Genomic DNA, 54799 nt, shown 5'->3' with positions numbered 1-54799 from the left:
AGCCGCCGACGGCGGCCCTATAGCCGGTTCTGAATGAGTGCTCTTGTCTCCGCGATCTTGTCCTCGTCGCGGCGGTAGAAGGTCCATTGCTTGATGCGCTTGGTCCGCAACAGCCCTGCCTGGGTGAGCACACGCATATGCTCGGAGAGCGTCGCTTGCGTAATGCCGAGCTTTTCAGCGATCAGCAGTGCACAAACACCGTCCTCGACCAGATCGCCATCCGCCTGGGCTGGGAAATGCGCGCGCGGATCCTTCAGCCAATCGAGGATCCGCAGCCTTCGTTCGTTGGCGATCGCCTTGAACACATCAACTTCTTGCATTTAGCCATTTTGCCAAGTTACTAATTATTGTCAATCCCAAGGAGATGGCCATGACCAACGGCAACACCATAACGCGCGAACGCATCGCCGCGATGGAACCGCGCATCCGTCGCTATGTGCGCCACACGCCGGTGCTGCGCGTCGACATGGCCGACTTCGACCGGCCGCCGCTGGCGGTCGACCTCAAACTCGAATGCCTGCAGCATTCCGGCTCGTTCAAGGCGCGCGGTGCCTTCACCAACCTTCTCGAGCGGCCGGTCCCAGAGGCCGGCGTCGTCGCCGCCTCGGGCGGCAATCATGGAGCGGCGGTGGCGTATGCCGCCATGCGGCTCGGCCATAGGGCGACCATCTTCGTTCCGGAAGTGAGCCCGCCGGCCAAGCTGGAGCGCATCCGCGGCTACGGTGCCGAGCTGGTCGTCGGCGGCGCCCGCTATGCCGAGGCGCTGGCCGCCAGCGAACGTTTCGCCGAGCAAACCGGCGCCTTGCAGATCCACGCTTTCAACCAGGAGGAAACGCTTATCGGGCAAGGCACGCTCGGGCTGGAAATCGAGAACGACCTGCCTCAGATCGATACTTTGCTGGTCGCCGTCGGCGGCGGCGGCCTGATCGGTGGCATCGCCGCCTGGTTCGCCGGCCGTATCCGCATCGTCGCCGTCGAACCGGAGGGCGCGCCGACACTTTATCGCGCCCTCGAGGCCGGCCATCCGGTCGATGCGCCGGCCGAGGGCATCGCCGCCGATTCCCTGGCGCCCAAACGTGTCGGCGAGATGATGTTCCCGATCGCCGAGGCCTTCGTGGAACGCTCCATCCTGGTCAGCGACGACGACATCGTCGCCGCCCAGAAGGCGCTGTGGGACCGGGTGCGGATCATGTCGGAACCCGGTGGCGCCGCGGCTTTCGGCGCCATCCTGTCCGGCCGCTATGCGCCGGCACCCGGCGAACGGGTCGCCGTCCTCGTCTGCGGCGCGAACGCAGATCCGGCGAAATTCTGATCGCCGCGCCTTTCTCTCCTTCACGTTTTTCAGGAACTGCCTCGCCTTCGCCGCGTTTGCTGGGTATTCTTCGAGTCGTGAGGTTCGGGCCATCCCGCCCGCTCCCGTGGAAGGGCCGATGACGGAACGACCGATCTTCAGCAGCGATCGCGGTCTCGCCGGGCGCTTGGCGCTCAGCCGGCTGGCGACGCGGGTGTCGATGATGGTCGAACGGGGCTGGCCGCTCCTGCTGCCGCTTCTCGTCGTCGCCAGCCTGTTTCTCAGCATTTCCTGGCTAGGGCTTTTCCCGCGCCTGCCCGATGCGGCGCGCATCGGGCTGGTCGCCGCCTTCGGCGTCGCGACACTGGCTGCGCTCTACCCGCTACGCTTTTTTCGCATGCCGGGCGGCGCCGAGATCGACCGCCGCATCGAGGCGGCCAACCATTTGCTGCACCACCCCGTCCAAACCCAGACGGACCGGCCGAGCGGCCGCGAAAGCAGCTTCTCGCAGGCGCTGTGGCGCGAGCACCAGAAGCGCATGGCCGACAGACTCGACAGCCTCGGCGCCGACGTGCCGCGCACGCGCGTGCCGGAACGCGATCCCTGGGGATTGCGAGCCGTGGCGGCGCTTCTGCTCGTCACCGCCTTCGCTTTTTCGTTCGGACCGACCGGTGGCCGGGTAGCCGACGCGTTCAGCGCCCAGGACGCGCATGACGCCGTGCCGCCGCGCATCGATGCATGGGTGACGCCGCCCGCTTATACCGGCAAGCCGCCAATCTTCCTCACCGCGGATGCCAACCAGGCGGCGCCGGCCTTCCACGTTCCCGAAGGCAGCGATGTTTCGCTGCGCGTCACAGGCGGCACGGGCGAGGAGACACTTGCCTATGCCGACAAGAATGGCAATGCCCGCGCCATCGATCCCGCCGACCCGCAGGCGGCCGCGGCCAAGCCGGCGGCAAGCCCGGCAGCGCAATCCAAAGTGCGCCAGTTCATCGGCAAGCTGACGAGCGATGGCACGCTGACGCTGAAGTCGGGCGAGGACGAACTCGGCCGTTGGGCCTTCGCGGTGATCCCGGACAAGCCGCCGCAGATCCGTTTCGTCGGCGAGCCGAAGCGCGCTGTCAACGGCGCTTTCGAGCTCAACTACCAGATCGACGACGATTATGGCGCCGCCAACGCCAAGGCCGTGTTCGCGCTCGCCGATCCGCAGGCGCCCGATGCGCGTCCGCTCTACGGTCCGCCTGACATGCCGCTGACGCTGCCGCGCCGCGGCGGCAAGGCGAATGCCGCCCGGACCTCGAAGGACCTGACCGAGCACGTCTGGGCTGGCGCCGAGATCAAGTTGACGTTGGTCGCCACCGACGATGCCGGGCATACGGCGAGCAGCGAAACCAAGACATTGGTGATGCCGGAGCGGCCGTTCTCCAATCCGCTGGCGCGGGCCGTTATCGAGCAGCGCCGCCTGCTGGCGCTCGACGCCAACGCCAAGCCGCGCGTGCTCGACCTGATGGATGCGATCACGCTGCGGCCCGAGGACACGTTCGACAACATGTCCCACTACCTCGCCATCATGAGCGCGCGCAGCCGGCTGAAGATGGCCGACAGCGACGACCAGTTGCGCAACGAGGTCTCCTATCTCTGGGAAATCGCGCTCGGCATCGAGGAGGGCAATCTCTCGGCTGCCGAGAAGCGGCTGCGCCAGGCGCAGCAGGCTTTGCAGGACGCTATCAAGAACGGCGCCAGCGACGCGGAGATCGAAAAGGCGATGAAGGAACTGCGCGAGGCGATGAACCAGTTCCTGCAGGAGTTCGCCGAGCGCGCCAAGCAGAATCCCAACGCCCCGCAGATGCAGCAGAACGGCCAGGAACTGCGCCAGAGCGACATCGACCGCATGATGGACCAGATCGAGAACCTGGCGAAGTCCGGCGATCGCGACAAGGCGCAGCAATTGCTGTCGCAGCTGCAGGACATGATGAACAACCTCCAGGCCGGCCGCCAGCAGCAGGGTGGCCAGCAGGACAGCCAGATGCGCCAGCAGATGGACAAGCTCGGCGACATCCTGCGGCGCCAGCAGGAGATGATGAACGACACCTTCCGCATGGATCAGATGCAACGCGGCGAGCGCCAGCGCGGCCAGAACCGCGATGAACAGCTCGGCGAAGGCGGCGGCGAGGATCAGGACAGGCCGGGCGCAGGCGAGAACCGCGATCCGCTCGCCGGGCAAAAGCCGATGACGCCGCAGGAATTCGCCGACGCGCTGAAGCAGTTGCAGGAAGGCCAAGGCCAGTTGAAGAACGACCTCGAGCAGTTGAAGAAGGGGCTCGAGGGGATGGGCATGGAGCCCAATGAAGGATTTGGCGAGGCCGGCAAGTCAATGGGCAATGCCGAGCAGGCCCTGGGCGATGGTGAAGGTGACCAGGCCGTTGGCCACCAGGGCCGCGCGCTGGAGGCGCTGCGCAAGGGCGCCAAGGACATGATGAAGCAGATGCAGGCGATGCAGGGCGACGAAGGCGGCAGCGAGGAAGGCGGTCGCCAGCAGAACGCCGATCGCGATCCGCTCGGCCGGCCGCGCGCCAGCCAGGGTCCCGATTTCGGCGATTCGGTGAAGGTGCCGGACGAGATCGACGTGCAGCGCGCCCGCCAGATCCTGGAAGCGATCCGCAAACGGCTCGGCAATGCGCTCAGCCCCGACATCGAGCGCAGCTATCTGGAACGGTTGCTGGAACTGAAATAGGGATCGCCGCCGCGACATCGGCCTGTAATTCGGGAGCGGCTGCAACATCATGCCCAAATTCGGCACAGTGACGCCCATCCTGCGCATCTTCGACATTGCCAAGGCCCATGAGTTTTACGTCGGCTTTCTCGGCTTCGAGGTGCTGTGGGAGCACCGCTTTGACGACAACGCGCCGCTTTACATGGCGGTCGGCCGTGACGGCTGCATCCTGCATCTGAGCGAACACCATGGCGACGGCGCGCCCGGCATCGCCATGCGCATCAAGGTCGAGGACATCGCCGCCCTGCATAGCGAAATGATCGGCAAAGCATACCGTTTCGCCAGGCCGGGCCTGGAAGAGACGCCGTGGAAGACCCGCGAGGTGTCGGTTGCCGATCCGTTCGGCAACCGGCTGCATTTCTACGAGGATGCGGCCGGCTGAGTCTGCCTGTTGACGAACGCCTCGCGGATCGCCTCTTGCATACCGTCGATCGCCTCGCCCGACGCATTCGGGTTACGATGCATCACCACATTCGAGGAATCGATGTCCCCGAAACCGTCGGCCGACGTCAACTCCCGGCAACCGCCCGGAATGTTGCTGCGCGAAATCGGTGCGATCGCCAGACCCGAGGTCACGGCAAGCTTCAGGCCGCCGGTCGTGTCGCTGGTGTAGGCGACACGATAGCCAAGCCCGCGCTGTTCGAGCGATTTGATGGCGAAATCCTTGCACCAGCCGGCCCGGTTATAGAGAGCGATCGGCACCGGACGCTCCTCATGCATGTTATGCAGGATCGATGTCACCCACACCGTCGGATCATGCATCAGCACTTCGCCTCCTGAAGGATCCTGCCATTCGAACACCACGCAAAGATCGAGTTCGCCGGCGGCTAGCGCCGCTATCTGCGCCCCCGAATGAGCATAGCGCACGGTGACCTCGACCTTGGTGTGACGCTTCGAGAACGCGCCGAGCGCGCGCGACAGGATGGCATGGCCGTATTCTTCCGGAATGCCGATCCGCACCGGCCCGCCGAGCGGCGCGGCCGCCATCGACGCTGCCGTCTCGTCGAGCAGCGAGACGATGCGGCGGGCATTGACAATCAGCTCGCCGCCGCGCCGCGTCAGCGCCACGCCGCGCGACCCGCGCTCGAACAGGCTGTCGCCGATGACGCTTTCGAGCTTCTTCATCTGCATCGAAACCGCCGATTGGGTGCGACCGGCCTGCTCGGCCGCCTTGGTGAAATTGCCTGCTTCGACAATGGCCACGAAGGTGCGCAGGAGATCGCTGTCGAGAGTGGGCCGCATCCCGTCCGCCATAAGGAATTTTGATTGCTGATATCATTCCAATTCGTTTGCAACATGTCAAACACGGGATGATAGTTGCTTCACCCATTGGATATGTGGCTGAGGATTCGGCCACGGGCCAATCAAGAGTCCTCACTCATGCCCGCTGCCCGAAACGGTGGCGGGTTCTTTTTAGCTTGCTGCAAGCTTGCTTGCGCCCTGGTACGGGAGCTTGGGACCCTCATGCGCAATCGGATGGTGCTCGGCATGATGAGCCTGTGCCTGGGCGTGTTGGTCTTCTCGCTGCAAGACCCGCTCGTCAAGGCGGTGTCGGGCGGCTACCCCGTGACCGAGGTGATGGCCATCCGCGCGATCGTCGCCCTGCCGATCCTGATTGTCCTCGTCCATGCCGATGTCGGGCTGCGGGCGATCCTGTCGCGGCGGTTCGGCATGCTGACCATGCGCGCCTTCATTCAGTTCACCTCCTACACCATGTACTACCTCGCCATCGCCGCCTTGCCCCTGGCCGATGCCGTGGCGCTCTATTTCATGGCCCCGCTGTGCATCATGGTGCTGGCCGGGCCCTATCTTGGCGAACGGGTCTCCTGGCAGACGCTGGCGACCGTGTTGATCGGGCTGCTTGGCGTCGTCGTGATGCTGCGCCCGGGTGCGGGACTGTTCGACTGGGCGGCGCTGCTGTCGCTGGGTTCCGCGGTGCTCTACGGCTTCTCGCAACTGATGGCGCGCAAGATCGGCGACACCGAATCCTCAACCGTGATGGCCTTCTACCAGAACGGTGCCTATCTCGCCGGCGCGGCACTGGTCGCAAGCCTGTTCTGGCTTGCCGGCATCAATCATGCCGCCCATCCCAGCCTGGAATTCCTGGTGCGCCCGTGGCTGTGGCCGACAGTGCCGGATTTCCTCAAGATGGCCGCCTGCGGCTTCGTCGCTTCCGCCGGCATGATCTTGCTGTCGCAGGCCTACCGGATGGCGCCGGCAAACCGCGTCGCCACCTTCGAATACACCGGCATCCTGTGGTCGCCGCTGTGGGGTTTTCTGTTCTTCGCCGAAGTGCCGCGGTCGACGACCGTGATCGGCGCCGCTCTTATCATCGGAGCTGGCCTCTTGGCGCTCAACACCGAACGGCGCAACCCCCCGGTGCTCGTCGCTGCCGATCCCGCCTGATCAGGCGAAAATGCTCAGCGCCCGTTCGACGCGTGAACGGATTTCGGCCAGCGTGAACGGCTTCTGCACGACGTCGAGGATGATGCCGTTCAGTTCCTCGGCGCGCTCGCGCTGATCGGCATAGCCGGTCATCAGCAGGATCTTCATCGACGGGAAAAGTGCCGAAGCTGCAATCGCCATCTCGATGCCGTCCATCTCGGGCATGCGGATGTCGGAGACGACGAGATCGTAGCCGCCCTTCGCGGCGCGTATCAGCGCCAGTCCTTGCGCGCCGTCGGCGGCGATGTCGATTGCGTGCCCGGCGCGTTCGAGCGCCCGGGCTGCGAGTGTGCGGACGGACTCATCGTCCTCAACGATCAGGAGCTTTGCCATGGCCGGCATATTTGGCGAGCAAATGTTGACTTTTTCTGAAGGGCCCGGCGCTCCGGGATGGGTTATTTTCTTGAAACCGTTAAGCCCTTTTTCAGTATTTGCCGCGGCCTCAGGCATCGCCTTTGACGACGCCGACGAACGGCAGTTCGCGAAAGGCGTGCGCGACATCCATGCCGTAGCCGACGACGAAATAGTCGGGGCAGTCGAAGCCGACATAATCGGCATTGAGGGTGGTCTGGCGGCGCATGCGCTTGTCGAGCAGCACCGCGATGGCGCAGCTTTTGGCGCCACGCGACAGCATCAGGTCGCGGGTGAAGCTCAGCGTCTTGCCCGACTCCAGAATGTCGTCGATCAGAAGCACGTCGCGGCCGGCGACCTCGTTGTCGATGTCGCGCAGCACTCTCACCTCGCCGCTTGTGGTGCCGGCGCCGTAGCTGGAGATGAAGATGAACTCGACCTCCGGCGACAGGCCGACATCATGCATGGCGCGAATGAGGTCTGCGGCGAAGATGAACGAGCCCTTCAGCACCGAGATCACCAGAAGATCGTGATAGTCGTGCCCGGCGATCTCCTTGGCGAGTTCGAGATTGCGCCGGGCGATGGCCGACGCCGAAAACAGGACCTCGATGTCCTTGCCCCGCACAACTGGCATTCTTCGTCCCTTCAAGATTTTCAAAGGCCTTCGCGCACCGCAAGCGCTGACATCAGCCGTTTGCCGGCCGGCCTCACCTGTCGCACATGCTATTCAGCGAAGGTGACCGACACCGTCCTTACGCCGTTTCTAGGCACGTCGAGCCGGCTGGCAAAGCCGAATCTTTCACTTGGCGCCAATGAGCGGCTGGATGTCCCCAAAGTATAGCGCGTTGTGCGCCCGTCATTGCCGGTGACGCGGATCTCGAGCGGCGGCAACGTCGCCGGACTTGCTCCGTCATTGGCAGCCTCGCCGTCGACGAACAGCACGGGGCTCGCTCCGGAGGCGTCCACGCGTGACGTCACTCCTGAAATGCTCAACGCCGAGGCCGGTCCGCCCGCGAGGGGCGGCGCCTGGCGCACCAGTGCATGCCCGCCGGAGACCCAGAAGGCGGCGAAGGCGGCGCCGATACCGGCGATCCAGAAGATCGGCCCGCCGCGCGACGCCGGTGGCCGCTCCGCCGGCGGCTCGGGCTTGCGCAGCATGTCCATGCCTTCGAGGGATGGCATGGACATCACGCGCTGCGGCGAAATAGCTTCGGCACAGGGCGCGGCGCGCGGCACCACCACATAGTCGGCATCGACGATATCCGCCGCGCCAGCACGCAGGATACGCTCCGGCGCGGCATTTGCCGGCGGATCGGCCATGATTTCGCCGGAAACCGGGCGCGCGGTTCGATCCTCAGCCATCATGGCCCCAGCATTGCAGCACGTTCGCTTTTCGTTTCTTTTGCGTAAAGGCAAATGGTTAACGCTTCCCCACCGGAGCCCTTGTGACGAGCCGAAACAACCCACCGATTAACCGCCGGTTAACCATGCCGGCCGATGGTCTTTTCCGAGAACAGGCCGGCTTGCCGCCGACGGATTCAGATTTCAGGTCAAATCGACCTGAAATCTGAATCCGCCTCCGAATTAGAGTGATAGAGCATGATGTCGCCCGAAAACCGCCTCACACTTTTCGGCATCACGCTCTAGGAATTTCAGGTCGCCGAAATTGATTCGCTTCGAAAATGTCGGCCTCCGCTATGGCATGGGTCCGGAAATCCTCCGCGACATCTCCCTGCACATACCGGAGCGTTCCTTCCAGTTCCTGAGCGGGCCTTCGGGTGCCGGCAAGACGACGTTGCTGCGCCTTCTGTTCATGTCACTGAAGCCGACGCGTGGGCTGATCACCATCTTCGGCAAGGATCGCTCGCGCATCTCGCGCGCCGAACTGCCGCATCTCAGGCGCCGCATCGGCGTGGTGTTCCAGGATTTCCGCCTGCTCGACCACATGACCACCTATGAGAATGTCGCGTTGCCCTTGCGCGTGCGCGGGCGCGAGGAAGCGAGCTACCGCACCGACGTGACCGAGCTGTTGAAATGGGTCGGGCTCGGCGAACGCATGCATGTGCTGCCGCCGGTGCTATCGGGCGGGGAGAAGCAGCGCGCGGCGATCGCCCGCGCCCTGATCGAGCAGCCGGAAATCCTGCTGGCCGACGAGCCGACCGGCAATGTCGATCCGCCGCTGGCGCGGCGCCTGCTCAGGCTCTTCATCGAACTCAACCGCCTGGGCACCGCCGTGGTGATCGCGACCCACGATCTCGGCCTGATGGAGCAGGTCGATGCGCGCCGCATGATCCTGGCCGGCGGGAGGCTTGATATCTATGACTGAGCTTTCCGCCGAACACCTCGACGCACAGGCCGACGAAGCGGCCGCGCCAAGGCCGCGCGTCCAGCGCAAGATGGCGCCCATCGTGCCGGCGCAGAACATCGCCGGCCGCGCCCTGGTGCTGGTCATCGCCATCATGACCTTCCTGTCCTGCCTGACCTTCGGCGCGGTTACCCTGGTGCGCGACACCGCCTCGGTCTGGGAAAACCAGATCTCGCGCGAGGCGACGATCCAGATCAAGCCGGTCGACGGCCTCGACATGGAGGCAGCCCTTGCCCAGGCCTCGCAGATCGCCGCCGAATTCCCCGGCGTGAAGGCGACCAGGATCATCGACCGCGACGCCACCGCCAGATTGCTGGAGCCATGGCTGGGTTCGGGCCTCAACATCGACGAACTGCCGGTGCCGCGGCTGATCATCGTCACCATCGACGAGAACAACCCGCCCGATTTCGCCGCCATGCGCGCCGCGATCACGCCGAAGCTGCCGAGCGCATCGCTTGACGATCACCGCACCTGGGTGGACCGGCTGGTGGCCATGGCCCGCACCACGGTGACCATCGGTATCGCGGTGCTGGCGCTGATGCTCTCGGCGACGGTGCTGACCGTGGTGTTCGCCACGCGCGGCGCCATGGCCGGCAACGGCCACATCATCGAGGTGCTGCATTTCGTCGGCGCCGAAGCGCGTTTCATCGCCCGCGAGTTCCGCCGCCATTTCCTGATCACCGGCATGAAGGGCGCGGCCGCCGGCGGAGCCGCCGCGGTCGCCGTCTTCATCGTCTTTTCCTGGTGGTCCTCGCGCAACATGGCGACCCCGCAGGCCGACCAGGCGACTGCGCTATTCGGCAACTTCGCCATCGGCTCGGCCGGCTATCTCGGTGTCGTGCTGATGGTGCTGGTCATCGGCGGGCTGACGGCTGCAACCTCGCACGCCACCGTCGTCGCCTATCTCAGCGACATCGACGTCCGCCAGCCTGAGGCATGACGACGGCACCCAAGCAGGATCGATCACGCATGAAGAACCGCCGTAACGCAAATTGCGATTTTTACCTACCAAAGGCCGCATTTCGGGATTAACCATGCCATGATGGAGGTGCGGGACTCGACCAGTACCGTTGGATCGATGCCGGCGTTGGCGGCGCGTCCGCATGGACGCGGCCGGGTTTCGGCCGTGCTGCGCGTTTCTTCTTTCGCCTTGCTTGCCCTGGTCGCCCTGTTTGCCGGCGGCTTCGGCTGGTTCGCCAACACTGTCAGTCATCTGACCACCCCTGCCAACCCGGCCAGGGCCGACGCGATCATCGTGTTGACCGGCGGCCAATCGCGCCTCGATGCGGCGATGGAGCTGCTGGCGTCCGGCAAGGGCGCGCGGCTTTTGATCAGCGGTGTGCATCCCTCGGCCAGCAGACGTCAGCTTCAGGCCGCGACCGGCGGTGACATCAGGCTGTTTTCCTGCTGCGTCGACATCGACCGCGCCGCGCTCGACACGATCGGCAATGCCGAGGAAAGCGCCAAATGGGTCGAGAGCCATGCCTATGGCACGGTGATCCTTGTAACCAACAATTACCACATGCCGCGCAGCCTGCTCGAAATGGGCCGGCTGCTGCACAAGGCCAAGCTCGAACCCTATCCGGTGGTCAACAGCAATCTCGACAATGGCGGCTGGCTGACCAAGCCACGGGCACTGCGCGTGCTGTTCACCGAATACAACAAATATCTGCTGGCTTTGGCGCGCGGCATCGTTCCGGTGAAGCCGACGCCGGACGGCATAGCGTTGGCCGAGATCGCCGCCGGCAGCTGAACCTGCCTCGGCGCCTCGTCATTTGGTGACGACGGATCCCGGCGCCTGCCGCAGGCGAGCGACTTCCTGTTCGAGCCGTTCGATCCGCCTGTCCCGTTCGGCCAGCGCCGCCGCCACATCGGCGGCCTCGAAACGCTGCGGAATGTGCTGCGGACAATTGGCATCCCAGGTCGCCACGGTGAACAGGATGACCTGTTCGGGCCGTGCCGCATAATCCCGCGGCATCAGCCTCGCCATCAGCTCGGCGTCGCCTTCCACCACGCGCGCGCTGCCCCAGATCTTGACGCGCCGGCGATGGGCATAGTCGATGAGGAACAGGAAGGCCTGCGGATTGTCGGCGAGATTGCCCTGGGTGATGAACTGTCTGTTGCCGGCGAAATCGGCGAAGCCGATCGTCTTTTCATCGAGCACTTTGAGGAAGCCGGCCGGCCCGCCGCGATGCTGGATATAGGGCTGGCCAACACCGTTGGCCGTCGACAGGAAGACGCTGGTCTGCATCTCGATGAAGGCCGCAAGGTCCGATGTAATCACCGACTGCCAGCCACCGCGCTCCTCGACCCGGGAATAGGCCTGGCGAGAGCCCTTGCGGGCTTGGATCGCCTTGACGGTCGGCGTGAAAGCGACGTCGCTGGTGAAAGCATGCGCGTCCATCGATAGCCTTTCTTGCCGGAGAGGTTAAAGCCCGAGTTCCGACAGCGAGGGATGGTCGTCCGGCCGCCGGCCGAGCGGCCAGTGATATTTACGGTCGGCAGCGCCGATCGGCAGGTCGTTGATGCTGGCGATGCGCAGTCGCATCAGCCCATGTTCGTCGAATTCCCAGTTCTCATTGCCATAGCTGCGGAACCAGGAGCCGCTGTCGTCATGCCATTCATAGGCGAAACGCACGGCGATACGGTTGCCATGGAAAGCCCAGACCTCCTTGATCAACCGGTAGTCGAGTTCCCGGCTCCATTTGCGCGTCAGGAAAGCCTGGATGGCATCGCGGCCTTGCAGGAACTCGGCACGGTTGCGCCAGCGGCTGTCTGCCGTATAGGCAAGCGCGACACGGGCTGGATCGCGCGAGTTCCAGGCATCCTCGGCCATGCGCGCCTTCTGCGCGGCGGTTTCCGCGGTGAATGGCGGCAGCGGCGGGCGGTCTTGCGACATGATGATTCCTTTCTTGACCCAGGCCGTCTGCGTCGCGGCCAATATGGAGGCTTCCATCAAGCAGATGTAGATGCCATATTTGTAATCTATCCTTCCAATTTCCGGAAGAAACCATGGACCGGCTCGAAGCCATGTCGCTTTTTGTCGCCGCGGCGGAGGCCGGCAGCCTGTCTGCCGCCGCGCGCCGTTTTTGCATTCCGCTGGCGACGGTCAGCCGCAAGGTTTCCGACCTGGAACGGCATCTCAAGACTCGCCTTCTGAACCGCTCGACGCGCCGGCTGACGCTGACCGATGCCGGTCAGGCCTATCTGGTCGCCTGCCGCCGCATCCTGGGCGAGGTCGGCGAGGCCGAGCGCATGGCGGCCGGCGAATACAGCGCCCCGACGGGCGAACTGGCCATCACCGCGCCGGTCGTCTTCGGCCGCCTGCACGTGCTGCCGGTGGTGACCGGCTTCCTCGCCGCCTATCCCGACGTGGACATCCGCCTGACGCTGGCCGACCGCATAACCCGGTTGGTCGAGGACCATTTCGACCTCGCCATCCGCATCGGCCGGCTTTCCGACTCCAGTTTTGTCGCCATGCGCATCGGTACGATCCGCCATGTCGTTTGCGCGAGCCCCGGCTATCTGGCCGAACGCGGCGCCCCGACGGCGCTTGCGGACCTCGAGGCCCACAGCTGCATTACCTTCGAAGGGCCGGGCGCGCTCTCGACATGGAGCTTTACCGCAGGGAAGACCGAGATGCCGGTTCGGGTCCGCTCGCGGCTTCAGGTCAACACCGCCGAAGCGGCGATCGATGCCGCACTCGCCGGCGTCGGGCTGACGAGGGTGCTGTCCTACCAGATCGACGCGGCGGTGCGGTCAGGCGCGCTGCGCGTGCTGCTGCGGGAGTTCGAACCGGAACCCTGGCCGGTAAGCCTGGTGCACGCAGGCCACGGCCTGCTGCCGGTCAAGCTGCGCGCATTTCTCGACTTCGCCGCCCCGCGCCTGAAAGAAAGACTGGCGCGGCTGATCTAGCGCGGCTGGGCCTTCGGGCGAGGCCGAAACGCTTTTCGGCGCCATTTCGGGGCATCTTCGGCCATTTCCTTTTTGCGCCCGCTTGGTGTAACCAACGCACACCTCTTTACCGGGCCTCCCCCAATGCTCCAAGTCCGATCGCTGGCGTTCAATTTCGTCTTCTACGTCAATCTGATCGTCCAGATGATCCTCTGGACTCCCTATTATTTCCTGTCGCCGCGCCATCGCGCCTGGTTCGTGCCGAAGTTCTGGTCGCGCACCTCGATGTGGCTCTACGACAAGATCGCCGGGACGAAGAGCGACATCACCGGGCTGGAAAATCTGCCCGAAGGCTCTTTCATCCTGGCGCCCAAGCACCAGTCCTTCTGGGACGCGATCGCCTTCTTCCCCTATCTGCAGGATCCGCTCTACATCCTGAAGCGCGAGCTGACCTGGATTCCGTTCTTTGGCTGGTACATCCTGAAAATGCGCATGATCCCGGTCGACCGCGGCAGCCGCTCAAAGGCGCTGAAGGCGGTGGTTGCGGCGACAAAGGAAGAAATCGCGCGCAACCCGCGGCAGCTCATCATCTATCCCGAAGGCACCCGCCGCGCGCCCGGCGACGAACCCGCCTACAAATACGGCATCGTCGAAATCTATGCGCAGCTCGGCATTCCCGTGGTGCCGGTCGCCCATGTTGCCGGCCTCTATTGGCCGCGCCGCAAGTTCCTGCGCTATCCCGGCACCATCAAGGCGCGCTTCCTGCCGCCGATCCCGCCGGGCCTGGACAAGGAGGAATTCATGCGGCGGCTGATCGGCGAAACCGAAACCGCCTGCGACCAATTCCTCATCGACGCATCCCGTGCACCCAATCCGCCTGCTTTGCCGCCGACGGCGGTCAAGCGGCTGCGGGAACTCGGCGCCAAAGCCTGAAGTGCGGCCTTCGGCGCGCCGATGGCGGCTCGCGCAACGTTCAGGCGAACACAGCCAGTGCGGTCGTCAGCACCAGCGTCGCGGCAAAGACCAGATTGATGATGCGCGAGGCCACCGGCCTGCGAAGGAAGCGCGCGAAAGCCGCCCCCGCAAGCAGCCACACGGCATGGATGGCGACGATCATGAATGCGAGAGCGGCGAGCTTCGGCCCGGTGCCTATGGCGCCGGCGCCCCTATCCGCGGACGCGCCGGCGAACACCGCGGCGATTGCCACATAAGCCTTGGGGTTGGCCACCGCCAGCAGGAAGCCGCCGGCGAATGTCGGTCGTGCGGCCTCGCCGGCACGCGCCGCCAGGGGCGGCGCGGTCGCGATCTTGAACGCGAGATAGAGGATATAGGCAGCCGACGCCGCGACCAGCAGCGGAGCGAGCCGCGGCATCGCGGCAAGCATCGCGCTCACTCCGCTTGCCACGACCAGAAGCACGGCGATCGTGCCCAGGATCACCCCCAAGGCGTAGCTCAGGGAATGGCGCAGGCCGAATGCCGCGCCGACGGCGGTGACGCTTATCGTCGCCGGCCCCGGGCTGCCCATGACGACCGTGGCGGCAAGCATCAGCGCAACGAGCTGACGCCACAGATCCGGCTGCGAAAAAAGCGGGCCTGCCATCCACGCCTCCTGTCTTGCCAAGCGTCAATGACGGTATGGCAAGGCCGGGGCGACCGTCTTGGACGATCGTGCGCGCTGTTGGCGGCTCAGCCGCTCGCCTTGTCGAGCTCGGCCATGTCGTCGGCGCTGAGCTCCAGCGACGCCGCCCTGATCAGGCTGTCCATCTGTTCAGGCTTGGTGGCGCTGGCGATCGGCGCGGTGACGCCCGGCCGGGCAATGACCCAGGCAAGCGCCACTTCCGCCTGTTTGGCCGAATGCCTGGCGGACACCGCATCGAGTGCCGCGAGGATGCGCATGCCGCGCGCATCGAGGTAGTCCTTCACGTCGCCGCCGCGCGGACTTTGACCGAGATCGGCCTCGCTGCGGTATTTGCCGCTCAAGAAACCCTTGGCCAGGCTGAAATAGGTGATGACGCCGATATCCTCGGCCATGCAGAGATCGCGCAGCGGGCCATCGAACGACGAGCGGTCGTAGAGATTGTATTCCGGCTGCAGCACTTCATAGCGGGGCAGGCTGCGCAGGCTTGCCACGTCGAGCGCGGCGCGCAACTGACCGGCGTCGAGATTCGAGCAGCCGGCATAACGGATCTTGCCCTTGGCGAGCAGCTTTTCATAGGCGCCGAGGGTTTCCTCATAGGGCGTGGTCGGATCCGGCCAGTGCGACAGATAAAGATCGATGAACTCGGTCTGCAGCCGCTTCAGCGAAGCATCGACGGCCTTTTCGATGTAAGCGGCGGAGAGGTCCTTGTGGCCCTGTCCCATGTCCGAGCCGACTTTGGTGATCACCACGACCTTATCGCGGTTGCCCCGGTCCTTCATCCATTTGCCGATGATGGTTTCCGATTCGCCGCCCTGGTGGCCGGGCACCCAGCGCGAATAGGCGTCCGCTGTGTCGACCGCGTTCAGGCCAGCGCCGACGAAGCGGTCGAGCAGGTCGAAGGACGTCTTCTCGTCGGCGGTCCAGCCGAAGACATTGCCGCCCAGAACCAGGGGCGCGATGGAAAGGTCGGTGCGACCGAGACGGCGTTTCTGCAAGGCTGATCTCCGTGGGTGGGATTGGGCGGCTGCCGCCCATTGCGGGTTCGAGGCCTAAGCTAGGTCTTGCCGCATCGAGGTCAAAGGCCTCGCCGGGCTTTTCCGCAGAGCCAGCGCTTCACAAAGGCGCGATCCGCCTCGCCACGTCTTCCAGCCAGTGGTCGCGAATGCCGAGCGCCCGGAGATGGTCCAGCGTGCTCGACACATAGTCCTCATTGTTGCCGGACTGGCCGACAGCGCCGCGCACCACATCAGCGGCGTGGGCGGCATCGAGCGCACCAGCATACTGCTCATGGCCGCGGTCGACGATATAGGCCACGGCTTCGACCGTGCCGCCGCCGTCAAGGCGGACATTGAGCATGCGCTCAAGATAGACATTGGTGACCAGCTCGCGCTCACGCAGATAGGCGATGACCTCGTCCCGCAACTCGCCCGGCACCCGGAAAGCCAGCCCGACGCAGGAGCCCCCGCGGTCAAGGCCGAGCACCAGGCCCGGACGTTCCCGCGTGCCGCGATGCACGAAGGAATAGACGCACAGCGCGCGACGATAGCCATGCAGGCGCGCCCGCCTTGTCTCGACATGCGCGAACCCCGGCCGCCATATCAACGAACCATAGCCAAACACCCAAAAATCGCCCATATCGCCGTGCCTGATTGCGTAAGAATGGCAACACCACACCGGAATCGGTGTTTTTTCCGTCCATCTCTGTCTACCTGTTGTCGTTGCCAGAATCGACAGCCCGCCCACAGCCCCCATGCGTGAACGAGAACCGCAGCATGACGTCCACTGACGAACGCCAGCCGAAGCATCGCCGCCGCCTGTTCTGGCTTGCAGCGTGTGTCATCGCGCTGTTCGCCATCTACAGCGGCGGCTGGTTCTATCTCGCCGACAGGGTCCGGAGCGAAGCCGACAAGGCGGTCGCCACGCTCAACAAGAACGGCATCGAGGCCGGCTGCGCCAATCTCCAGGTCAGCGGTTACCCCCTGAGCTTCGCCGTCTCCTGCGACAATCTTGCCTATGAGGACGACGCCAAGAACGTTGCCGCCTCTGCCGGCTCCTTCAACGCCGTCGCCCAGATCATCCAGCCGCTGTCGCCGGTCGCGGACCTGCGCGGTCCGCTCAGGACCTCGGTTCCGGGCATGGTGCCGCTGTGGATCGACTGGGATGATCTTAAGGCCAACGTCAAACTCTCATGGCCGCTACCGCGACGCATTTCGCTCACGGCCGAGGGCCTGTCCGGCCAGACCGATCCGGCCGACGACACCGATCCGGTGCAACTGTTCAGCGCCGGCAAGGCGGCGGGCCAGCTGCAGCCGAACGGCAGGGATATCGACTATATCGGCAGCTTCGGCGATCTGGAGATCGACGCCGATGCGATTGGGGGCCGCGTCCTGCCGCCGCTCGACGCCAGTGGCGAGGCGACGCTGAAGAACGGCCTGGCACTGATCGGAACGCAACTGAAAAGCCTGCGCGGCCAGGCCCTCGAGATCCGCAGGCTCGATTTGTCGTCGGGCACGGCGCACGTCGCCGTTTCCGGGCCGCTGTCGGTCGACGCCGAGGGCCTGGTCGACGCCGATCTGATGATCAGACTGAAAGACCCGAAAGCCGTGGCCGCCATTCTCGGCGCCGCCATACCCGAACAGAAGAACCAGATCGAACAAGGCTTTGCCGCCCTGGCGCTGCTCGGCAACGAGCCGTCGATGCCGCTCAAGGTGGTCAAGGGCAAGGCCTCACTCGGCTTTATCCCTCTGGGCAAGATCAAGCCGGTCGACTAAGCATCCCCAATGGACAGACCGGCAAAGCTCCTGAGCGTCGGCGCGCTGACGCTCGACACCATTCTTCGCGTCGAAACGCTTCCCGTCCATCAGGGCAAGTTCATGGCCGCCGATGGCGTCCAGATCGCTTCCGGCATGGCCACGAGTGCCGCCTGCGCCGCACGCCGGCTGGGCGCCGAAGTGTGGCTTTGGGCGAGCGCCGGCGATGATCAGGTCGGCGACCAGCTGATATCGGGCATCGAGGCGGAGGGCGTCGATTGCAGTCTCGTCCGTCGCGTCGCCGGAGCGCGCTCGGCGCTGGCCGCGATCCTCGTCGACGGCCATGGCGAGCGCATCATCGTGCCTTTCTACGATCAGCGCGCCCAGGCCTATCCCGACGGCTTGCCGGTCGCCGATCTCACCGCTTTCGATGCCGTGCTGGTCGATGTGCGCTGGCCGGGTGCGGCAGCGCTGGCGCTCAGCGCTGCGCGCGCTGCCCGCCGCCCCGGGATTCTCGATGCCGACACCGCGCCATTGGCAGTGCTGGAGCGGCTGTTGCCGCTCGCCTCGCACATCGTCGCCTCCGAACCGGCGGCGCGCATCGTCTGCGGCCAGGCGCTGGACCCGCAGGCCGCATGCGCCGACCTCGCGTCGCGCACCGACGCGTTCGTCGCGGTAACCGCCGGCGGCGCTGGAACCTGGTGGCACGACAGGCACGCCGGTCGCGTACGCCACGTCGCTGCGCCAAAGGTCGAGGTGGTGGATACTCTGGCAGCCGGCGACGTCTTTCATGGCGCCTTCGCGGCCGGGCTGGCGCAAGCCATGCCGATCGAAAAGGCGCTGCGCTTTGCCAGCGCGGCCGCGGCGCTCAAATGTCAGCGCTTCGGTGGTAGGCTGGGCGCGCCCGATCGCGCCGAGACACTGGCGATGATGGCGGCGACCTGGCCTGAAGGAGCCTAGTTTTTCGCCGGATGTTCGACCGCCTGGCGGCCGAAATCCGGCACGTCGATGTCCTGGCCGGCCTCGATGATCGAGCGGCGCACGGCGCGGGTGCGGGTGAACAGGTCGAACAGCTTGTCGCCGTCGCCCCAGCGGATCGCCCGCTGCAGGAAAGCCAGGTCCTCCGAGAACCGCGCCAGCATTTCCAGAATCGCATCCTTGTTGTGCAGGCACACGTCCCGCCACATGGTCGGATCGGAGGCGGCGAGACGCGTGAAGTCGCGGAAACCGGAAGCGGAATATTTGATGACTTCCGTCTTGGTCACCGATTCCAGGTCATCGGCGGTGCCGACGATGTTGTAGGCGATGATGTGCGGCAAATGCGAGACGATGGCCAGCGTCATGTCGTGATGCTGCGGATCCATCGTGTCGATGTTGGCGCCGCAACGGCGCCAGAATTCGGAAAGCCTTTCCAGCGCGTCCGGATCCGTGTCCGGCAGCGGGGTGAAAATGCACCAGCGGTTGTCGAACAGATCGGCGAAACCGGCATCGGGCCCAGATTTCTCCGTGCCGGCCAGCGGATGGCCGGGAATGAAATGCACTCCACCGGGTATATGCGGCTGCATCTGTGCAATCACGGAAGCCTTGGTCGAGCCGACATCGGTGACGATGGCGCCCTTCTTCAGCGCCGGCGCGATCTCTTGCGCCACCGCGCCGGACGAGCCGACCGGCACCGAGACGATGACCAGGTCGGCATCGCGGACCGCTTCCTTGGCATCTATGGTGTAGGAGGAGCCCAGGCCAAGCTCTTGCGCCCGCGCCAGCGTTGCAGCGCTGCGCGTCGAGATGGCGACATGGCCGGCCAGGTCCTCGCGGCGGATGACACGGGCCAGCGACGAGCCGATCAGGCCGATGCCGACCAGCGCGATCTTTTCGAACATCGGTGATGTCATGGCGTTCTAGCTTTTCAGGAATGTCGTGAGTGCCGCGACCACGCCGCGATTGGCCTCTTCGGTGCCGACCGTCATGCGCAATGCGTTGGGAAAGCCATAGCCCGAAACACGCCGCAGTATGTAGCCGCGCTGGGTGAGATAGTCGTCCGCCGCTGCGGCCGAATGCTTGCCGTCGTCGGGAAAATGAATGAGGAGGAAATTGCCGACGCTCGGCGTCACCCGCAACCCGAGCCCAGTCATCTGCTCGCTCAGCCAGGCCAGCCAGGTCTCGTTATGCGCGACGCTGCGCTCGACATGGGCGCGGTCGCGGACGGCAGCGATGCCGGCCTCGATCGCCGTCGCATTGACATTGAAAGGGCCGCGTATGCGGTTGATCGCGTCGACGATGTGCATCGGCCCATACATCCATCCGATCCGCGCCCCGCCAAGTCCGATCTTGGAGAAGGTGCGGGTCATGACCACGTTCTGAGAGCTGCCCGCGAGCTCGATGCCGGCCTCATAGTCGTTGCGCCTGACATATTCGGCATAGGCGGCATCGAGCACCAGAAGCACGTTCTTCGGCAGGCCGGCATGCAGGCGGCGCACCTCCTGGAACGGCACGTAAGTGCCGGTCGGATTGTTGGGATTGGCGAGGAACACGATCTTCGTACGTGGCGTGACGGCCGCCAGGATCGCATCGATGTCGGCGCGCTCCTGGGTCTCCTTGACCGCGACAGGCGTGGCACCCGCCGACTGGATGTAGATCTTGTAGACCATGAAGGCGTGTTCGGTGAATATGGCCTCGTCGCCGGGCGCGAGATAAGTCTGCGCCAGCAGGCCAAGGATCTCGTCGGAGCCGTTGGAACAGATGATGTTCTGTGCGTTCAAACCATGCACCTCGGCGATTGCTTCGCGCAGGCGCCGGGCGGTGCCGTCGGGATAGACGTCGAGCTTAGCGGCGACCTCGCGCGCGGCCTCGATTGCCTTCGGCGAAGGGCCGAGCGGGTTCTCGTTCGACGACAGCTTGTGGACCTTGCCCACCCCGGCAGGGGCCGAGCTCTTGCCCGGCACATAGGCCTGGATGTCCATGATACCCGCGCGCGGCTGAGGACGTGCCTGATCCGGTTTCTGGTTCATTTTGCAAAATCCGTCGAGAACGCTCCCGTCTGGAAGCCGCAGCGGAAATACAAGCCATGGCCGGCAATGTCGAGAGGCGGCAGTGGTGCCAGCAAGCGGCATTGACGGCAAGGCAGGCGAGTTCTAGAAGGGCAGCAACAGTTCCGTGGTGATTTGGCCGGTCGGCTTGCAGCCACGTTAAACAATTCGCTAAAGGGCCGTTTGCGTGACGTAACCGGCTTTGCGAAGGCATTGCCGGTTTTTTAGTGTCCGCGGCCGGCCGGACACCCGTGTCGGCCCGTATTCGGTTTCCGCCAGACACGTCGTGCGATGTAAGAGGATGCGATGGCCGCTCAGCGCGCTGGCAGAACCAACAACGAGGCAGACCAGCCGTCGAGCCCGGTCGTGCGCTTCGGCGCCGACAAGCCGCTCAAGCTCGACGCCGGCACCCTGCTGTCGCCGTTCCAGATCGCCTACCAGACCTATGGCACGCTGAACGAAGCCCGTTCCAACGCCATTCTCGTTTGCCACGCATTGACCGGCGACCAGCATGTGGCCAGCACCAATCCAGTGACCGGCAAGCCGGGTTGGTGGGAAGTGCTGATCGGCCCCGGCAAGATCATCGACACCAGCCGTTTCTTCGTCATCTGCTCAAACGTCATCGGCGGCTGCCTCGGTTCCACCGGTCCGGCCTCCACCAATCCCGCTACCGGCAAGCCCTATGGGCTGGACCTTCCGGTCATCACCATCCGCGACATGGTGCGTGCCCAGCAGATGCTGATCGACCATTTCGGCATCGAAAAACTGTTTTGCGTGCTCGGCGGGTCGATGGGCGGCATGCAGGTGCTCCAATGGGCGTCGAGCTATCCGGAGCGTGTTTTCTCGGCGCTGCCGATCGCCACCGGCGCGCGGCATTCCTCGCAGAACATCGCTTTCCACGAGGTCGGCCGGCAGGCCGTGATGGCCGACCCTGAATGGCATGGCGGCAAGTATTTCGACCACGGCAAACGCCCGGAAAAGGGGCTCGCCGTGGCGCGCATGGCCGCCCACATCACCTACCTGTCGGAAGCAGCCCTGCACCGGAAGTTCGGCCGCAACTTGCAGGACCGCGAAGCGCTGACCTTCGGCTTCGACGCCGACTTCCAGATCGAGAGCTATCTGCGTCACCAGGGCATGACTTTCGTCGACCGTTTCGACGCCAATTCCTATCTCTACATGACGCGGTCCATGGATTATTTCGACCTCGCCGCCGACCATGGCGGCAGGCTGGCCGATGCTTTTGCCGGCACCAAGACACGCTTCTGCCTGGTGTCGTTCACCTCGGATTGGCTGTTCCCGACCGAGGAGAGCCGCTCGATCGTCCATGCGCTGAATGCCGCCGGCGCGTCGGTGTCTTTCGTCGAGATCGAGACCGATCGCGGGCACGATGCCTTCCTGCTCGACGAGCCGGAACTGTTCGCCGCCATCAACGGCTTCATCGGCTCGGCCGCGCGAGCGAGAGGGCTCGGCGCATGACCCCGCAAAATTGCAGACCTGTCCGTCAAGGGTCACGCGCCACGACAAGGGGCAAGCCATGAGCGTCAATCGCGCCCAACGCGTCGATCTCGAGGTCATCGCCGGTCTGATCCCGCCGCAATCGCGGGTGCTGGACGTCGGCTCCGGCGATGGCTCGCTGCTCGAGCTTTTGCAGGAGACCAAGCAGATCGACGGCCGTGGACTGGAACTGTCGCAGCGTGGTGTCAACGAATGCGTGGCGCGCGGCCTTTCCGTCGTCCAGGGCGACGCCGACAAGGATCTTGAATTCTATCCCGACAAGGGTTTTGATTTCGTCGTCCTGTCGCAGACCTTGCAGGCGACCCGCAACCCGAAGCTCGTTCTCGACGAATTGCTCAGGATCGGCGAACACGCCATCGTGTCCTTCCCCAATTTCGGCCACTGGCGGGTGCGCCTGTCGCTGTTCGTCAAGGGCCGCATGCCGGTCACCAAAGACCTGCCCTATTCCTGGTACGACACGCCGAACATCCACTTCTGCACCATCCGCGACTTCGTCAATTTGTGCGAGGAGCTTGGCGCGACCGTGGAAAGGGCAACCGCGCTCGACGCCAACGGCCAGAAGATCGGCCTGTCGATGCCATGGTGGTTCTGGAATTTCTTCGGCCAGCAAGCGGTGTTCTTGTTGAAGCGATAAGGCCCATCCCGGAGGCGGCTATGACACCCCCTTTTCGGGCGAAGTCGAGCTGCGGGTTGATCCGACGAAGGTCATCAGCAGGTTGGAACCCGGCCCGCATAGACCGGCGAAGGCTCAGCGATCGAGCTCCGGGAAATACGGATCCGACAAGAACCGTCTGTCGCGTTCCCCTTGCAGGCAGTCGATCGGAGCCTCGGCTTCGGCGGGAATGATCCTGGTCTCGTTCTGGACGCCGCTGACCTCGAGAATCAGCTTGCGGCGGATGGCGGTGGAAAATTCGGCGGCTGCATAAATCGGCAGCACGAAGGAGCCCGGCCCGCCGGTTACGCACTGGGCGTAATACCGGTCGAGGTGGCTGAAGGTGGGCGACGGATTGATCAGGATCGGCAGGCCGTTGATGACGATGCCTTTGGCATTTGCCGCATCCCGCGTGGCGGTGACGGGCGCCCCGATATTGTTTGGTCCGTCACCGGAAATATCGATGACGCTGCGTTCGCTTTCGAAAGTAGTGCGGTCGAAAAGCCCCGCGCCGAAGGCGAGCGCGCCGGAGATCGACGTGCCGTGGAAGCTGCGGAACGGGCGGGCCGCTATCTTGTCGGCAAAAGCGTTGGCACTCTCGGCGCCGTCGACGACCTGCCAGCCGATGAGCGCGTCGTCACGGACCGTGCCGGCCCATTCGAAATAGGTGAGCGCGATGCGGCCCGTGGCCCCGGCGCGGACCGCCTTGATGAAGTCGGGGTGACGCAGCGCCTGCACATAGCCGGCGCGCTGCAGGGCGAACTCCTTCTCGTCCATCGACAATGAGATATCGACCGCCAGCACCAGTTCGACGTCAACGGCCAAGCCATCCGGCGCAGCGGCAGTCGCGGTGGCCTCGGTGCAGGCCAGGCAGGCAAGCAGGCTGAGAGCATCAAGCATGGCCGGCTCAAGCGATGTTTCCGCTGCGATCTTCCCTCGCGATCACGGCGAAATAAAGCTGCCTCATGGCGCGGCGCGGGCCGGTCCGGATAGATGCCGGAAGCGCTATGCCTTGCGGCGAGGAGCGGCCGGCGGCGGCTCGATCGCGCCTGCCCTTATGCGCGCGGGCTTCAGAGCCGGCACGCCGGACGCCTTCACTATGGTCAGTGTGCGCGGGAAGAATTGATTGTCGTGCTGGCCGCGCCCGATATTGAGGATCGTGGCCCCGGCCAAACGCTTCTCCAGCATCGCCAGCACCCGCCGCAGTGTCGGTCCGTCGAAGGCATCGAGAGCCTCATCGATGATCACCCATTTCGGGTGCCGCAGCACGAGCCGGGCAAAGGCCAGCAGGCGCAGTTCTTCGTCGGCCAGTTCATGCTCCCAGCGCGCGCTGCGGCCGAGCGACGACGACAGGTGTTCCAGGCCGATCTCGGCTAGCACGGCTGAGATATCGGCATCGCTTGCCGGCGCAACCCCGTCCACGCGGTCGAGCACTTCGCGCAGCGTGACGGTTGGGAAGTAAGGCGTGCGCGGCACGAAGATGGGCGTCTCTCCCGCCGGCATGCCGATGCGCCCGCTCCCCCACGGCCACAGGCCGGCAATGGCGCGAAAGAACAGCGTCTTGCCCGCGCCCGGCTCGCCAGTGAGCATGACGCGTTCGCCGGCGTGGATCTCGACGTGCTGGTCGGCGAGCCTCGTGCAGCCCTCCGGCGAGGCCACTTCGAGTTTCTCGAAGGTCAGCTTGCCGTTTGCATTCTCGCCGAATTCGATGCGCCTTTCCTGGTCGTGCAGCACATCGGTCTCATCCAGTGCAATACGGAAATCGGCGACGCGCATCAGCGTCGCGCGCCAATCGGCGATGCTGCCGATATTGTTGATGAACCAGCGCAATGAAGAATGGACCTGGTTGAAAGCGCCGACCGCCATCATCAACCCGCCGAAGCTGATATCGCCCGCGAAATAGACCGGCGAAGCGACCAGTATGGGAGCCACCACGGTGATCCAGCCATAGGTGTCCGTCACCCAGGCAAGATTGATCTGGGCGCTGTAGATGCGCCGCATGGCGCCGAGCACGGTGCCCAGGTCGATTTCCAGCCGCCGCCTGGCGTCGGGCTCGCTTCGGGCGAGCGCGATGGCATCGATGTTCTCGTTGACGCGCACCATCGAGGAACGCAGCTCCGCCTCGCGTGTGTAGCGGTCGCTGTTGAGGTGGATCAGGGGCCGTCCGACCAACCAGCTCAGCCAGGAAGCCGTTCCGGCATAGAGTATGGCCGTCCAGACCATGTAGCCCGGTATGGCGAGCGACGTCCCGCCGATGTGGAAGACGAAGCCCGAGGACAGTTCCCACAACACGCCGACGAAGGAGGCGAGCAGGATTAAGGATTGCAGCAGGCCGACGCCAAGATCCGTCGACAGGTCGGAAAGATGGCCCGCATCCTGCTGCATGCGCTGGTCGGGATTGACCCCGATGGCACCCGCATGCGCCAGGCGAAAGGCGCGCGCCGGCCGCATCCATCCATCGATCAGATCGAGCGTCAGCGCCTCGCGCAGCTTCAGCCGGATCGTCTGATTGAGCCAGGTCTGGCCGACATTGAGCACAAGAAGCCCACCGGCAATGGCGGCAAAAATGGCGAGCTGGTGCAGGAAGGCCTGCATGTCGCGGCGTGCAAGCGCATCGTAGAAAGGCTGGTTCCAGCGGTTGAGCAGAACCTGGCCGATCGAGGTCGCGACAATGACGGCAACCATCCCGATGGAAGCCCAGCGTAGCCCTTTGCGGACCGGCGATCCGGCAAGCGCCAGCTTGATCGTCGCCACCTGGTCACGCAGGCTCGAGGCTTCGACCGCAGCGAAAGGCCGGGCAGAGGCATCATTGTCCGGATAATCCCCCATGAGCTGAAGTCCTTGCGTTCAAAAGCGGTGCTGAAAACCGGATGAAGTGTAGTGACGCCATCGGTCACTCAGCCAGGCTGCGAGCCCGTCAGCGACAGATAGGTCGCGAAATGCCGTTCGGCGCAAGTTTCTGGCATGATCACGAAGGTGTCATTCGCGGACACGGCGATGTCGCGGCCCGGTCTCTATCCGCCGGCCGAGCCGCGTTGCTGCATGCGGCGAAAGCACCGGCACGAAAACCCGTCGCGAAGCGCGCTGGGCGGCCGGCACGCCCTGATAGAGCCGCTTCTGCGCCTCGACCACGATGACGCCGGAGAAGATCGGCCACAGCCGCCGGCCGGCGCGCTCCAGCATATTGTGGAAGCGCATCATGAAACGCCGCCGCGATGGCGGAAAGAACAGGGCGTCGGACCAGGCGGCGGGCGTGAAATTCGCCTCGCGCAGCAACTCGGTGAGCTGACCGCGCGAGAAGGGCCTGCCATTGCCGAACGGCGTGTGTTCGAACCGCGCCCAGACGCCGCGCCGGTTGGGCACGACGATGACCACCCGGCCGGCCGGCGACAGCACGCGCCAGATCTCGTTCAGCGTTTCGCGCGGGTTTTCTACATGTTCGAGCGAATGCACGAGCAGCATGCGGTCGATGCAGGAATCGACCAGCGGCAGTTCCTCGTCGAAAACCAGAGCCGTCGCCGTCGGTCCCGCCGCCGGCCAGACCACGGCGCCCTGCGTCGCCGGCATGAAGGCGAACACCCGCTCGGCGTCGCTGCCGAACCGTTCCAGCCACGGCAAGGTGTAGCCGAGCCCGACCAGCCGCTCATTGGGCACTGTGGCCCATATCGATGACAGGGCCATGGTGATCGAATGTTCGGCAAAGCGACCAAGCGCTGTCGAATAAAAGGAACGGAGATCGACGATGTCGGAATGCATGTCAGGGATGTAGCCGCGATATCGGCGGGTTTCAACAAAAGGCCGCGACGTCCCAAGATCCCGGATGTCGAATGACATCCTGACATTAGTCATCTCCGGGATGACATCTGCGCGTCGGCGTCCTATGTCTGCGGCGAAAGATGGAGAGATGCGATGGCGGTCGAAATCGAACAGTTCATGTGCCGCAGCGACAATTTCGGCGTTCTGGTGCATGACCCCAAAAGCGGTCAGACCGCGCTCATCGATGCGCCGGAAGAGGCGGCGATCCTGGCTGCGGTCAAGCGCACCGGCTGGACGCCGACGATGATCCTGACCACGCATCATCATGCCGACCATGTCGAGGCCAACCTGGCGCTGAAGCAGCGGTTCAAGCTGCGCATCGTCGGCCCGGAAGCGGAAAAGGCCAAGATTCCCGGCATTGACGACACTGTCGAGGACGGTTCGGTCCTGCATCTCGGCGAGGAGCGCATCGAAGTGATCGCCACCCCTGGTCACACCGCCGGCCACGTCTCCTATCACCTGCCGGCATCGAAAGTGGCGTTCACCGCCGACACGCTGTTCGCGCTCGGCTGCGGGCGGCTGTTCGAATGCAAGCCGCCGGTGATGTATGGATCCCTGAAGAAGCTCGCGGCACTGCCTGCCGCGACCGTGATCTATTGCGGGCACGAATACACGCTCGCCAACGCCCGTTTCGCGCTGAGCGTCGACCCGACCAATTCGGCATTGAAGGAACGCGCGGCAAAAATTGAAGCGCTGCGCGCCGATAACAAGCCGACGCTGCCGACCACGATCGGCGAGGAATTGTCGACCAACCCTTTCCTGCGCTGGCACGATCCGGCAATCCGCAGGCATCTCGGCATGGAGAAGGCGTCGGACGTCGAGGTTTTTGCCGAGATCCGCAAGCGCAAGGATAATTTCTAGGCCAAGCGACACTGGTCGAAACCATGATGAGTTCCGCAGAAATCATCGCCATTCTTGGCATGAGGCCGCATCCGGAAGGCGGTTGGTACACGGAAACCTTTCGCGACAGTGGCGGCGAAGCTCGAGGCCACTCGACGGCGATCTATTTTCTGCTGGAGCAGGGCCAGGTTTCCGCCTGGCATCGCGTCAGGGATGCAGCCGAGGCCTGGCACTTCTACGCCGGCGCGCCGCTGGCGCTGTCGATATGGGAAGAGGGCGGCCCAAAGGCTAACCGGGTGATCGAGCAGGTGCTCGGCATCGAGCTTGCGGCTGGCGAGCGGCCGCAAATCGTCGTGCCGGCGGGCTGGTGGCAATCGGCGCGCAGCCTGGGCGAGTGGACCTTGGTCGGCTGCACCGTGGCGCCGGGCTTCGACTTTGCGGCGTTTGAACTGGCGGAGCCTGGTTGGCGGCCAAAACAGCCTGACGCAGCAGGAAATCCTTAGCGCAGCAGGAAACCAAGCGTGATCACGAGTTGCGCGGCGTAGTAAAGCACCCAGACCGCCAAACGCATCCAGGCGCGATGTGGCGAAATGGCGGCCGCCAGGAAGCGTTCCGTGGCCAGCAGCGCGTCGGACGCCATGAACAGCACGGCGCCGCCGATAACAGCGGCACTGCTCGTCGTCAGCGCCGAAATGCCCATGGCGAGGATGGCCGCGACATAGCCCGCGATCGGGACCTGCAGGGCCGGGCCGACGCGGCGCCGCAGCGCCGCCAGCATGAGGATAACGAACGCCGCCATCGCCAGTGCGATTGCCGCGCGCCAAGGTTCGGCCCCCAGCACTCCCAGCCCCCCGCCGCTGCGCAGGAACAGCACGACGTAGACGATATGCGCGGCGAGAAAGCTGCCCAGCCCGCCCAGAAACATCTTTTCGCCATCGCGCGACAGGAAGGCGTCGCCGATAGCGCTCAGCGCAAGAGCGGCGACCAGTAGCAGCGGCCCGCCCTGCATCGCCGCCAGCACGGCAAGCATGGCCACCGCGAGCGTTTTTGCCGCCGAACGGGCGAGCGTCGGCGCCATGCCTGATGTGAAGGCGTAGACAACCGCCGCCACCAGCGAAAAGATCAGCGTCGCATTGGCGTTGGCGTCGATGCCGCCTGGAAACGGCATCGTCACGCCCGGGCTCCGCCTTCGGCGGGCTTGCGCAGGAGCAGCGACTTTGCCGCAAGTGCGGCCCCGCCGGTGATGAGCACGCAGGCCGCGACAATGCGCAGCGACGGCTCGGCGACGCCAGCCGCGATCAACACCAGCGTCGACAGGAGCGGCGCGGCATAGCTTGCCGCGCCCAGCACCTGGATGTTGCCGCGCTTGACGCCGACATCCCAGGCATAGAAGGCCGCCCCCACCGGCATCAGGCCGAGCCCGAGCACGGCAAGCCACTGCCCGGCAGTCGCGGGCAGCACCGTCTCTTCCAGCGCCAGATGGCAGGCAAGCGACAGCAGCGCGGTCGCCGCGCAGAACCAGGTGACGATGCTGGTCGGCACCGAGGGGAAACGCCGCGACAGGAGCGAATAGGACGACCACAGCACGGCGCACACGGCAGCCATGGCGTAGCCAAAGGCGTAGCGCGCGTCGAAGGCGAGGCCGCCGCCCTTGGTGACGATGAGCACCGTGCCGGCAAGGCCGAGCAGCGCGCCCACGATATGGTTCCAGGCCAGCCGCTCGCCCGGCATCAGCGCCGAGCCGAGCACGATCAGCAGCGGCCATAGATAGGCGATCAGGCTGGCCTCCGCCGCCGGCGCGTTGCGCAGCGCTGTGAAGTAGAAGAAGTGGTAGCCGAAGAGGCCGGCAATGCCGATCACCCAGACTTGGCGCGGTATCTTCTGGCTTTTATCCGCGGCCGGCATGAAAAGGCGCGCGACAAGCCCGACCCCGGTGCCGATCGAGAAGGTGATCGCCGACAAGAGGAACGGCGGCACCTTGCCGGATGCGTCCGTAAGCAACGCCAGCAGTGCCCACATGGCGACGGCCGAAAAGCCGATCAGAGTCGCGCGCCCCATTCTGTCTCCAGCGGCGCGCGTGGCGCCCTATTGTATTGCTTCGAAACGCCTGGCGCTGATGGTCAAGGTGCCGATCTGCGTCCCGACCGTCGCGCGGATCGGCGCATATACCCCGGTTTGGCCGAGCGGCGCAAATGTCACCATGATGCGGCTTTTGTTCTTGAGGTAGTTGAGCGCCTTGCGGCCCTTTCGATAGCCCGCCACCGGCTCGAAACCCATCCGGCAGGTGACCGTGTCGCCCTTGTAGCCGGGCACCGAGATCGACCCTTTTGAAGCGTAGCTCAGCGTCAGGTTGGCGCGCATCTCGCCGTCGTAGAGCCTCACCGTGCGGCCGCAGACCTTGTCGAGGCTGTCGGCATGGATGACGGTCGCTGCCATCGGATCGAGCACCGATGCCAGGTCGCCGGCGCCGAGCGGCACCCAACTCTCGGGATCACGCTTTTCCGGCGCGGGAACGACCGTCGTCGAGGTGACGTTGCCATTGGCAAAACGGATATCGATCGCGGAGGCTTTCTTGCCGGAAGTGTAGTCGGCGCGGAACGCCTGCGGCACCATCTTCTGGCCCGAAATCGTACCCTTGGACGAGATCGTGCCGCGCGTGTCATCGAACAGCTTGGCCAGACCAGCCGCGGAAACGCTGCCGTCGATCGAGTAGACGCCGTTCTCATAATGGCTTGAAAAGCTCGATTTCGCGATCGAAAGCCCGAGGAACGACACCGTGTATTCGCCCTTGAAGGACTGCGGCGAGGCGGCCATCGCGACCGATGGCAAGGCGACGGCCAGCGCGGTGGCAAGGGCATGGGGCAAACGAAGCATGGCGCGATCGGGTCCTTGATTTCAGCCGGGGGCGGACAACTCCGTCTGGCATGTCCCTATGGAACCGCTTATACGACGAATTCCGGCCTTAGTATGAAATGCCGCTGGGCCAGGCTGGAGCTTGACGCATGGGCGAAATGCAACTATGGAACGCCAACTTTTTCCATAAGGCCGCTTGACCAGAACCGCGCGCCACCCGGCGTGGGCACGAAGGTTTGGCAGGTCCCCGAGAGAACTGAAGGTTAGAACCATGTCCCGCACCTGCGAACTCACTGCCAAGGCAGTCCAGACCGGCAACAATGTGAGCCACGCCAACAACAAGACCAAGCGTCGCTTCCTGCCGAACCTCGTCAACGTGACGCTGATTTCGGAAGCGCTGAACCAGAACGTGCGCCTGCGCATTTCCGCCAACGCGCTGCGTTCGGTCGAGCATCGCGGCGGTCTCGACGCCTTCCTGGCCAAGGCTGACGTCAAGGAGCTGTCGCAGCGCGCGCGCCTCTTGAAGAAGCAGATCGCCAAGAAGCTCGCCGAGCAGGCTGCCGCGTAAACTGTCTTTCAGGCGGGGGACGACCGCCCTGGCCAACCTCTTGTTGGCCTTTGAGCATCGGATCGCCGTCCGCAAGGCGGTTTCGGAAATCCGATGCTCGAACAAAGCGAGCGCGATCCGGTTTCGGCATGACGCTCCGCTGGTTCCATTACCCAGGATAAAAAAATGACTTCCTTCTCGCGATACCTGCCCTTCGTGGCCGCCATGGCGCTTGTCGTTGTGGCATCGAACATTCTCGTGCAGTTCCCGATGCAGGGTCGAATCGGCGGCTTGTCGCTCGCCGACCTGCTCACCTGGGGCGCCTTCACCTACCCGTTCTCCTTTCTGGTCACCGACCTTGCCAATCGCCGCTACGGGCCTGCCGTGGCGCGCCGGATCGTCTTTGTCGGCTTCATGACGGCGGTGGTCTGCTCGATTTTCGTGCCGCCCTTCCTGTTCCGCCATGGTTTCATCGAATTCGAGACCGCCGCCGACCGGCTGGTGCGCATCGCGGCGGCGTCCGGCGCGGCTTTCCTCACCGCGCAATTGCTCGACGTGACCGTGTTCAATCGCCTGCGCCGACAGAGCTGGTGGCGGGCGCCGATCGTCGGCACGCTGGTCGGCTCGGTGTTCGACACAGTCGTGTTCTTCAGCGTCGCTTTCTCCGCGGCTTTCGCCTTCGTTGGCCCAAGCGACAGCTTTGCGCTGGAAACGGCGCCGCTGATGGGCGTGCTGCCGGTCGAGGCCATGCGTTGGGTCTCCTGGGCGCTTGGCGACCTCAGCGTGAAGCTGATCATCGCCGTCGTGGCGCTGATTCCCTACCGGCTGCTCGCCGCCCGCTGGAGCCAGCCGGCTGTTGCTGCGGTCTAGGCCGTGATCCCGAAAAGTGGAATCCGGTTTTCGGACCAGATCACGGCCAAAAAGAGAGGTGGCGCGTGATTCCTTGGATCCAGCTGGGCTCCGCGAAGACCCCGGATGGCGCGCAGGAGCTTCGTCTCAAGCGGCGCGGCTCCGAATTCTCGATCATGCTGGGCACCAACGAGTTGATGAACAGCCGCCTCAGCGGCTCGGAAGAGGCGCTGGCAAAGCTCTCTTGTCAGAGGATCGCCGGCCGCAGACAGCCGAGAATGCTGATCGGCGGTCTTGGCATGGGTTTTACACTGCGCGCCGCTCTCGACGAGTTGGCCGGGAATGCCGAAATCACTGTCGCGGAGTTGGTGCCGGCGGTCGTCGCGTGGGCGCGAGGGCCGATGGCCGAACTGTTTGGTGGCTGTCTCGACGATCCGCGCGTCATCGTTCGGGAGGCCGATGTCGGGCAGTTGATAAGATCCCGGCCCGCGGTCTGGGACGCCATCCTGCTCGATGTCGACAACGGCCCGGACGGCATCGTTCACAAATCCAACGACGCGCTGTACAGCCTGCAGGGCCTGGCGGCAGCGCGCACCGCACTGAAGCCCGGCGGCGTGCTTGCCGTGTGGTCGCAAGGGCCGGACAGCGGCTTCACCCGGCGGCTGAAGCAGGCAGGTTTCGCGGTCGAGGAGGTGAGCACGCGCGCCAACGGCAAGCGCGGCGCGCGCCATGTCATCTGGATCGCCACCAACGGCTCGCGACCCTGAGCGGACGCCGTCATTTGATGAATAGTCGACCAAATCGAAGCCGGCGTTGAATACACTCAACTTCAGCTTCGCAGTTGGAGCGCCAAATCAGTCCTGGTGCAAAATGAATTCCAGGTAGAGATTGCGCTGTAGGATCGAGTGATTGTCGTCGGAGATCAGCGACACCATCAGCGCGCCGTCTTCGCGCGTCCAGACGTCGAGCCCTTCCATATTGTCGATCTGGTAGCCCATATCGGCTTCCAGCAGCGCCGGACCGTCGGCGACCGCGCCCTTCTCCACGGTCTCGCCATCAATGCGCCGCAGCCGCATCTTGAGGCCTCCTGCCATCGTGAAACTGCGCTCCAGCAGCAGAAGGTCGCCGTCCGGCAGGAAGGCCCCATCGGTGATGTCGAAATCGCCGTTGCGCTTGACGGTGAAGACGCCCTTGTGCGGACCATCGATGATGGCGGCATAGATGTTGCCGGCCTTGTCCAAGCTCTTTTCCGACACCACGACCAGGCCGCCTTGGTGGCGGCCATTGGCATTGGCGTGGGTGACGGTCTCGAAGCCTCGGTTCCGGCGCAACTCCCATGCCGGAACCAGGAAATCCATCCGCCTGAACGGCGCCTTCATATCGTCGGGGCCAATTTTGAACTGGGCGACGCGATGGTTGCGCTCGAAACCTACGGTGGCAATGCCGTCCTTGACGGAAAGCCCCTCGGCATCGACTTCCGATTTCTCGTCGATCGGCTGGCCCGATGCATCGACCATCTGTTCCATGCGGAAGTCCCGGATGCCTGACGGGCGCTTGTCCGCATCATGGGTCACGGTGCCGAAGAACCAGAATCCGGTATCGGCGACGCCGACGAAGTCGCGACCGCCTTTCAGGAAACGGAAGGCCGACAGGGCGCCGAAATCGCGCGATGGCGATGTCATCTCCAGCCCGCCGACGAATTCGAGTGGACCGAATTGCTTGTCGGCATGGCCTATACGGAATTCGGTGATCGGGCGGGCCGAGACCTCGACCGGTTCAACCGAGGTCCCGCTGGCCGAACTGGATGGCACCGGGGCTGCACCGGCAAACAGGGCGATGGCGGCGAAAAGTGCTTGTCGAAATCCGCCGCGCGAAAAGATCATCCGGCGCGCCGCATGGCGCCGCGCCGCGTATCGCGTGCGCTTTCCTCGGCGAACAGCGAAGCCAGTTGCTCGGTCATGGCGCCGGCCAGTTCCTCGGCATCGACGATGGTGACGGCGCGCCGGTAGTAGCGGGTGACGTCATGGCCGATGCCGATGGCAAGCAGCTCGACCGGCGAGCGCGTCTCGATCAGCTCGATGACGGCGCGCAGATGGCGCTCGAGATAGTTGCCCGGATTGACCGACAGCGTCGAATCGTCGACCGGCGCGCCGTCGGAGATCATCATCAGGATCTTGCGCTGTTCGGGTCGGGCGATCAGCCGGTTGTGCGCCCACAGCAGCGCCTCGCCGTCGATGTTTTCCTTGAGCAGGCCCTCGCGCATCATCAGTCCGAGATTGCGCCGTGCCCGCCGCCAGGGATGGTCGGCCGACTTGTAGATGATGTGGCGCAGGTCGTTCAGCCGGCCCGGATTCGGCGGCTTGCCGTCCTTCAGCCACTTCTCGCGGGCCTGCCCGCCTTTCCAGGCGCGCGTGGTGAAGCCCAGAATCTCGACCGAAACGCCGCAGCGTTCCAGCGTGCGCGCCAGAATGTCAGCGCAGGTGGCGGCCACGGTGATCGGCCGGCCGCGCATGGAACCCGAATTGTCGAGCACCAGCGTCACCACCGTGTCGCGGAATTTGGTGTCGCGCTCCTGCTTGAAGGACAGCGGCTGCATCGGATCGATGACGACGCGCACCAACCGTGCCGGGTCGAGATAGCCCTCTTCCAGGTCGAAATCCCACGACCGGTTCTGCTGCGCCATCAGGCGGCGCTGCAAACGGTTGGCCAGCCGGCCGACGACGCCGGACAGGTTGGCGAGTTGCTTGTCGAGGAAAGCGCGCAGCCGGTCGAGTTCTTCTTCCTCGCAAAGCTCCTCCGCCCCCACCGTCTCGTCGAAAGCTGACGTGAAGACCTTGTAATCGATCTCCTTCGGCAGGTTGGTGAAAGGGTTGTCGTTGCGGCGCGCCTCGCCCGGCGTCTCGGCATCGGCATCGTCATCGTCGGACAAATCGTCGGCAGTGGCGTCGGAGGCTTCGGTCTCTGCCGACTGCTCGTCGTCAGCGGAAGCCTCGGCATCCTCGGACTGCGACTGTTCGGAGCCGGAATCGTCCTCGCCGCCTTCCTCGCTCTGTTCCTCGCCTTGCGGCTGGTTGTCGTCATTGTCCTCCGAGTCTTCGGTCTCCTGGTCGTCGCCGAGTTCCTCGGCCATTTCCATGGAGGCGAGCATTTCACGCACGACGCGGGCGAAGGCCTGCTGGTCGTCGAGCTTGGACGACAGCCCGTCGAGGTCGGCGCGGGCCTTTTCCTCGACCCAGGGGCGCCAGAGCTCGACCAGCCGCTCGCCGCTCTTTGGGATCGGCCGGCCGGTCAGCTTCTCGCGCACCATCAGCGCCAGCGCCTCCTCGATCGGCGCGTCGGCCCTGTCCTTGACGTCGACGAGATTGGCCTTGGCGTATTTGTCCTCCAGCATCGAGCCTATATTGTCGGCGACCCCTTGCATGGCGCGGCTGCCGATCGCCTCGACGCGCGCCTGCTCGACCGCGTCGTAGATGGCGCGGGCCGCCTTGCCTTCCGGCGCCAGCCTGCTGTGGATGCGCACGTCATGGCAGGCGCGCTTCAGCGCCATGGAATCGCCGAGGCCGCGGGTGATGGCTATATCGGTCTTCGACGCTTTCTTCGGCAGCTCGGGCAATCTTGCCCGACTGCCGGCCAGCGCCGGACGATCCTTGGCGAAGCCGACTTCCAGCTCCTTGTCGCCGGCGATGGCGCGCATGCAGACGGTGACGGCGCGCTTGAAGCTGTCGGCTTCAGAGCCCGTCTTCGACTTGTTGCGCGTATTGTCGCCCGGACCCGCCATCGAGGCTCTGCTTAGCCCAGCACCACATTGGCGGCGCTCTCCGGCAGATCCTCGCCGAAGGCGCGCTGGTAGAATTCCGCGACCACGGAACGCTCCAGTTCGTCGCATTTGTTGAGAAAGGTCAGCCGGAACGCCATGCCGATATTGCCGAAGATCTCGGCATTCTCGGCCCAGGTGATGACGGTACGCGGGCTCATCACCGTCGACAGATCGCCATTGATGAAGGCCGATCGCGTCATGTCGGCGACGCGCACCATCTTGTTGACGATGTCCTTGCCTTTGCCGTCGCGATAGTGCTTGGCCTTGGCCAGCACGATGTTCACTTCATTGTCGTGCGGCAGGTAATTCAGCGTGGTAACGATCGACCAGCGGTCCATCTGCGCCTGGTTGATCTGCTGGGTGCCGTGATAGAGGCCGGTGGTGTCGCCCAGCCCAACCGTGTTGGCGGTCGAGAACAGCCGGAACGCCGGGTGCGGACGGATGACCCGGCTCTGGTCGAGCAGCGTCAGCCGGCCAGACGATTCCAGCACGCGCTGGATGACGAACATCACGTCCGGACGGCCGGCGTCATATTCGTCGAAGCACAGCGCGACATTGTGCTGATAGGCCCAGGGCAGGATGCCGTCGCGGAATTCGGTGATCTGCAAGCCGTCCTTGACCACGATCGCGTCCTTGCCGACGAGATCGATGCGGCTGACATGGCTGTCGAGGTTGACGCGCACGCAAGGCCAGTTGAGGCGGGCCGCGACCTGCTCGATATGGGTCGACTTGCCGGTGCCGTGATAGCCCGAGACCATGACGCGCCGGTTGTAGGCGAAGCCGGCGAGGATCGCCATCGTCGTCGCCTTGTCGAAAAGATAGTCGGGATCGATGTCGGGCACATGTTCTGATGTCACCGAATAGGCCGGCACCACCATCTTGGAGTCGAAGCCGAATTTGTCCTTCACCGACACCGTGGTGTCGGGCAGGTTGGCGATGTCGCGATCGACCTTGTTCATCTCTATCCACGTCTCCACGGGCGAAATGCCTGATTTCGCCGGCAATCGATTTTGTCCGGGGGCGGTCTTAGAGCCTTTTCCACCCTTATGAAAGTTGGAAACGACACGAACCGTTGGGTTGCTCAGCACAAACCCGCCTGCTTGAGCACGCGATAGGCCTGGAGCACATCGCGGAACCGGTCTTCCGAACCTCTGTCGCCGCCATTCGCATCCGGATGGTGACGCTTCACCAGTTCCTTATAGCGCGCCTTGATCTCCTTGCCAGTCGCCTTTGTATCAAGGCCAAGCGTTTCCAGCGCCTTGGCCTCAAGCGGCTTGGCCTTGCGCTCGCGCACCTCGCGCGGATCCTTCGGCCCCTTGAACAGGTCGAACGGGTCGCGCATGCGGTTGTAGTAGCCAGCGCGGCCGGAGCGCATCTGCGCCATATCGGGCGACGAGCGCGTCGAGGCGCCATTGACTCCCATCTTCCAGGTCGGCCGGTGGCCTGTCATCGCCTCCTTCTGGAAACGGGCGACCTCGGTGTCCGGCACGCCGGAAAAGTAGTTGAAGCCCTTGTTGTACTCGCGCACATGGTCGAAGCAGAAGCGGAAATACTCTCCCTCCTTCATGCGCCCGACCGGAGCGCGGTGGGTGCCCGCCTCCTTGCAGCCATCCCACTGACAGACCGGCGCGTGCGACTTCAGCTCCGCGTCCTTCTCCTGGCGGATGCGGATCTTCTCGAAATATTTGGGATACGGCTTCATCTAACCCATTTATGGGGCGTTCGCAGATGCGAAACAAGAATTGACATTTTCGCGATGATCGCCCTAACCGCTGAATCGCGGCATAAAGCGGGCGAAGGACCGATTTTGTTGTAGCGCGGCATGCAACGAAGTCGGTCCGGCTTCCGCGATCCCGCTGGCGATATGTGGTGAAGGGAGACGGCAATGTCCATACAGGCAACCATGGAAGACAAGCTGAACAAGGCATTTTCGCCGGAGCGGCTGGTCGTCATCAACGAAAGCCATCTGCACGCCGGCCATCATCATCTGGAATCTGGCCACCAGGCTACGTTCGACGGCACCGGCGAGACGCATTTCCGCGTCCGCATCATTTCGCAGAACTTTGCCGGCATGAGCCGCATCGAGCGCCATCGCGCGGTCAACGCGCTGTTGGCCGACGAATTGAAGGCAGGCCTGCACGCGCTGGCGATCGAACCGGCGGCTCCCGGCGAAAAGACGCGCTGGTAGGCCGGTCCTCCTCGCTCCTCGCGGTGACGTTCAGAGCTCCGTTTCGATGCCGCAATCACCCAACCGCCGATTTCAGGAATGCCAGTGCCGCCCCGGTCAAGGCGTCGCCATCCTCGCCGAAATCGCGGTTGATCGACATATGCGTATAGGCGCTGCCGTCGAACAGCGTCACCTTGGTGCCGGTGGCGCGCAGGCGCTCGGCAAAGGCCTTGGAGTCCTCGCCCCGGCCCGAAGCGCCTGAGTAGGCGATGAAGGTCGGCGGGTGCTTGCGGCCATCTACATGACTGGCCGGCGACAACGCCGCCCATTGCGCGGGATCGGGGAAGGCCCGTGCATAGGCCCGCGCCATACCGCCATTCCTGGCAAGTGCGGTGAGGTCATAGGCCCTGGTGTCGTCGAGAAGCAGTGCGGCGACACCCGGCAGACCGCCACGCATGCCGGTCAGCGCAACGAGGTGACAACCGGCCGAATGGCCCATGGCCACGATCCGCCTGGCATCGCCGCCATGCCGGGCAATGTTGGCGCGGACAAAGGCATAGGCCTTTTCGACATCGTCGGCCTGGGTGGCGACCTCGGCTTCGGACAGCATGCGATAGTCGATGGAGACCAGGCAGAAGCCGTTGGCGAGCAGGAAGGCCGGCTTTGCGTTGACCTGCGAGCGCTTGCCGGACCGCCAGGCGCCGCCATGGACGAAGAAGACGACCGGCAATCCGCGTGCGCCATCCGGTGCATAGATGTCGAGCTTGGCCGGCCCGTAATCGACGGTTGTCGGCACGGCTTGGCGCTGGCCCCATGCGGCCGATGTGCCCAATGGCAACATCGCCGCCGCGGAGGCCAGAATAAGGCTTCGTCGATCGATCATCGCAGCCTCCCGATCGTGTAGGCTCCGATATTTAGACCAGGAGTGCCCGCAGGCGCCACCTGTGTCCAATTAAGGATTGGCAAGACCCGAACCCGCACGGGGCTGCTCCTCGCGCCGCACAAACCGCGTCAAATGCAACGCTTTTGCCGTTCAGTTCACGAAATCGATATCTGCCCTTGACGGTCTCGTCCGGCCATCACCACCTGAGATATCAGACGAGCATTGCAACAGTGTGCTGTCCAGGGTTCGATGCCAGATGCACGCGCTCTCTTCAATTGGAGGGAACCACAATGCATTCCGGTAGTTGAATGTGATGAGCCGGCGGGCAGCCAGAATGGCTCTGAGGGCAACCATCATGGGTGAGAACCAGTCCGACGTCTTCGATCTGTTTTCGAAGATTTATGCAAACGCGGGCCAGGAAGAAATAAGTCTCCAGCAATATCTCCTTGCTTGCCGAGAAGACAAGTCAATGTACGCCTCGGCGCCGGAACGGATGGTCGAGGCCATCGGCGAGCCGAACCTGGTCGACACCAGCAAGGACGAGCGGCTCGGCCGCATTTTCTCGAACCGCACCGTCAAAGTGTATCCCACCTTCTCCGATTTCTACGGGATGGAGGATACGATTGAACGCATCGCCGGATATTTCCGCTATGCGTCGCAGGGGCTCGAGGAGCGCAAGCAGATCCTCTATCTCCTCGGCCCTGTCGGCGGCGGCAAGTCCTCCCTGGCCGAACGGCTGAAGAAACTGATGGAGGAACGCCCGATCTACACGCTGAAGGCCGGCAATCAGATCAGTCCGATTTTCGAATCGCCGCTTGGCCTTTTCCATCCCGATCGCATGGGCGACCTGCTGGAGGATAAATACGGGATAGCCCGGCGTCGCCTCAACGGTATCATCTCGCCTTGGGCCGCCAAGCGGCTTGATGAATTGTCTGGCGACATTTCCAAATTCAGCGTGGTGAAGTTGATGCCTTCGCGGCTGCGCCAGATCGCCATCGCCAAGACGGAGCCTGGCGACGAGAACAATCAGGATGTCTCGGCGCTGGTTGGCAAGGTCGACATCAGGCAATTAGAGGACTTCAGCCAGTCCGATCCGGACGCCTATTCCTATAGCGGCGGACTGAACCGGACCACGCAGGGCCTGCTCGAATTCGTCGAGATGTTCAAGGCGCCCATCAAGGTCCTGCATCCGTTGCTGACGGCGACCCAGGAAGGCAGCTATAACGGCACCGAGAATTTCGGCGCCTTCCCCTATCAGGGCATCATCGTTGCCCATTCCAACGAATCGGAATGGCAGCAGTTCAAGAACAATAAGAACAACGAGGCCTTTCTCGACCGCATCCTGGTGGTCAAGGTGCCGTATTGCCTGCGGATCACCGAAGAAAGGCATATCTACGAGAAACTGTTGCGCGAGAGCGAACTGGCCGGCAGCCCCTGCGCACCGGAAGTGCTGGACATTCTCAGCCGGTTCACGGTCTCGACCCGTCTTGCCGAGCACGACAATTCGCCGCTCTACACCAAGATGCGCGCCTATGACGGGGAAAATCTCAAGGAGGTCGATCCCCGGGCCAAGTCGGTTCAGGAATATCGCGACGCCGCCGGCGTCGACGAGGGCATGACCGGCGTAAGCACGCGCTTCGCCTTCAAGATCCTGTCTCAAACATTCAACTATGACACCAACGAGGTCGCGGCAGATCCGGTGCATCTGATGTACATCCTGGAAGAGGCAATCAAGCGCGAGCAGTTCCCAAAGGAGACGGAAGCGAGCTATCTCGAATTCATCAAGTCGGAACTCGCAACGCGCTATGCCGAGTTCATCGGCCACGAAATCCAGAAAGCCTATCTGGAATCATACAGCGAGTATGGCCAGAACCTCTTCGACCGCTATATCGCCTATGCCGATGCCTGGATCGAAGATCAGGACTACAAGGATCCCGATACCGGCCAGATCCTCAATCGCGAGGTATTGGACAAGGAATTGTCGCAGGTCGAAAAACCGGCAGGCATCGCCAACCCCAAGGATTTCCGCAACGAAGTGGTCAAGTTCACGCTGCGTGCCCGGGCGCGGAACCACGGCCGCAACCCGTCATGGACAAGCTACGAAAAGCTTCGCGAGGTGATCGAGAAGCGCATGTTCGGCCAGGTCGAAGACCTCCTGCCGGTGATCAGTTTCGGCTCCAAACAGGACAGCGTCACGGAAAAGCGGCACAATGAGTTCGTGCAGCGCATGGTGGAGCGCGGCTACACCGAACGGCAGGTGCGCCGGCTTGTCGACTGGTATATGCGCGTGAACAAGGCGGGCTGAGAAAAGCTCGAACGGTTCCATGCCGATTTTCATCGACCGCCGCCTCAATCCGAAGGACAAAAACCTGGGCAATCGCCAGCGCTTTCTCAGGCGCGCGCGGGAAGAGCTCAAGCGGAGCATCCGTGACCAGATAAGGACGGGCCGGATCGCCGATGTGGACAGTGGGCATGCCGTGCCGATGCCTCATAGAGGCACCAGCGAACCGACCTTCAGTGATGCCAGGGACAGCGGCCGGCGCCAGCACATCCTGCCAGGAAACAGAACGTTCATTCCCGGAGATCTGGTGCCCAAACCCGGACAGGGCGGCGCGGGTTCCTCGTCGCCGGGAAACACGGCATCCGAGGACGACTTTCGCTTTATGCTTTCGCGCGAGGAAGTGCTCGACCTCTTTTTCGAGGACCTCGAACTGCCGGATCTGGTCAAGCTCAATCTCAAGCAGATACTCGCATTCAAGCCAAGGCGGGCAGGTTTTGCGGCAACAGGATCCCCGACCAACATCAATGTCGGGCGCACAATGCGAAACAGCCACGCCCGCCGGATCGCGCTTGGGCGCCCAAAGCAGCCGGAGCTGGATGCGATCCTCCGGCAGCTCGCCAAATTGGAATCGAAGCCGCCAAATGCCGCGACCCGCGAACGCATCTTGACTTTGCGGGAGGAACTCGAGCGGCTGGAGCGCCGCCGAAAGCGGATTGCCTTTGTCGATCCCGTCGACATCCGCTTCAATCGCTTCGACCCGCAGCCGGTGCCGAATGCCAGCGCCGTCATGTTCTGCCTGATGGACGTCTCCGGGTCGATGGGCGAGCGCGAGAAGGATTTGGCCAAGCGCTTCTTCGTGCTGCTGCACCTGTTCCTGACCCGCCGCTATGAGCGCACGGAGATCGTCTTCATCCGCCACACGCACGAGGCCCAGGAGGTGGACGAAGAGACATTCTTCTACTGCACGCAAAGCGGAGGCACGGTCGTTTCCACCGCGCTTGAGGAAATGCAACGCATCATAGAACAACGCTATCCGGCCACGGAGTGGAACATCTATGCCGCTCAGGCTTCGGACGGTGACAATTTCGCCACCGACTCGCAGCGCTGCATAGAACTGCTCCACGGCAAGCTTATGCGCATGTGCCAGTATTTCGCCTATGTGGAGATCATCGACGAACGCGAAAGTCATATTTTCGGCTCGACCGAAAATGGCACCTCGCTCTGGCGCGCCTATAGCGCCGTCGAGCAAAAATGGCCGAACTTCCAGATGAGGCGCATCGCCGCTCCGGCCGATATCTACCCGGTATTTCGCCAGCTTTTCGCCAGGCAGCCGGCTATGGCCAAGAGCGCGTAAGGGGTGCCGGATGGCTGGCCAGGCCAACAAATCGGGGTTGCTTTTCTCCGGATCCGACTGGGATTTCAAAAAGCTGTCGCGGGTCTATGAGGAGATCGAGGCGATTGCGGTCGACCAGCTTCATCTCGACACCTATCCGGTGCAGATGGAGGTCATCTCTTCCGAGCAGATGCTCGACGCCTACTCGTCGGTCGGCATGCCGCTGATGTACCGGCATTGGTCGTTCGGCAAGCATTTCCTCTACAACGAGCTTCTCTATCGCAAAGGCGGTCGCGGGCTGGCCTATGAATTGGTCATCAATTCCAATCCCTGCATCGTCTACCTGATGGAGGAAAACACCATGGCGCTGCAGGCCTTGGTGACCGCCCATGCAGCACTTGGACACAATCACTTCTTCAAGAACAATTACCTTTTCCGCCAATGGACGGATGCCGGAGGGATCCTGAGTTATCTGGACTTCGCCAAGGGCTACATCGCCCGGTGCGAGGAGCGGCACGGCCTGGCCGCCGTGGAAGCCATTCTCGATTCCGCGCACGCGCTGATGGAGCAAGGCGTGTTCCGGTATCACCGGCCGCCGAAACTGTCGTCGGAGCAGCAGCGCGAGGGACTTCGCGAGCGCCTCGAATATGAGGAGCGTTCCTACAATGACTTATGGCGCACCCTGCCGCCGGCGCAGGGCGCCGACAACTCCGAAGCGGGCGATGAAGGCGTGTCGGAACGGAAGAAATCGCTCAATCTGCCCGAGGAAAACCTGCTCTATTTCCTTGAGAAGAACAGCCTTGTCCTCGAACCCTGGCAGCGCGAGATCCTCAGGATCGTCCGTGTCATTGCGCAGTATTTTTACCCGCAGCGGCAAACCCAGGTGATGAACGAAGGCTGCGCCACTTTCGTGCACTACACGCTCATGAACATGCTGTTCGACCGTGGCCGGATCACCGAAGGCGCGATGCTCGAAATCCTGCGCAACCACTCGAACGTGATCTTCCAGCCATCCTTCGACGACCAGCGGTTTTCCGGCATCAACCCCTACGCGCTCGGGCTTGACATGATGCAGGACATTCAGCGCATCTCGACCGAGCCGACAGCCGAAGATCGCGACTGGTTCCCGGACATAGCCGGCCGTGGCGACTGGCTTGAGACGCTGCTCGACGCCTGGGCCAACCACCGCGACGAATCCTTCATTCGTCAATATCTCAGCCCGACCTTGATACGAAAATGGCGGCTCTTTGTGCTGGCCGATGGAGCCGACCAGCCGCACTACGAAGTCGCATCGATCCACAACGAGCGCGGCTACAACAACATACGCGCCGCACTGGCCCACAGCTATGATGTGGGCGCGAGCCGGCCCGACATCCAGGTTGTGGACGTGGACCTGCTCGGCGACCGGCATTTGCGGCTACAGCACAAGGTGAAGAATGGCGTCGTGCTGGAGAATGACAGCCGCGACGCGACCCTTCGTCATATCCGGCGCCTCTGGGGCTATGAAGTCAGCCTGGCGGCCGTCGACGCCGACACCGACGCAATGGTCGGCGAACGCTCGACCAAGGACTGCTGAGCATCAGGGATGACGCGGTTCTGCGTGTCTGCGACACGATGGACCGTTCAGCTGTCGCCTGCCGGCCTGATCCTGAGCCTGGCGACGCGGTTCTTGTCGCGTTTCATGACGATGAAACGCTTGCCGTGGAAGGTGAAGGCCTGCTTCTCCTCGGGAATCGACTGCGTCTCGTGGATGACGAGGCCGGCGATGGTGGTTGCCTCCTCGTCCGGCAGGTCCCAGTCGAGCGCCCGGTTCAGGTCGCGGATCGGCACGGTTCCGTCGACGACGACGGAACCGTCCGCCTCCTGCTTGACGCCCTGTATGTCGACATCGTGCTCGTCGGCGATCTCGCCGACAATCTCCTCGATGATGTCCTCCAGCGTCACCAGCCCTTCGACCTCGCCATACTCGTCGACGACGACGGCGAAATGCGCCTTGCGGCGCAGGAAGGCGTTGAGCTGTTCCTGCAATGTCGTCGTATCGGGCACGAACCAGGGCTTTGACGCGATCTTCATCACATCGATCCGGGAGAAGTCGTTGCCGACATCGTTGAGGGCGCGCAGCAGGTCCTTGGCGTGCAGCACGCCGACAATGTTGTCGAGCGACCCCTTCCACAAAGGCATGCGGGTGTGCGGGCTCTGCAGGATCTCGCGCACCACGGCTTCCGGTGCATTGTCGGCATTGACCGAGCGCATATTGGTGCGGTGGACCATGACGTCGGAGACTTCGAGCTCCTCGAGGTCGAACAACCCGCCGATGCGATCGCGCTCCTCGCGCACCACCTGGCCGTCGCGGCGGAAATCGTCGACGGCGCCGCGCAGCTCGTCCCCGCTCGAGCGCTGCGGCTCGATGCGCGACAGTTCATAGCCCAAAGCGGCAAGCAGGCGCGTGCGCATGGCGACGGCCAACAGGATGAGGACGGCAAGGACAGCGACGACGATCCAGCCGGCCCCGTTCATTTCGGACGGCTCTCTTGCCTGTCCGGACGGCTTCCTTGCCGGCCCGGACGGCTTCCCATCCCGCTCGGGTGGTTCTCCCTGAGGAACGAGAGCACTTCCGAGGCCGGCACGTCCTTCGCGATGAAGGCCTCGCCGATGCCGCGCGTCAGGATGAAGGTCAGCGCGCCGCGCGACACTTTCTTGTCCTGGGTGATGAAGCCAAGCAACGCATCGGCGTCGGGCAGTTCGCCCGGAATGTCGGCCATCCGCCACGGCAGTCCCACCATGTTGAGATGCGCCTCGACGCGCGCCGCATCGTCTGGACTGGCCAGGTTGAGCCGCGACGAGAAGCGATGCGCCAGCGCCATGCCGATGGCGACTCCTTCGCCATGCACGAGGCGGGCGCCGTCATATCGGGTGGCGGCCTCCAGCGCATGGCCGAAAGTGTGGCCGAGATTGAGGAGCGCGCGGTCGCCGGTCTCGAACTCGTCGCGGGCAACGACATCCGCCTTGGCGCGGCAGGCCTCGGCGATGGCCTCCACCCTCTCCGGTCCGCCGGCGAACACGCTGGCCCAGTTTTTCTCCAGCCAGGCGAAGAATTCGGGCCGGTCGATCAGCCCGTATTTGGCGAGTTCGGCGTAGCCGGCGCGAAATTCGCGGATCGGCAGCGTATCGAGCACTCCGGTATCGGCCAGCACCAGCTTCGGCTGGTGGAAGACGCCGACCAGGTTCTTGCCGCGCGCGCTGTTGATGCCGGTCTTGCCGCCGACCGAGGAATCGACCTGCGCCAGGAGCGAGGTCGGGATCTGCACGAAGTTCATGCCGCGGCGCACGATGCCGGCGGCAAAGCCGGCCAGGTCGCCGATGACGCCGCCGCCGAGGGCGATGACGACATCGCCGCGTTCCAGCTTCGCGGCCAGGACGCCGTCCACCACCTCTTCGAGATGCGCGAAACTCTTGGTTTTCTCGCCGGGCGGCAGCGTGATCACGGCGGGCTCGATACCGCTCTCCAGCAGGCCGGCCTTCAGCGCATCGAGATGCGCCGCCGCGACGTTTTCGTCGGTCACGACCGCGGCGCGTCGGCCCGGCAGGCGGCGCGACATCTCGGCGCCGGCGCGCGACAAAAGCCCTGGCCCGATCAGGATGTCGTAGGCCCGCTCGCCAAGTCCGACCTCGACGGCAACGGCAGCAGAGGCGCTCATGGTTCGACCTCGCCCGCGGGAGTGGTCTGGGCGATATCGAAATGCCGGCACAGCGCCTCCACCACCTCGGCCGCGATGACTTCCTTTCGGTCGTCGCGGGTCGGCACGGTGACGTCCGATGTCGCATAGACCGGATAGCGTTCACTCATCAGCCGTTCGAGCACGCCACGCGGATCGGGGCTCTTCAGCAGCGGCCGGTTCTGTTTCTTGGAGACCCGTTCCATCAAAAGGTCGAGCTCGGCCTTCAGCCATACCGACACGCCATGCGCCGCTATCGCCTCGCGCGTCTGTGCGTTCATGAAGGCGCCGCCGCCGGTCGACAGCACCTGCGGGCCGTTTTCCAGCACGCGCAGGATGACGCGCTGCTCCAGCGCCCGGAACTCGGTTTCGCCATAGCGTTCGAACAGTTCCGGAACGGTCATGCGCGAGACGCTTTCGATCTCCTGGTCGCTGTCGATGAAAGGCAACGCCAGCACGGTGGCGACCTTGCGGCCGATCGCGGTCTTGCCGGCGCCCATCAGGCCGACAAAGACGATGGAGCGGCCGCCAAGCCTGCCCAGCAGCGCGGCATGGCTCCCGCCCGGAGGATTTGCTGGTAGCGCGTTCATCAGCCTCGAAGCCCTCTTTGCCGGCGTATCGACATGAAAAGCCCGGTTGCGTCAAGCGCACTGAGGCAGGCTGGCCTCCCGCGGGCGAGGAACCGGCTGCATTGGAAGTTGCCGGCGCGCTTCAGCTTCTTGCTTGAATTGGCCGGATTGGCGTCCCATAAGGGCACAGGGTTTGGAAACGCAGAACAAGAAGACGGGCGAAGATTGATGCCGACACTGTTTCGCCTTGTCGTGATATCAGCGATTCTGGCGGGCATCGCCTATGGTACGATGTTCGCGTTGGTGATGTTCGTCGAGCCGAAAAAGGCGGAAATGAGCGTGCGCATCCCTGCGGAAAAGCTGAACCCAAAGAAAAACTGAGCCCGAAGAAAAACTTCAGGAAATGAACAGCGCTGCCCGCATCGAAGCCTTTCTGGAGATGATGAGCGCCGAGCGGGGTGCCGCCGAAAACACGCTTTCCTCCTATCGCCGCGACCTCGATGACGCTTCGCAGGAGATCCCTGGCGGTCTTGCCGGCGCCGGCGCCGCGGACATCCGCGCCTATCTCGACGACATCGCCGCACGTGGCTTCGCACCGACATCGCAGGCACGCAAACTGTCGGCGATCCGCCAGTTCTTCAAATTCCTCTACGCCGAGGGCCTGCGCGGCGACGACCCGACCGGCACCCTGGACAGCCCGAAAAAAGGCCGCCCGCTGCCGAAGACTATGAGCGAGGCCGACACCGGCCGGCTGATCGACCGCGCCGCGCAGGAGGCCGGCGATGCCGGGCTCGGCGACAGCGACAGGCTGGCGGCGCTGCGTCTGCACGCGCTGGTCGAAGTGCTTTATGCGACAGGCCTGCGTGTTTCGGAACTGGTCGGCTTGCCGGTGACGGTGGCGCAACGCGACGACCGTTTCTTCATGGTGCGCGGCAAGGGCGACAAGGAGCGCATGGTGCCGCTGTCGGCCAAAGCGCGCGCGGCGATGCGGGCCTGGCTCGCCGCCCGGGCCATGGTGCCCGCTTTCGCCGACAGCCCGTTCCTGTTTCCTGTCGCGTCGGACAGCGGCTACCTCTCGCGCCAGGTCTTCGCTCGCGACCTCAAGGGGCTGGCGGCCCGGGCCGGCATTGCCTCGGCCAAGGTCTCGCCGCATGTGCTTCGCCATGCTTTCGCCAGCCATCTCTTGCAGAACGGGGCTGATCTCAGGGCCGTGCAGCAACTGCTTGGCCATGCCGACATATCGACGACGCAGATCTATACCCATGTGCTGGAGGAGCGATTGGTGCGGCTGGTCAACGATCATCACCCGCTTGCCGACTAGACCTCATATCGCTATGTGAGGGCGACGTTCCATCGCCCGGAGCCCCGGATTTCAGGGTCCCGCCAGTCTTTGCTTCCGACGTATCGGTCCGCTCAAGCATGTACAACTACCTCGATTTCGAAAAGCCGGTGCAGGATCTGGAACTCAAGATCCTGGAGCTGAAGAAGCTTGCCGAGAACGGCGAGGCGGTCGATGTCGCCGACGAGATCAGCAGGCTCGAGAAGCGGTCGCGCGATGCGCTGCGCGATCTCTACAAGGCGCTGACGCCGTGGCAGAAGGTGCAGGTGGCGCGCCACTCCGACAGGCCCCACTGCGTCGACTACATCAAGGGCCTGTTCAGCGATTTCACGCCGCTCGCCGGCGACCGCAATTTCGGCGAGGACCAGGCGATCGTCGGCGGCTTTGCCCGGTTCCGCGGCGAACCAGTAGCGATCCTCGGCCAGGAGAAGGGCTCCGACACGGCGAGCCGGCTGAAGCACAATTTCGGCTCGGTGCGCCCCGAAGGCTATCGCAAGGCCGTGCGGCTGATGGAGCTTGCCGACCGCTTCAAGATCCCGCTGCTGACATTGGTCGACACGGCCGGCGCCTATCCCGGAGTCGGCGCCGAGGAGCGCGGCCAGGCCGAAGCCATCGCCCGTTCGACCTCGGCCTGCCTTGCGCTCAAGGTGCCGTCGATTTCGGTTGTCATCGGTGAAGGCGGTTCGGGCGGCGCCATTGCCATCGCGACCGCCAACCGCGTCTACATGCTGGAACATGCCATCTATTCGGTGATCTCGCCCGAGGGCGCGGCCTCCATCCTGTGGCGCGACACGACGCGCTCCAAGGACGCGGCGACCAACATGAAGATCACCGCCCAGGATCTTCTGGAACTGAAGATCATCGACGCCATCATTCCCGAACCGATCGGCGGCGCCCAGCGCGCGCCCGAAACGGTGATTGCCGCGACGGGCGATCTCATCGCCAGGACGATGAAGGATTTTGCCGGCGCCAACATGGATTTTCGCGAGCAGCGCCGCGAGAAGTATCTTGCAATGGGCCGCAGCCTCTGAACACCCCTTTGGCGGCGCAACCGGGCCGCGGCAAGCCGCCTCCACGGCAACGCTCCACGGCAATGTGGCGGCGATGAGCAATTTCGCCACAAAAATGCCGCCGGATTCGGTTCAATGGAATTGCCGCGAGGGGTGGCCGAGGCTTGCGGTAAGGAATTTTCAAGGTTAACGGGCTTACGGTCCGTCTGTGTTCAGCATGCGGGCTCGGCCGTTTCGAAGCCATTGGCCCGAAAGAGAAGACGTAGCCTTATCCATGTTTGCCAAGCTTGCCCGCACCGGAATTCTCATCACCGCGATAGCCGTCGCCGGCTGCAATGATTCGTCGATGAAGGATTTTGCCCCGGAGGCCAACAAGCCTCTGCCCGACAAGATCCTGGCCGACATGAAGGCCAAGGGCATGGTGCGCACCTCCTCGGTGATGGCGCGCATCTTCAAGGAAGAGGGCAAGCTCGAAATCTGGAAGGCCAAGACCAACGGCCGCTACGACATGGTCGCCAGCTACGATATCTGCAAATGGTCGGGCAAGCTCGGGCCGAAATACACCGAGGGTGACCGCCAGGCGCCGGAAGGTTTTTATACCGTGCGTCCGGCGCAGATGAACCCGCGCTCGAACTACCATCTGTCCTTCAACATCGGCTATCCCAACGCCTATGACCGCGCCAACGGCCGCACCGGCTCCAACCTGATGGTGCACGGCGCCTGCTCGTCTTCGGGCTGCTATTCGATGACCGATCCCCAGATCGAGCAGATCTATGCGTTCGGCCGCGATGCCTTCCAGGGCGGCCAGACCGAGTTCCAGATCCAGGCCTTCCCGTTCCGCATGACCGCCGCCAACATGGCGCGCTACCGCAACGATCCGAATTACGAATTCTGGAAGATGCTGAAGGTCGGCTACGACAATTTCGAGATCACCAAGGTACCGCCGAAAGTCGACGTTTGCGAGAAGCGCTACGTCTTCAACCAGGTGGCTCCCGAAGGCACCACATTCAATCCGACCGGCCCCTGCCCTGCATCCACGCAGCCGGATTCGCTGAAAAGCGCCTACAGTGCTTATCAGAGCACGTATGAGGCTGCGTTCAACGGCGCCCTCAAGGCAAGCACGCCGGCGCCCAAGCCCACCATCGCCGGCATCAAGGAAGCCAGCATCGTCTCCGACTGGTCGAAGCGCCGTGCGCGCGGCGAGCGCGTGCCGATCGACCCGCCATCGCTCAATTCGGACGGCTCGGTCACCGAGACGGCGCGCATGGGCCGCATCGATTCGCCCGCCGGCCGCAAGATGGCCGCGCTCGACGCCGAAAAGGCCGCGAAGCAAAAGGCCGAGGAGCAGCGGCTGGCCGCCATAGAAGCTGCCAAGCAGGCCAAGGCGCAAGCGCTGGCCGAAAAGGAAGCCGCCAAGGCGCAGGCGCTGGCCGAAAAGGAAGCGGCCAAGACCGCCAAGGAAGCCCCTGTCGCCACCGCGACGATCGAAGCGCCGGCCGAGCCCGCACCGCCGGCCGAAACGCAGGCCGCGAGTGCCGACGAGAGCCGCGTGACGAGGCTGAAGAACAAGCTGCTCGGCATGTTCGGCGGCTGACATTTTTCGCCGTGACCGACGACACCGTCTACGATCTGAAGGGGCTGAACTGCCCTTTGCCGGTGCTGAAGGCGAAGAAGCGGCTGGCCGGGATGCGGCCCGGCAGCCGGCTCTGGCTGGAAACGACCGATCCGCTCGCCGTTATCGACATTCCGGCGTTCTGCGCCGACGCTGGTCATCATCTCGTAGAGACATCCGCCATATCGGGCGGTCACCGCTTCCTGGTCGAGCGCGGCGAATAGCTGTCGTAAAGATCAGCGTCCCGCGATCGCCAGGGGATTGTTCTCCAGCGCCGCGCGGTCGGGCGTGTCGATCGACGGCCGATTGGTGAAAGCGGCAAACAGTCGCCTTACATACTCTTCGGGCATGTCGAGCGTGATCAGCACCAGCCGGGTGCCGCGCTGGCCGTCCGGCCAGGACGGCAATCGAGCCGGCGGATGCAGGATTTTCTGCACGCCATGCACCACCAGCGGCCGCGACGGATCTTCCTCGAGTTCGATGACGCCCTTCATGCGCAGCAAGTGCTCGCCATGCGTGGAGCGCAAAAGGTCGAGGAACATCTCGATGGCCGAGAACGGCACCGGGCCGTCATGCACCAGGGAATGGGTGCGGATGCGCTGATCGTGCCGGTGCCCCTGGTCATGGTCGTGCCCGTGCCCGGCATAATCATGATGATCGTGGTCATGCATCGCCTCCTCGCCGAGCCAGCGCCGCACGTCGGCGGATTTGGTCGCCGGGTTGTAGAGGCCGCAGTCGAACAGCGCCGCGACACCCGTTTTCGCATCGTCGACAGCCAGCAGTTCGGCGCCCGGATTGATCTGGCGCAGCCGCGTCCGCAGCGCTTCCAGCCCATCCGGACCAGCGACCAGATCGGTTTTGGAGAGCACGATGCGGTCGGCGACGGCGACCTGCTTGACCGCCTCGACATGGGCATCGAGCGTGGCATCGCCGTTGGCCGCGTCGACCAGGGTGATGACGCCGTCGAGCCGGAAAGCTTGGACCAGGGCCGGATGCGCCATGATCGATTGCAGCACCGGGGCCGGATCGGCAAGGCCGGTGGTCTCGACGATGACGCGGGCAAGGCGGGCTATGCGGCCGGTCTGCTGCCGGTCGACCAGATCGGCCAGCGTGTCGACCAGTTCGCCGCGCACCGTGCAGCAAAGGCAGCCATCGGAAAGCTGGATGATGCCGTCGGACGCTTGTTCGACCAGCAGATGATCGATTGCCACTTCGCCATATTCGTTGATGATGACGGCGGTGTCGGCCAGAGCCGGGTCCTTCAGGAGCCGGTTGAGCAGCGTCGTCTTGCCGGCGCCGAGGAAACCGGTCAGCACGGAAACCGGGATGGGAAAACCGCTCATCGGATTCTGTCTTTATGTTTGAGCATGATCTTTCCCGAAAACCGGCCTCCACTTTTCGGGATCATGCTCAGTTCGCGACCTTGACGGGTTGGTCGCCCTGCGCAGCCGAGCCCGCCACCGTCGGGCCGGCGCCGGGCGCCGGTCTGTCGGGCCGCCAGGTCGGAATGGGCACGTCGGCATATTCCTGGCCGCCCTGGGCGAGCATGGCCATCGGTGTCGGGCCGGTCGCGCCGCCAAGCCCCACGGCAACCAGCGTCGGCACGTGGTCGAGCTTTTCCTGGTAGGGCGATTTCGGCACGTTCTTGGCCACGGCGGGCGGCGCCTCGGATTGCTCAGCCGGCGCCTTCTTCTTGCAGATCTCGTCACGCATGTCGTTGGGCGAGATGGTGTCGCCGTAGGGTGCCAGCGTCGCAATGGTGGCCGAGCCAGCGGCAGGCGTGTCGAAACCCTGGTCGAGCAGTTTGGCCGCGGCCTCGGCACGGGTGATCGCCGATTTCTCGCCGAGCACCACCGCCACCAGCGTGCGGCCGTTGCGGGTCGCCGAACCGATCATGTTGAAGCCGGAGGGGCAGACGAAGCCCGTCTTCATGCCGTCGGCCCCGGGATAGCGGCCGATCAACAGGTTGTAGTTGGGGATCGCCTTCTTGCCGACCGCAAGCCCCTCGATCGAGAACCACGGCGCATATTGCGGAAACTCGCGGCGGATCGCCGTTACCAGCACGGCCAAGTCGCGCGCCGTGGTGTACTGGTCCGGCGAATAAAGCCCGTTCGGATTGACGAAATGCGTTCCGTTCATGCCGAGCCGGACCGCCTCGGCATTCATGCGCTCGGCAAAGGCTGCCTGCGATCCCCCGACATTCTCGCCGACGGCCATGGCGATGTCGTTTGCCGACTTGACCAGCATCATCTTCAGCGCATTGTCGAGCCGCATCACCGAGCCTGGCTTGAAGCCCATCTTGCTCGGCGGCTCGGCGGCGGAATGTTTCGTTACCTTGATCGGCGAATCGAGCCGGACCTCGCCGGCCGCGATCGCCCGGAAGGTCACATAAGCCGTCATCAGCTTGCTCAGCGATGCCGGGTACCAGCGTTTGAACGCGTCCTGGTGCTCGAGGATCTTGCCGCTGTTCAGGTCGAACAGCACGACCGGATTGGCCAGCGCCGGCCCGGCCAGCGCCGAGAACGCCACGGCGCCCGCGCAGAATAGTTTGAGGAAATGCCTGTGCCGCATGATCGAATCCGAAATCGCCTCTTGCCGTAGTCGCCCCTGGCTCCGTAAGATTTACGCGATCGCCAGCAAAATGAGTCCGCCCTCAAAACGGACCGCATTGTTGCGGTGCTATTTACTCTATGTGACGTCAACATGGCAAAGTGCCTGACGATCACAATTGCAAGGCAGCGGACCTGCCCCAACAGCGAGATGGAACCATCATGCCAATCCTGAACCGTGCCGCCGAAATGCAGGACGAGGTTGCCGGCTGGCGACGACATCTGCACCAGACCCCGGAACTGAATTTCGACGTCTTCAAGACAGCCGCCTTCGTCACCGAGAAGCTGAAGGCCTTCGGCTGCGACGATGTGGTGACGGGGCTGGGCAAGACCGGCGTCGTGGGCATCATTCGCGGCCGCCAGGGCGAAGGCGCCACCATCGGCCTGCGCGCCGACATGGACGCGCTGCCGCTCAACGAGATATCAGGCAAGCCCTATGCTTCGACCGTTCCCGGCAAGATGCATGCCTGCGGCCATGACGGCCATACGGCGATGCTTTTGGGTGCGGCGAAATATCTCGCCGAGACGCGCAATTTCGCCGGTTCGGTGGCGGTCATCTTCCAGCCGGCCGAAGAAGGCGGCGGTGGCGGCAACGAGATGGTCAAGGACGGCATGATGGAGCGTTTCGACATCGCAAAAGTGTTCGGCATGCACAACATGCCGGGCCTGCCGGTCGGCCAGTTCGCCATCCGTCCGGGCCCGATCATGGCGGCGACCGCGGAATTCACCATCACCGTGAAGGGCCGCGGCGGCCATGCGGCGATGCCGCACGGCACGATCGACCCGATCGTCATCACCAGCCAGTTGGTCGGTGCCCTGCAGACGATCGCCTCGCGCAGCACCGACCCGGTCGAAGCCGTGGTGGTGTCGGTGACCAAGTTCCACGCCGGCGACGCCTACAACATCATCCCGGAATCGGCCGAGATCGCAGGCACGGTGCGCACCTTGCGCAAGGAAATCGCCAAGAAGTCGGAAGAGCGCATCCGCAGCATCTGCGACGGGCTGGCCACGGCTTTCGGAGCCAGGATCGAGGTCGATTACCAGGCGAACTACCCTGTAACCTTCAACCATGCGGAAGAGACGGTCTTTGCGAGCGATATCGCGGCAAACGTCGCCGGCGACGCCCATGTCCATCGCGCCATCCAGCCGGTGATGGGCGGCGAGGATTTTTCCTATATGCTCGAAGCCCGGCCCGGCGCCTTCATCTTCATCGGCAATGGCGATACCGCCGGTCTTCATAACCCGGCCTATGACTTCAACGACGAGGCCATCCCGCACGGCATGAGCTACTGGGTGAAGCTGGCCGAAACCGCGCTCGCCGCCTGAGGCCTGGCGGCGGGGGGGCCGGCCGATTGTGTTCGGCCCGCCCCTTGGCGAAACGATCGGAAGCGGCTATGTGTCGGGCCGCGTGGTCCCGTAGCTCAGTAGGATAGAGCGGCAGATTCCTAATCTGTAGGTCACAGGTTCGATTCCTGTCGGGATCACCAGCATTTCCAAATGCTTAGGTGGAACGGCACCGAGAATGCCGCGCGGTGATTCTTCGCCGAGACCTCTAGGCGCGTGGAGCGCACGATCTCGAAGAACACGATGTCCAGCCGACACTGGAAATCCGCCCCGGTCACAAGTCAGCTTCACCGATGCTTCTCGACGAAAGCTCTGCATGCAGGTGATAGCCGTTCGATCTGGCTTTCAAGGTCGCATTTACCCATCGGTTTCGTCGGGCAAAACCGTGCGTAGTCGCGGCGACATCCCTTGCCCTCGAAAATTTTGAAAGATCTTACCTGCGTAGGGTTTGTTGCGTCGATTGAACTGGGTATCAGCCCGGTTTCGATCTCCATCGCACCGTCACGATTTGAC

Annotated in this window: 57 protein-coding genes, 1 tRNA gene and 1 riboswitch; of the genes, 29 read left to right on the top strand and 29 right to left on the bottom strand. The window is 63.9% G+C overall.

Going from position 1 to position 54799, the window contains the following annotated elements:
• Positions 1–17 precede the first annotated feature (17 nt).
• The gene (locus tag LB533_RS28740; protein WP_224678774.1) at positions 18–320 is read right to left on the bottom strand and encodes an ArsR/SmtB family transcription factor; all 303 of its coding nucleotides are present in this window, start codon (positions 318–320) and stop codon (positions 18–20) included.
• A gap of 50 nt (positions 321–370) precedes the next feature.
• On the opposite strand from LB533_RS28740, the gene LB533_RS28735 reads away from it, so the two are divergent.
• From LB533_RS28735 to LB533_RS28725, 3 genes are all read left to right on the top strand, one after another.
• Entirely contained in the window at positions 371–1312 is a 942-nt protein-coding gene (locus LB533_RS28735) for a threonine/serine dehydratase (protein ID WP_224678773.1), read from the top strand.
• Between the two features lie 118 nt (positions 1313–1430).
• A complete protein-coding gene (locus LB533_RS28730) occupies positions 1431–4025 on the top strand; it encodes a TIGR02302 family protein (protein WP_224678772.1) in 2595 nt (864 codons plus the stop codon).
• Between the two features lie 49 nt (positions 4026–4074).
• Positions 4075–4446, top strand: a complete 372-nt coding sequence (locus LB533_RS28725; RefSeq protein ID WP_224678771.1) for a glyoxalase superfamily protein — start codon at positions 4075–4077, stop codon at positions 4444–4446.
• On the opposite strand, the gene LB533_RS28720 is transcribed toward LB533_RS28725, so the two are convergent.
• Positions 4425–5306: a LysR family transcriptional regulator gene (locus LB533_RS28720; RefSeq protein ID WP_224678770.1), complete on the bottom strand. Its 882-nt coding sequence runs from the start codon at positions 5304–5306 to the stop codon at positions 4425–4427. The two genes, LB533_RS28725 and LB533_RS28720, sit on opposite strands and share 22 nt — an antisense overlap.
• 222 nt (positions 5307–5528) lie before the next feature.
• Between LB533_RS28720 and LB533_RS28715 the strand changes: the two genes are divergently transcribed.
• On the top strand, positions 5529–6470 hold the full coding sequence (locus tag LB533_RS28715; protein WP_224678769.1) for a DMT family transporter: 942 nt from the start codon (positions 5529–5531) through the stop codon (positions 6468–6470).
• Here the strand turns inward: LB533_RS28715 and LB533_RS28710 are convergent, their stop codons facing one another.
• The 3 genes from LB533_RS28710 to LB533_RS28700 form a co-directional block, all read right to left on the bottom strand.
• Complete coding sequence (locus LB533_RS28710; RefSeq protein WP_224659054.1) at positions 6471–6842, bottom strand: response regulator; 372 nt, start codon at positions 6840–6842, stop codon at positions 6471–6473.
• 109 nt (positions 6843–6951) lie between these two features.
• Positions 6952–7494, bottom strand: a complete 543-nt coding sequence (gene hpt, locus LB533_RS28705; RefSeq protein WP_140640244.1) for a hypoxanthine phosphoribosyltransferase — start codon at positions 7492–7494, stop codon at positions 6952–6954.
• Between the two features lie 89 nt (positions 7495–7583).
• Positions 7584–8225: a hypothetical protein gene (locus LB533_RS28700; protein WP_140640242.1), complete on the bottom strand. Its 642-nt coding sequence runs from the start codon at positions 8223–8225 to the stop codon at positions 7584–7586.
• A 301-nt stretch (positions 8226–8526) separates the two neighbouring features.
• On the opposite strand from LB533_RS28700, the gene ftsE reads away from it, so the two are divergent.
• The 3 genes from ftsE to LB533_RS28685 all read left to right on the top strand — a co-directional run bounded on the left by ftsE (position 8527) and on the right by LB533_RS28685 (position 10978).
• Positions 8527–9186 (top strand): cell division ATP-binding protein FtsE, encoded by a 660-nt coding sequence (ftsE, locus tag LB533_RS28695; protein ID WP_027023302.1) that lies wholly within the window; start codon positions 8527–8529, stop codon positions 9184–9186.
• Positions 9179–10165: a cell division protein FtsX gene (locus LB533_RS28690; protein WP_140640240.1), complete on the top strand. Its 987-nt coding sequence runs from the start codon at positions 9179–9181 to the stop codon at positions 10163–10165. Before ftsE ends, LB533_RS28690 begins: the two co-directional genes overlap by 8 nt.
• A 99-nt stretch (positions 10166–10264) precedes the next feature.
• Positions 10265–10978 (top strand): YdcF family protein, encoded by a 714-nt coding sequence (locus tag LB533_RS28685; protein ID WP_140640238.1) that lies wholly within the window; start codon positions 10265–10267, stop codon positions 10976–10978.
• A gap of 18 nt (positions 10979–10996) precedes the next feature.
• On the opposite strand, the gene LB533_RS28680 is transcribed toward LB533_RS28685, so the two are convergent.
• Both LB533_RS28680 and LB533_RS28675 read right to left on the bottom strand, forming a co-directional pair.
• A complete protein-coding gene (locus tag LB533_RS28680; protein ID WP_140560175.1) occupies positions 10997–11629 on the bottom strand; it encodes a pyridoxamine 5'-phosphate oxidase family protein in 633 nt (210 codons plus the stop codon).
• 24 nt (positions 11630–11653) lie between these two features.
• The gene (locus LB533_RS28675) at positions 11654–12124 is read right to left on the bottom strand and encodes a DUF1348 family protein (protein ID WP_140640236.1); all 471 of its coding nucleotides are present in this window, start codon (positions 12122–12124) and stop codon (positions 11654–11656) included.
• A gap of 113 nt (positions 12125–12237) precedes the next feature.
• Between LB533_RS28675 and LB533_RS28670 the strand changes: the two genes are divergently transcribed.
• Together LB533_RS28670 and LB533_RS28665 are read left to right on the top strand one after the other, a co-directional pair.
• Entirely contained in the window at positions 12238–13140 is a 903-nt protein-coding gene (locus LB533_RS28670) for a LysR family transcriptional regulator (protein WP_140640234.1), read from the top strand.
• Between the two features lie 123 nt (positions 13141–13263).
• On the top strand, positions 13264–14052 hold the full coding sequence (locus tag LB533_RS28665) for a lysophospholipid acyltransferase family protein (protein WP_140500784.1): 789 nt from the start codon (positions 13264–13266) through the stop codon (positions 14050–14052).
• A 40-nt stretch (positions 14053–14092) separates the two neighbouring features.
• Here the strand turns inward: LB533_RS28665 and LB533_RS28660 are convergent, their stop codons facing one another.
• The 3 genes from LB533_RS28660 to LB533_RS28650 form a co-directional block, all read right to left on the bottom strand.
• Positions 14093–14719 carry a LysE family translocator gene (locus tag LB533_RS28660; RefSeq protein WP_140640232.1) on the bottom strand — a complete coding sequence of 209 codons (627 nt, stop codon included), beginning with the start codon at positions 14717–14719 and terminating at the stop codon, positions 14093–14095.
• 86 nt (positions 14720–14805) lie between these two features.
• On the bottom strand, positions 14806–15753 hold the full coding sequence (locus LB533_RS28655) for an aldo/keto reductase (RefSeq protein ID WP_140640230.1): 948 nt from the start codon (positions 15751–15753) through the stop codon (positions 14806–14808).
• Between the two features lie 118 nt (positions 15754–15871).
• The gene (locus tag LB533_RS28650) at positions 15872–16393 is read right to left on the bottom strand and encodes a gamma-glutamylcyclotransferase (protein ID WP_224557546.1); all 522 of its coding nucleotides are present in this window, start codon (positions 16391–16393) and stop codon (positions 15872–15874) included.
• Positions 16394–16530: 137 nt separating this feature from the next.
• Here LB533_RS28650 and LB533_RS28645 point away from each other — a divergent pair, with 137 nt between their 5' ends.
• The gene (locus tag LB533_RS28645; protein WP_224678768.1) at positions 16531–17529 is read left to right on the top strand and encodes a DUF2125 domain-containing protein; all 999 of its coding nucleotides are present in this window, start codon (positions 16531–16533) and stop codon (positions 17527–17529) included.
• Positions 17530–17538: 9 nt separating this feature from the next.
• On the top strand, positions 17539–18468 hold the full coding sequence (locus tag LB533_RS28640; protein ID WP_224678767.1) for a sugar kinase: 930 nt from the start codon (positions 17539–17541) through the stop codon (positions 18466–18468).
• Here the strand turns inward: LB533_RS28640 and LB533_RS28635 are convergent.
• Both LB533_RS28635 and hisC read right to left on the bottom strand, forming a co-directional pair.
• Positions 18465–19400: a prephenate/arogenate dehydrogenase family protein gene (locus LB533_RS28635; RefSeq protein ID WP_224678766.1), complete on the bottom strand. Its 936-nt coding sequence runs from the start codon at positions 19398–19400 to the stop codon at positions 18465–18467. The two genes, LB533_RS28640 and LB533_RS28635, sit on opposite strands and share 4 nt — an antisense overlap.
• Positions 19401–19406: 6 nt before the next feature.
• On the bottom strand, positions 19407–20516 hold the full coding sequence (gene hisC / locus LB533_RS28630) for a histidinol-phosphate transaminase (protein WP_224678765.1): 1110 nt from the start codon (positions 20514–20516) through the stop codon (positions 19407–19409).
• 135 nt (positions 20517–20651) lie between these two features.
• Positions 20652–20729, top strand: a riboswitch (SAM riboswitch).
• A gap of 111 nt (positions 20730–20840) precedes the next feature.
• Between hisC and metX the strand changes: the two genes are divergently transcribed.
• The gene (gene metX / locus LB533_RS28625; protein ID WP_140640218.1) at positions 20841–22010 is read left to right on the top strand and encodes a homoserine O-acetyltransferase MetX; all 1170 of its coding nucleotides are present in this window, start codon (positions 20841–20843) and stop codon (positions 22008–22010) included.
• A 58-nt stretch (positions 22011–22068) separates the two neighbouring features.
• Positions 22069–22683, top strand: a complete 615-nt coding sequence (gene metW, locus LB533_RS28620; RefSeq protein WP_140500775.1) for a methionine biosynthesis protein MetW — start codon at positions 22069–22071, stop codon at positions 22681–22683.
• A 114-nt stretch (positions 22684–22797) separates the two neighbouring features.
• Here metW and LB533_RS28615 read toward each other — a convergent pair whose 3' ends face one another.
• The 3 genes from LB533_RS28615 to LB533_RS28605 form a co-directional block, all read right to left on the bottom strand.
• Entirely contained in the window at positions 22798–23601 is an 804-nt protein-coding gene (locus LB533_RS28615; protein ID WP_224678764.1) for a DUF1194 domain-containing protein, read from the bottom strand.
• Between the two features lie 105 nt (positions 23602–23706).
• Positions 23707–25530, bottom strand: a complete 1824-nt coding sequence (locus LB533_RS28610) for an ABC transporter ATP-binding protein/permease (protein ID WP_224678763.1) — start codon at positions 25528–25530, stop codon at positions 23707–23709.
• A 150-nt stretch (positions 25531–25680) separates the two neighbouring features.
• Positions 25681–26457, bottom strand: a complete 777-nt coding sequence (locus LB533_RS28605; protein ID WP_140640613.1) for a class I SAM-dependent methyltransferase — start codon at positions 26455–26457, stop codon at positions 25681–25683.
• 153 nt (positions 26458–26610) lie between these two features.
• On the opposite strand from LB533_RS28605, the gene gloB reads away from it, so the two are divergent.
• Both gloB and LB533_RS28595 read left to right on the top strand, forming a co-directional pair.
• Positions 26611–27378: a hydroxyacylglutathione hydrolase gene (gloB, locus tag LB533_RS28600; protein ID WP_140640212.1), complete on the top strand. Its 768-nt coding sequence runs from the start codon at positions 26611–26613 to the stop codon at positions 27376–27378.
• 23 nt (positions 27379–27401) lie between these two features.
• Positions 27402–27860, top strand: a complete 459-nt coding sequence (locus tag LB533_RS28595; RefSeq protein ID WP_224678762.1) for a cupin domain-containing protein — start codon at positions 27402–27404, stop codon at positions 27858–27860.
• Here the strand turns inward: LB533_RS28595 and LB533_RS28590 are convergent.
• The 3 genes from LB533_RS28590 to LB533_RS28580 are packed head-to-tail and all read right to left on the bottom strand — an operon-like array spanning position 27857 to position 30231.
• On the bottom strand, positions 27857–28531 hold the full coding sequence (locus tag LB533_RS28590) for a lysoplasmalogenase family protein (RefSeq protein ID WP_224678761.1): 675 nt from the start codon (positions 28529–28531) through the stop codon (positions 27857–27859). The two genes, LB533_RS28595 and LB533_RS28590, sit on opposite strands and share 4 nt — an antisense overlap.
• Positions 28528–29415, bottom strand: coding sequence for a DMT family transporter (locus LB533_RS28585; protein ID WP_224678760.1), 888 nt, complete (start codon positions 29413–29415; stop codon positions 28528–28530). Before LB533_RS28585 ends, LB533_RS28590 begins: the two co-directional genes overlap by 4 nt.
• A gap of 27 nt (positions 29416–29442) precedes the next feature.
• Positions 29443–30231, bottom strand: a complete 789-nt coding sequence (locus LB533_RS28580) for a DUF3108 domain-containing protein (protein ID WP_224678759.1) — start codon at positions 30229–30231, stop codon at positions 29443–29445.
• A gap of 250 nt (positions 30232–30481) precedes the next feature.
• Here LB533_RS28580 and rpmB point away from each other — a divergent pair, with 250 nt between their 5' ends.
• The 3 genes from rpmB to LB533_RS28565 all read left to right on the top strand — a co-directional run bounded on the left by rpmB (position 30482) and on the right by LB533_RS28565 (position 32373).
• Positions 30482–30778, top strand: coding sequence for a 50S ribosomal protein L28 (rpmB, locus tag LB533_RS28575; protein ID WP_140500766.1), 297 nt, complete (start codon positions 30482–30484; stop codon positions 30776–30778).
• A gap of 165 nt (positions 30779–30943) precedes the next feature.
• Positions 30944–31627, top strand: coding sequence for a queuosine precursor transporter (locus tag LB533_RS28570; RefSeq protein WP_224678758.1), 684 nt, complete (start codon positions 30944–30946; stop codon positions 31625–31627).
• Positions 31628–31692: 65 nt separating this feature from the next.
• A complete protein-coding gene (locus LB533_RS28565; protein WP_224678757.1) occupies positions 31693–32373 on the top strand; it encodes a spermidine synthase in 681 nt (226 codons plus the stop codon).
• 87 nt (positions 32374–32460) lie between these two features.
• Here the strand turns inward: LB533_RS28565 and LB533_RS28560 are convergent, their stop codons facing one another.
• From LB533_RS28560 to LB533_RS28545, 4 genes are all read right to left on the bottom strand, one after another.
• Positions 32461–33489: an esterase-like activity of phytase family protein gene (locus LB533_RS28560; protein WP_224678756.1), complete on the bottom strand. Its 1029-nt coding sequence runs from the start codon at positions 33487–33489 to the stop codon at positions 32461–32463.
• Entirely contained in the window at positions 33486–35384 is a 1899-nt protein-coding gene (gene cobT / locus LB533_RS28555) for a cobaltochelatase subunit CobT (protein WP_224678755.1), read from the bottom strand. Before cobT ends, LB533_RS28560 begins: the two co-directional genes overlap by 4 nt.
• 11 nt (positions 35385–35395) lie before the next feature.
• The gene (gene cobS / locus LB533_RS28550) at positions 35396–36382 is read right to left on the bottom strand and encodes a cobaltochelatase subunit CobS (RefSeq protein ID WP_140500761.1); all 987 of its coding nucleotides are present in this window, start codon (positions 36380–36382) and stop codon (positions 35396–35398) included.
• Between the two features lie 122 nt (positions 36383–36504).
• Positions 36505–37125, bottom strand: a complete 621-nt coding sequence (locus LB533_RS28545) for a J domain-containing protein (protein ID WP_140553331.1) — start codon at positions 37123–37125, stop codon at positions 36505–36507.
• Positions 37126–37308: 183 nt separating this feature from the next.
• Between LB533_RS28545 and LB533_RS28540 the strand changes: the two genes are divergently transcribed.
• Positions 37309–37611: a BolA family protein gene (locus LB533_RS28540; protein WP_140640195.1), complete on the top strand. Its 303-nt coding sequence runs from the start codon at positions 37309–37311 to the stop codon at positions 37609–37611.
• 55 nt (positions 37612–37666) lie between these two features.
• Here LB533_RS28540 and LB533_RS28535 read toward each other — a convergent pair whose 3' ends face one another.
• Positions 37667–38473, bottom strand: coding sequence for an alpha/beta hydrolase (locus LB533_RS28535; RefSeq protein ID WP_224678754.1), 807 nt, complete (start codon positions 38471–38473; stop codon positions 37667–37669).
• 355 nt (positions 38474–38828) lie between these two features.
• Here LB533_RS28535 and LB533_RS28530 point away from each other — a divergent pair, with 355 nt between their 5' ends.
• The 3 genes from LB533_RS28530 to LB533_RS28520 are packed head-to-tail and all read left to right on the top strand — an operon-like array spanning position 38829 to position 43663.
• Entirely contained in the window at positions 38829–40778 is a 1950-nt protein-coding gene (locus tag LB533_RS28530) for a PrkA family serine protein kinase (RefSeq protein ID WP_140640611.1), read from the top strand.
• A gap of 19 nt (positions 40779–40797) precedes the next feature.
• Positions 40798–42108: a YeaH/YhbH family protein gene (locus LB533_RS28525; RefSeq protein WP_140640193.1), complete on the top strand. Its 1311-nt coding sequence runs from the start codon at positions 40798–40800 to the stop codon at positions 42106–42108.
• 10 nt (positions 42109–42118) lie between these two features.
• Complete coding sequence (locus LB533_RS28520; RefSeq protein ID WP_140640192.1) at positions 42119–43663, top strand: SpoVR family protein; 1545 nt, start codon at positions 42119–42121, stop codon at positions 43661–43663.
• 47 nt (positions 43664–43710) lie between these two features.
• Here LB533_RS28520 and LB533_RS28515 read toward each other — a convergent pair whose 3' ends face one another.
• Genes LB533_RS28515 through LB533_RS28505 form a run of 3 tightly spaced genes read right to left on the bottom strand, consistent with a single transcriptional unit; the run spans position 43711 to position 46393 of the window.
• Positions 43711–44604, bottom strand: coding sequence for an HlyC/CorC family transporter (locus tag LB533_RS28515; RefSeq protein WP_140560158.1), 894 nt, complete (start codon positions 44602–44604; stop codon positions 43711–43713).
• A complete protein-coding gene (gene aroB / locus LB533_RS28510) occupies positions 44601–45785 on the bottom strand; it encodes a 3-dehydroquinate synthase (RefSeq protein WP_140640191.1) in 1185 nt (394 codons plus the stop codon). Before aroB ends, LB533_RS28515 begins: the two co-directional genes overlap by 4 nt.
• Positions 45782–46393: a shikimate kinase gene (locus LB533_RS28505; RefSeq protein WP_140640190.1), complete on the bottom strand. Its 612-nt coding sequence runs from the start codon at positions 46391–46393 to the stop codon at positions 45782–45784. Before LB533_RS28505 ends, aroB begins: the two co-directional genes overlap by 4 nt.
• A 207-nt stretch (positions 46394–46600) precedes the next feature.
• On the opposite strand from LB533_RS28505, the gene LB533_RS28500 reads away from it, so the two are divergent.
• The 5 genes from LB533_RS28500 (at position 46601) to LB533_RS28480 (ending at position 50557) form a co-directional block, all read left to right on the top strand.
• Positions 46601–46753 carry a histidine kinase gene (locus LB533_RS28500; protein WP_140553359.1) on the top strand — a complete coding sequence of 51 codons (153 nt, stop codon included), beginning with the start codon at positions 46601–46603 and terminating at the stop codon, positions 46751–46753.
• A gap of 22 nt (positions 46754–46775) precedes the next feature.
• Positions 46776–47693, top strand: a complete 918-nt coding sequence (locus tag LB533_RS28495; RefSeq protein ID WP_224678753.1) for a site-specific tyrosine recombinase XerD — start codon at positions 46776–46778, stop codon at positions 47691–47693.
• A gap of 98 nt (positions 47694–47791) precedes the next feature.
• Complete coding sequence (locus tag LB533_RS28490) at positions 47792–48742, top strand: acetyl-CoA carboxylase carboxyltransferase subunit alpha (RefSeq protein ID WP_140500751.1); 951 nt, start codon at positions 47792–47794, stop codon at positions 48740–48742.
• A 253-nt stretch (positions 48743–48995) separates the two neighbouring features.
• Entirely contained in the window at positions 48996–50315 is a 1320-nt protein-coding gene (locus tag LB533_RS28485; RefSeq protein ID WP_140640188.1) for a murein L,D-transpeptidase family protein, read from the top strand.
• Positions 50316–50326: 11 nt separating this feature from the next.
• The gene (locus LB533_RS28480; RefSeq protein WP_181169388.1) at positions 50327–50557 is read left to right on the top strand and encodes a sulfurtransferase TusA family protein; all 231 of its coding nucleotides are present in this window, start codon (positions 50327–50329) and stop codon (positions 50555–50557) included.
• 12 nt (positions 50558–50569) lie between these two features.
• On the opposite strand, the gene LB533_RS28475 is transcribed toward LB533_RS28480, so the two are convergent.
• Positions 50570–51676: a CobW family GTP-binding protein gene (locus tag LB533_RS28475; RefSeq protein WP_140640186.1), complete on the bottom strand. Its 1107-nt coding sequence runs from the start codon at positions 51674–51676 to the stop codon at positions 50570–50572.
• A gap of 67 nt (positions 51677–51743) precedes the next feature.
• On the bottom strand, positions 51744–52904 hold the full coding sequence (locus tag LB533_RS28470) for a D-alanyl-D-alanine carboxypeptidase family protein (protein ID WP_140640185.1): 1161 nt from the start codon (positions 52902–52904) through the stop codon (positions 51744–51746).
• A gap of 200 nt (positions 52905–53104) precedes the next feature.
• On the opposite strand from LB533_RS28470, the gene LB533_RS28465 reads away from it, so the two are divergent.
• The gene (locus tag LB533_RS28465) at positions 53105–54268 is read left to right on the top strand and encodes a M20 aminoacylase family protein (protein ID WP_140640184.1); all 1164 of its coding nucleotides are present in this window, start codon (positions 53105–53107) and stop codon (positions 54266–54268) included.
• Between the two features lie 84 nt (positions 54269–54352).
• Positions 54353–54429 (top strand) — tRNA-Arg (locus tag LB533_RS28460).
• A gap of 144 nt (positions 54430–54573) precedes the next feature.
• Here the strand turns inward: LB533_RS28460 and LB533_RS28455 are convergent.
• On the bottom strand, positions 54574–54799 hold a 226-nt coding region (locus LB533_RS28455), incomplete at its 5' end, for a hypothetical protein (RefSeq protein ID WP_224678752.1).

The organism is Mesorhizobium sp. BR1-1-13, from assembly GCF_020165515.1.
Lineage (GTDB): Bacteria > Pseudomonadota > Alphaproteobacteria > Rhizobiales > Rhizobiaceae > Mesorhizobium.
Note: the sequence above shows the minus strand (reverse complement) of the source record. Positions and strands in the feature narration are given on the sequence as shown.

Excerpts from the sequence above, each read along its gene's own strand:
- LB533_RS28740 (WP_224678774.1), bottom strand. The coding sequence starts at position 320 with ATGCAAGAAGTTGATGTGTTCAAGGCGATCGCCAACGAACGAAGGCTG.
- LB533_RS28735 (WP_224678773.1), top strand. The coding sequence starts at position 371 with ATGACCAACGGCAACACCATAACGCGCGAACGCATCGCCGCGATGGAA.
- LB533_RS28730 (WP_224678772.1), top strand. The coding sequence starts at position 1,431 with ATGACGGAACGACCGATCTTCAGCAGCGATCGCGGTCTCGCCGGGCGC.
- LB533_RS28725 (WP_224678771.1), top strand. The coding sequence starts at position 4,075 with ATGCCCAAATTCGGCACAGTGACGCCCATCCTGCGCATCTTCGACATT.
- LB533_RS28720 (WP_224678770.1), bottom strand. The coding sequence starts at position 5,306 with ATGCGGCCCACTCTCGACAGCGATCTCCTGCGCACCTTCGTGGCCATT.
- LB533_RS28715 (WP_224678769.1), top strand. The coding sequence starts at position 5,529 with ATGCGCAATCGGATGGTGCTCGGCATGATGAGCCTGTGCCTGGGCGTG.
- LB533_RS28710 (WP_224659054.1), bottom strand. The coding sequence starts at position 6,842 with ATGGCAAAGCTCCTGATCGTTGAGGACGATGAGTCCGTCCGCACACTC.
- hpt (WP_140640244.1), bottom strand. The coding sequence starts at position 7,494 with ATGCCAGTTGTGCGGGGCAAGGACATCGAGGTCCTGTTTTCGGCGTCG.
- LB533_RS28700 (WP_140640242.1), bottom strand. The coding sequence starts at position 8,225 with ATGATGGCTGAGGATCGAACCGCGCGCCCGGTTTCCGGCGAAATCATG.
- LB533_RS28690 (WP_140640240.1), top strand. The coding sequence starts at position 9,179 with ATGACTGAGCTTTCCGCCGAACACCTCGACGCACAGGCCGACGAAGCG.
- LB533_RS28685 (WP_140640238.1), top strand. The coding sequence starts at position 10,265 with ATGATGGAGGTGCGGGACTCGACCAGTACCGTTGGATCGATGCCGGCG.
- LB533_RS28680 (WP_140560175.1), bottom strand. The coding sequence starts at position 11,629 with ATGGACGCGCATGCTTTCACCAGCGACGTCGCTTTCACGCCGACCGTC.
- LB533_RS28675 (WP_140640236.1), bottom strand. The coding sequence starts at position 12,124 with ATGTCGCAAGACCGCCCGCCGCTGCCGCCATTCACCGCGGAAACCGCC.
- LB533_RS28670 (WP_140640234.1), top strand. The coding sequence starts at position 12,238 with ATGGACCGGCTCGAAGCCATGTCGCTTTTTGTCGCCGCGGCGGAGGCC.
- LB533_RS28665 (WP_140500784.1), top strand. The coding sequence starts at position 13,264 with ATGCTCCAAGTCCGATCGCTGGCGTTCAATTTCGTCTTCTACGTCAAT.
- LB533_RS28660 (WP_140640232.1), bottom strand. The coding sequence starts at position 14,719 with ATGGCAGGCCCGCTTTTTTCGCAGCCGGATCTGTGGCGTCAGCTCGTT.
- LB533_RS28650 (WP_224557546.1), bottom strand. The coding sequence starts at position 16,393 with ATGGGCGATTTTTGGGTGTTTGGCTATGGTTCGTTGATATGGCGGCCG.
- LB533_RS28645 (WP_224678768.1), top strand. The coding sequence starts at position 16,531 with ATGACGTCCACTGACGAACGCCAGCCGAAGCATCGCCGCCGCCTGTTC.
- LB533_RS28640 (WP_224678767.1), top strand. The coding sequence starts at position 17,539 with ATGGACAGACCGGCAAAGCTCCTGAGCGTCGGCGCGCTGACGCTCGAC.
- LB533_RS28635 (WP_224678766.1), bottom strand. The coding sequence starts at position 19,400 with ATGACATCACCGATGTTCGAAAAGATCGCGCTGGTCGGCATCGGCCTG.
- hisC (WP_224678765.1), bottom strand. The coding sequence starts at position 20,516 with ATGAACCAGAAACCGGATCAGGCACGTCCTCAGCCGCGCGCGGGTATC.
- metX (WP_140640218.1), top strand. The coding sequence starts at position 20,841 with ATGGCCGCTCAGCGCGCTGGCAGAACCAACAACGAGGCAGACCAGCCG.
- metW (WP_140500775.1), top strand. The coding sequence starts at position 22,069 with ATGAGCGTCAATCGCGCCCAACGCGTCGATCTCGAGGTCATCGCCGGT.
- LB533_RS28615 (WP_224678764.1), bottom strand. The coding sequence starts at position 23,601 with ATGCTTGATGCTCTCAGCCTGCTTGCCTGCCTGGCCTGCACCGAGGCC.
- LB533_RS28610 (WP_224678763.1), bottom strand. The coding sequence starts at position 25,530 with ATGGGGGATTATCCGGACAATGATGCCTCTGCCCGGCCTTTCGCTGCG.
- LB533_RS28605 (WP_140640613.1), bottom strand. The coding sequence starts at position 26,457 with ATGCATTCCGACATCGTCGATCTCCGTTCCTTTTATTCGACAGCGCTT.
- gloB (WP_140640212.1), top strand. The coding sequence starts at position 26,611 with ATGGCGGTCGAAATCGAACAGTTCATGTGCCGCAGCGACAATTTCGGC.
- LB533_RS28595 (WP_224678762.1), top strand. The coding sequence starts at position 27,402 with ATGATGAGTTCCGCAGAAATCATCGCCATTCTTGGCATGAGGCCGCAT.
- LB533_RS28585 (WP_224678760.1), bottom strand. The coding sequence starts at position 29,415 with ATGGGGCGCGCGACTCTGATCGGCTTTTCGGCCGTCGCCATGTGGGCA.
- LB533_RS28580 (WP_224678759.1), bottom strand. The coding sequence starts at position 30,231 with ATGCTTCGTTTGCCCCATGCCCTTGCCACCGCGCTGGCCGTCGCCTTG.
- rpmB (WP_140500766.1), top strand. The coding sequence starts at position 30,482 with ATGTCCCGCACCTGCGAACTCACTGCCAAGGCAGTCCAGACCGGCAAC.
- LB533_RS28570 (WP_224678758.1), top strand. The coding sequence starts at position 30,944 with ATGACTTCCTTCTCGCGATACCTGCCCTTCGTGGCCGCCATGGCGCTT.
- LB533_RS28560 (WP_224678756.1), bottom strand. The coding sequence starts at position 33,489 with ATGATCTTTTCGCGCGGCGGATTTCGACAAGCACTTTTCGCCGCCATC.
- cobT (WP_224678755.1), bottom strand. The coding sequence starts at position 35,384 with ATGGCGGGTCCGGGCGACAATACGCGCAACAAGTCGAAGACGGGCTCT.
- cobS (WP_140500761.1), bottom strand. The coding sequence starts at position 36,382 with ATGAACAAGGTCGATCGCGACATCGCCAACCTGCCCGACACCACGGTG.
- LB533_RS28545 (WP_140553331.1), bottom strand. The coding sequence starts at position 37,125 with ATGAAGCCGTATCCCAAATATTTCGAGAAGATCCGCATCCGCCAGGAG.
- LB533_RS28540 (WP_140640195.1), top strand. The coding sequence starts at position 37,309 with ATGTCCATACAGGCAACCATGGAAGACAAGCTGAACAAGGCATTTTCG.
- LB533_RS28535 (WP_224678754.1), bottom strand. The coding sequence starts at position 38,473 with ATGATCGATCGACGAAGCCTTATTCTGGCCTCCGCGGCGGCGATGTTG.
- LB533_RS28530 (WP_140640611.1), top strand. The coding sequence starts at position 38,829 with ATGGGTGAGAACCAGTCCGACGTCTTCGATCTGTTTTCGAAGATTTAT.
- LB533_RS28525 (WP_140640193.1), top strand. The coding sequence starts at position 40,798 with ATGCCGATTTTCATCGACCGCCGCCTCAATCCGAAGGACAAAAACCTG.
- LB533_RS28520 (WP_140640192.1), top strand. The coding sequence starts at position 42,119 with ATGGCTGGCCAGGCCAACAAATCGGGGTTGCTTTTCTCCGGATCCGAC.
- LB533_RS28515 (WP_140560158.1), bottom strand. The coding sequence starts at position 44,604 with ATGAACGGGGCCGGCTGGATCGTCGTCGCTGTCCTTGCCGTCCTCATC.
- aroB (WP_140640191.1), bottom strand. The coding sequence starts at position 45,785 with ATGAGCGCCTCTGCTGCCGTTGCCGTCGAGGTCGGACTTGGCGAGCGG.
- LB533_RS28505 (WP_140640190.1), bottom strand. The coding sequence starts at position 46,393 with ATGAACGCGCTACCAGCAAATCCTCCGGGCGGGAGCCATGCCGCGCTG.
- LB533_RS28500 (WP_140553359.1), top strand. The coding sequence starts at position 46,601 with ATGCCGACACTGTTTCGCCTTGTCGTGATATCAGCGATTCTGGCGGGC.
- LB533_RS28495 (WP_224678753.1), top strand. The coding sequence starts at position 46,776 with ATGAACAGCGCTGCCCGCATCGAAGCCTTTCTGGAGATGATGAGCGCC.
- LB533_RS28490 (WP_140500751.1), top strand. The coding sequence starts at position 47,792 with ATGTACAACTACCTCGATTTCGAAAAGCCGGTGCAGGATCTGGAACTC.
- LB533_RS28485 (WP_140640188.1), top strand. The coding sequence starts at position 48,996 with ATGTTTGCCAAGCTTGCCCGCACCGGAATTCTCATCACCGCGATAGCC.
- LB533_RS28475 (WP_140640186.1), bottom strand. The coding sequence starts at position 51,676 with ATGAGCGGTTTTCCCATCCCGGTTTCCGTGCTGACCGGTTTCCTCGGC.
- LB533_RS28470 (WP_140640185.1), bottom strand. The coding sequence starts at position 52,904 with ATGCGGCACAGGCATTTCCTCAAACTATTCTGCGCGGGCGCCGTGGCG.
- LB533_RS28465 (WP_140640184.1), top strand. The coding sequence starts at position 53,105 with ATGCCAATCCTGAACCGTGCCGCCGAAATGCAGGACGAGGTTGCCGGC.